This is a genomic window from Arthrobacter sp. B0316-1-20 (genome assembly GCF_059091865.1).
On the sequence record NZ_JBNHHC010000018.1, the window covers coordinates 1 to 56,831 of the forward strand.

Sequence of the window (56,831 nt, forward strand, 5' to 3'; positions counted from 1 at the left end):
GAAACGCCCGGTCCCATTCCGAACCCGGAAGCTAAGGCCCACAGCGCCGATGGTACTGCACTCGGGAGGGTGTGGGAGAGTAGGTCACCGCCGGACAACCATTACAAGGGAAGGCCCCGCCAACGACGGCGGGGCCTTCCCCGTTTAACCACCAAAACACTGTGACCCTGTCGCTGGCATGGCCCGCGGGCGTAGCATGCACGTCATGGGGGACGACGAACTGCTCCACCGCACGGCCGAACTTGCTGCCGACTACCTGCGGTCGCTGCCGGAACGCCCGGTCAAAACGGGAATGGACGTTGCCGGGCTGCGCCGGGAGCTGCTGGGCGAACTGCCGCAACGGGGCGAGGACCCGCGGAAAGTCATTGAGCAGCTAGCCTACGTTGGCGGGCGGGCCGCAGTGGCGATGGCCGGCCCGCGCTACTTCGGCTTCGTGATTGGCGGTGCCCAGCCTGCAGCCCTTGCTGCCGACTGGCTGACGTCCACGTGGGACCAGAACGCCGGACTGTATGTGGCCGGGCCGGCCGCCTCGGTGGTGGAAGAGGCCGTGGGCCAATGGCTGCTGGACCTGTTCGGACTGCCGTCGGACTGTGGCTTCGGGCTGGTCACCGGCTGCCAGATGGCCCACTTCACCTGCCTGGCTGCGGCGCGGACGGCCGTCCTGGAACGCGCTAGCTGGGATGTAGTCAGCGACGGGCTCTTTGGCGCACCGGAGATCGCCGTCGTTGTCGGAGAAGAAGCACACAGCACAGTGTTGTCCGCCCTGCAGTATCTGGGACTGGGTCGCCGCCGCATTCACTTGGTGGACACGGACGAGCAAGGCCGGATTACACTGGAATCACTCGACGCGGTGCTGGAACGGATCCCCGAGAGCGTGCCACTGATTGTGAACCTGCAGGCTGGCAACGTTAACACCGGCTCCTTTGATCCCCTCCGCGCGGCGGTGGAACGCGTACGACGGCGGGACGGCGCCTGGGTGCACGTGGACGGAGCCTTCGGGCTGTGGGCCGCGGCCAGCCCAGAGCTCCGGCACCTGGTGGACGGCGTGGAACTGGCGGACTCCTGGGCTACCGACGCGCACAAATGGCTCAACGTCCCCTACGACTCCGGGTTTGCTATTGTCCGCGACTCCGATGTGCACCAGCGCACCATGTCACCGCCGCACGCCGCCTACCTGGAATACGGGCAGGAGCGGGACGAGGTGGTCTGGGTGCCGGAGTTCTCCCGGCGGGCCCGCGGTTTCCCGTCCTACGCCGCGCTGCGGACGCTCGGCCGCGACGGAGTGGCGGACCTCGTTGGGCGGTGCTGCACACTGGCTCAACGGATGGCCGGACAACTGGCCGAAGCCGAGGGGGTCCAAATCCTGAACGATGTGGTGCTCAACCAGGTGCTGGTCCGGTTCACGCCGGAAGACGGCTACGACCCGGACGAATACACCCGGGAACTGGTTCACCGGGTACAGGACGAGGGCACGTTGTGGCTGTCCGGGACTACCTGGCACGGGATGGCGGCGATGCGGATCAGCGTCAGCAACTGGTCCACCACTGAAGAGGACGCCGACCGTAGCGTGGAGGCCATTTTGCGCTGTACCCGGTGAGGTTCGCCGCGGCGGTAGCGACCAGCGCGAGCCGACACATCGCCGTCGTACCGGCGGAACCCGCTTGGTGGCCACCGCGCTCAAGCCGTTGCACCGTCGTCGTGCCCGAATGCAACGTTCCCACCTGCGCCGATGGAGTTGACCTTAGGTAGGCTGGAAGGACACACGCCGCCAGCAACACGGGAGTGCATCATGAAAATCAGCGTCGGACAACTCAACCCCAGCGGGGACGTGACGGAGAACCTTGCCACGGTGCGATCGCTTGCAGAAGAGGCCAAGGCCGACGGCGCTGAACTGATTATCCTGCCGGAAGAGTCAATGTTCACCGTGCGGCATGTGCAGGGCGATCTGGCCGCCGCTGTGGACGCCAGCTGGACCACGTTTGTGCAGCAGCTGTCCTTCATCGCAGCCGAGGTCGGAATAGCGATCATCGCCGGCGGCTATGAATCAAGCGGCGAGGAGCGGCCCTACAACACGCTGGTGATCGTGGACTCCACCGGCCGAATTGTTGACACGTACCGCAAGCTCCACTTGTACGATGCCTTCTCCTATCAGGAGTCAAAGCGCATCAAGCCCGGTGACGGCGGCCTGAAGATCGTTCAGCTGGGCGAACTGAACATTGGCGTGCTCACCTGCTACGACCTGCGCTTCCCCGAGCTGGCGCGGGCGCTGGCCTCGCAGGGGGCGGACCTGCTGAGCGTGCCGGCCGCCTGGTTCAAGGGCGACCACAAGATCGAGCATTGGGAAACGCTGCTGCGCGCCCGCGCCATCGAGAACACCTGCTGGGTGGCTGCGGCTGGAACCTCCAGCACCAACACCGTGGGGCATTCGGCGATACTGGATCCGATGGGGATCCCGGTGGCCTACCTGGATGATGAGCCGCGCGGTGTGGTTACCGTTGACATGACCCGAAGGCGGATCGACGAGGTGCGCGAGTTCCTGCCCGTGCTCAAGAACCGACGGCTGGCCAGCACGGTGGAGATTGTCCCGGCGCACTGACGCCGAAGGACTGAAGACCCTCCAAAGGTGAGCAGTTCCGTGGCAGGAGAAGAGCTCAGGCCCCGGATTCCTCCGGGGCCTGAGCTCTTCTTGGTTGAGGCGGCTATTTACCGTCCGGTCCGGAACGACCAGTTGGTTGCTGACAGCCGGTTGCCGGAGGCATCCTTGATGCTGCTGCTCAGCCGTACCTTATAGGTGGCGTTCGCCTTCAACTTGCTCGACGGATTCAGGGTCGCCGTCTTGGTGCGCGAGTTGTAGCTGACCTTGGCCGAAACCGTCTTGCCCTTGCTGTCGACTAGCTTGAAGCTGGAGCGGCTAACTCCGGTGACTTTCTCGCTGAACTTCACCGAGACGTTGCTGCTCCGGTTGATCGACTTGGCTCCGGCTGCGTGCGTCCGCTTGGACACCGTGGGCCGGCTCTCCGTCTTGAAGCTCCAGCTGGAGGCCGCCAGGCGGTTGCCGTTGACGTCCGTGATGCCGTTGCTAAGGCTTACCGTGAAGCGGGTGCTGCTCGGCAGGATCGCCTTCGGGTCCACCGTGGCCGTGCGCTTCGCAGCGTCGTACTTGACGGTGGCCGGTACCAACTTGCCCGCGGAGGTCTTCAGCGTCACTGTGCTGGCGCTGACGCCCTTGACCGGTTCGCTGAACTTCACCGTCAGGTTCCGGTTGGTGGCCACGTTGGTGCCGTTCACCGCCGGGGTCCGTGCGGTGATGGACGGCGCGGCTTCGGTGTTGAAGTTCCAGCTGGTGGCCGGAAGGGCCTGGCCCTGCAGATCCCGGATGCCAGTGGTCAACTGCACGGTGTACCTGCTGCCGGCCAGCAGGTTGGCGTTCGGGTTGAGCGTGGCCGTCCGGGTCGTGGAGTTGTAGGTCACGACTGCAGTCACTGCCGTGCCGGCCTGGTTGGTGACTCGGAAGGTGTTGGCGTTGACTCCGGTGACCGGTTCACTGAACGTAGCGGTGATGTTGCTGTTGGTTGCCACGTTGGTGGCGTTCGCCGCCGGGGTGCGCCCAGTCACCGACGGAGCGGGTCCGGCAGTGGTGAACGTCCAGGTGGTTGCCGGAAGGGCGTTGCCCTGCAGATTCCGGATGCCGTTGGTCAACTGCACGGTGTACCTGCTGTCGGCCAGTAGGTCGGCGTTCGGGTTGAGGGTGGCCGTCCGGGTTTCAGCGTTGTAGCTTACTGCTGCTGTCACTGCTTGGCCTGCCGAGTTGGTGATCCGGAAGGTGTTGGCGTCGACTCCGGTGACCGCCTCGCTGAACGTAGTGGTGATGTTGCTGTTGGTGGCCACGTTCGTGGCATTCGCCGCCGGGGTACGTCCAGTCACCGACGGAACTTGTCCGATAGTTGTGAACGTCCAACTGGTGGCCGGAAGGGCACCGCCTTGCAGATTCCGGATGCCGTTGGTCAACTCCACGGTGTAGGTGGTGTTGTTCAGCAGATTGGCATTCGGGTTGAGCGTGGCCGTCCGGGTGAAGAGGTTGTAGCTCACTGCCGCAGCCACTGCCTGGCCGGCCGGGTTGGTTACCCGGAAGGTGTTGGTGTTGACTCCGGTAACAAATTCACTGAAGGTAGCGGTGATGTTGCTGTTGACCGCCACGTTGGTGGCGTTCGGGGCCGGGGTGCGCCCCGTCACCGACGGAACCGGTCCGACAGTGGTGAACGTCCAGCTCGTAGCGGCGAGGGCATTGCGTCCCGCGTCCCGGATTCCGTTGGTGAGCCGAACAGTGTAAACCCTGTTGAGCGCCAAGTTCGCCTGCGGGTCCAGCGTCGCCGTTCGGGTGGCCGGATCGTAGGTTACGGTGGCGGCGATCGGGGCTGTAGCTCCCGCGGCCGTCAAGGTTACCGTTGTGCCGGAGACCCCGGTAACGGCCTCGTTGAAGGTTGCCGTGATGTTGGTCCCCACCGGCACATTAGTAGCTCCGGGAGCCGGCGCGCGTTCCGTCACGGTGGGGGCTACCTTGTCGGTCAGATCAATGGTCTGATCCGTGAACCGGAGGCGCTCGACGTTGGTGATGGTGTCGGTGCCGTCGTCCCCGGTGCCCCGGACATGGGCCACGGTGGTGACTCCACCGACGGTGGTGATGTCGTATTCATCGAATTCGCCGGAGAAGTTGGCGGTGTCGATGTCAGTGGCGGCCGCGCTGTTGAGGATTTCCCGCACGATGACAACGTTGCCCGGATCAATCTTGCCGGCCATGATGTCGGCCTGAATGTCCTTCAGGGTGGTGACGGTTTTCAGTTCCGTGCCCTGGTCGTCGCGGACACTCAGCCGGACGTTCAGCCACTTGTCGCCATCAATGATGTCGTCCGCGCCGTTGCCCCAGATCTGGTCGCTCCCGCCTCCGCCGATGATGATGTTGCCAGCGCCGAATTCGGTGGCGCCTGCGGGCAGCAGATCGGCCAGGCCGGCGATCCGCTTGATTCCCTCAGCATCGAGCGTATTGGTGAGGCCGGGTACGGCGACCTCGTTGTCGGGATCTGACGGCACCACGTCATCACCGCGCAGGACGTCGTCCTTGTCCCAGCCGGAGAGGGCTTCGACCAGCAGGAACCTGTCCTTGAGGGCGTTGGGGCCCTCTACGATGATCATCCGCATGTCGGAATCGGCCGCTTCCACGGACCGTGCGTGGGTCACCCAGTCGAAGCCGTAGACACCGTGGTTGCGTTCGATACCGGGGCCGGCGACCATGATGTCGTCACCGCCCTCGGCGTCATAGTCATCCTCGCCGCTGTCGCCGATGAGGACGTCGTGGCCGGGGTTGTTGATGTCGTCGAAGAACGGTGCGCCGCTATCGCCCTGGAGCAGGTCGTTTGCGTTGCCGCCTTCCGCCCAGTCATCGCCGCCGCCGCCGAACACCGTGTCCGGGCCGTCGCCGGCCATGATGAGGTCGTCGCCCTCGCCGGCAAACGTCTCGTTGCCGTTGAGGCCGCCGTTGGAGAAGTCGTCGCCGTCTCCGGACATGATGATGTCCAGTCCGGGACCGGCGTCGATCGCGTCGTTGCCCGGCCCGCCCTTGAGCACGTCGTCCCCGTGCGAGTCGGTGATCCGGTCGTTGCCAGCACCGCCGAGGATGGTGTCGGCGCCGTCGTTGCCTTCGAGGATGTCATCGCCGCCGTTGCCCCAGATGGTGTCATTGTCGACGCCCGCCCAGATCCGGTCGGTCCCGTCGGCGCCGCCGGCGTCGTCCTTGCCGTTGTAGGTCGCCTGGGCGTTCAGGCCCGGTCGGTCCACGCTGTTGGAGACGCGGTAGCGGATGGTGCCGTCAGCCATGCGCATCAGCAGGGCGGATTCGTCACAGACCGAGGCAGGATCATCGGCGACGTTGTTGCTTCCTGCATTGCTGACGATGTTGCTCATCTCGAATTCGCAGTCCGCCACACCGAAGACATCCGCCTTGAGGGCGGCGGCATCAGTATTGCGCATCACCAGCTCGGCCATGGAGTTGCCTTCAAGCTGGGTCCGCAGGTTCAGGCCCGAGGTGCGGGACAGGTAGTAGAGCCGGTCGCCGTCCTGCAGGTCCGTCATCTGGCGTTCGAAGATGTAGTTGAAGGTGGATCCGAGCAGCCCGCCGAAGAGGTTCTGCGCCTCGGCAAGGCCTCCCACCCACAGATCAACCTTGTCCAGGCCGGTCTTGGAAGCGGCTCCCTCGTTTGCCCACTGCTCGTTGCTGTTGACGAAGTCGTAGGCATCGACCGGGGTTTCCGCCGCGGGATCCGGGCTCATATCGAAGATCTTCTGCGCGGCGGCGCGCTTGGCATCAATGGTGGTGGCCTCGGTGATGCTGGGGTGCGTGCCGTAAGCGGCCATGAAGTTGACCACCGAATCCGGGTGCTTCAGCGCCTGCCCAAAGTCAACCCAGCTGCTGTAGGGCTTTAGGGACGACTCGCTTGTTTTCGCGTACAGGTCCTTCCGGAAATTGTTGAGCGAGGGAACGCCGGTGTCCCGTCCGCGTGCGATGTTGAGCGCGGCCAGGTCGAGAGGCAGGCCGAGCACGCTGTTGCGCAGCGTGTCGGTGACGAACTCGTCGAGTTCTGCGCCCACCTGGTCGGTCATGCCCATGGCAATCGCGCCGGCGGCCTGCTCTGGCGTCATCGTGCTGTCGCCGTTGGCGTAGTAGGCGGGCGGATTAAGGAACGCGTCCAGCAGCGGGAGGCCAATATCGGCGCCGTTGTTGGTCTTCCGGTCAACCGTGTCGGTCAGCATCGAGTGTCCGAAACGGTAGGTCGCGTGCGCGAACTCCGCATGGATCGCCGGGTCGATGCCCGTGTCGGACTGGGTGAAGACGTTGAACGGATTGATGCCTGGCTGGATCTTCCGTGCGAAGTCCTCGAAGACGATGTGCTGGTACTCCATCTCCGTGACGAACCGGGCGGCCTGGAAGAGACGCTCACCGTTCCATTCGCCGTTGGGGAGCTTCCACTCGTTCAGGTCCAAGTTCAAGGACGTCAGCAGGTCCTCCATGTAGGTGACCAACCGGTTGTGCTCCGAATGGAAGACCTGGTGGACGGCGGTAAGTCCAATGTTCTCGTTCACGCGGCCGTCACCGGCGATGAAGTGCGCGTTGAGCATTTCGTCGTCGTAGGTGCCAGCGGCCTGCGGTTCGGTTGTGGGGGTGATGTCGGTGTCGCCGTCGGCTGTCAGGGCCGCGCCTCGCGAGTCGAATGGTGCCGCGTTGTGGGAGATGTCGTCCAAGAACGCGATGCCAATCCGCTGGACATTGGCGGGCGGCGCCACGGGATCTTCCAGGTTTCCTTCCACGAATTGTTTGTCCTGGGTGATGTACTGCGGCAAGCCGTTAGGGCCGCGCAGGTATCGGCCGTACTGGTCAGTGGCCAGCATCGGGATGTTCACGACGTCCTTGTCGGAGAGCTTCAGGCCGAGCAGGGACGCGGCCTGGTCCTTGATATCTGCCCAGGTCGCCATACCGCCTGGGCCGCCCTCAAGCAGTTCGCCGGTCGAGACCGGATCGCCGTTTTCGTTCAGCTCGTACTCGCGAAGGAAGACGTGGTGGGAGGGGTTCGAGGAGTACGTCTGGCTCTGGTCCACCCACGGGGAATCCGTGTTTGTGGCGTCCTGGATATCGTCCGGCGTGCCGAGCACGCCGTCGGGCCCGGGCTGGTTCTCCGCCCGGTTGAGCATCATGAAGTTCGTCTGTGAGCCCTCCTCGTACAGTGGATCGCCCGGTAACAGAGGCATCATCACGACGTTGCTCGTCTTCTTGGTGAAATCGATGCCGTGATCGAAGAACTGGCCGAACAGGGCGAAGAAGCCGTTGTATGGCGGCGAAAGCCCAAAGTCCGTGGTGACATTCGGGATGTCGAGTGTCTCGCCCTCGGGCACGCAGTCTTGGGGCAGGTTATCGGCGTCGCAGGGAACCGCCGTCGGTCCGTCGTTCACCGTCCGGTGCGCCTTGCCGGCAGCAGCGATCGCGGCCGGATTGCTGGAGGTCTGATCCACAATGACATTGCTGATAAAACGCGGGTCGGTGTCACGCATCAGCGGGACGTTGACCGACTTGTACGACTGTCCCCCGGAAGCGGTCCGCCACTCCGGTTCTGCCAGCCGCGGGAACGGCAGGCTGGAGGAACCGTAGTGCCCCTGATTGGGCACTAGGTTGTTATCAGTTCCGTCCACAGTGCGCAGCCCATAAGGCAACAGCGGATTGGCGATCTGGTTGGGCCCGGAGCCGAGGAGCGGCTGGCCCGGGACCGGCTTGCCGTTGGCATCTTCCTTGGTGGCGTGGTTCTCCGCGATCTTGATTTGCTTCAGGATGAACCTCATGTCCCCGGCATTGAGGGTCAGGCCCTGGCCCACCGGCGCTGCCAACGCCGCGGGAGCCAAGGCTGAGGGCAGCACGCCCGCGCCCAGCACCAGCGCAGCCAGCCCGGCTGTGACTTTTTGGGGGACGGATGGCTTCCCCCTTTGGGCACGTTCGGTGCCCCTCCTGTGTTTCGGATGGGCGGATTTCTTGAACATGATGACTCCCCTAGTCGTGTGATGTGTGGCTGGCCACAGCATCCGATGAGGACCTTGGGGAAATCCTTGAAGGCTTGTCCATCAGCTTCCGCGCAGCAAAAAAGCCCGCCCCGCGTCGCTGCTCTTCCAGGGGAAGGCGGGGACGAGGGACGGGCTCCTGCTGGCCGTCGCGGGCTTTTGCTGGCCGGCGGCCTCCGGTGAGCCGTTACGCAGTCAGCTGCCGCCTGGAGGAGATCACTCCGGTGTCGAAGCCGGCCAGGTGGAGTCCGCCGTGGAAGCGAGCGTGCTCAATCTTCACGCAACGGTCCATCACCACGTTCAGGCCGGCGGCCTCGGCCTTGGCCGCAACCTCCTCGTGCCAGGAGCCCAGCTGCAGCCAGATGGTCTTGGCACCGACGGCCAGGGTTTCCTCCAGCACGGTGGGCAGGTCGTCGTGCTTGCGGAACACGTCCACCAGGTCCGGGGCCTCAGGCAGGTCGGCCAGCGACTTGTATACCGGCTGGCCCAGGATCTCCTTGGCCACCGGGTTCACGAAGTAGACCTTGTACGGCGAGCTGGAGAGCAGGTACGTGGAGACGAAGTAGCTGGCCCGGCTTGGCTTGTCCGAAGCGCCGACGATGGCGATCGACTTGGTGTTGCGCAGGATGTTCAGCCGTTCGGGGGCAGACGGTCCCACCCACGTGCGTTCTGGTGTCGCGGTCACTTGGCGGCTCCTTCTTCGGCTTCGATCAGTTCTTCCACTGACTCGACCACACGGGTTCCCGGCTCCGTTCGCGCGGCACGTGCGGCCGGGATGGTGCACGACTCGCCGGCGTAGCTGGGCGAGGCGAACTCGGAGGTATCGAACGTGTCGTCCTCATGGTCGCGGCTGGGGCCGTGCTCGGCGCCGGCCTGCTGCGAGAGAGCCAGCGCTTGGTCGAGGTCCCAGAGGATATCGTCCACGTCTTCCAGGCCCACGGAGATGCGGATCAGGTCCTCGGGCACTCCGGCCGCGACCAGCTGGTCGGCGGTGAGCTGCTGGTGCGTGGTCGATCCGGGGTGCAGCACCAGGGTGCGGGCGTCGCCGATGTTGGCCAGGTGGCTGGCCAGCTGCAGCGACTCGATGAACTTCTGACCGGCCTCGCGTCCGCCCTTGACGCCGAAGCTGAACACGGAGCCCACGCCCTTCGGCAGGTACTTCCGGCCGCGCTCATAGTGCGGGTGCGCGGGCAGGCCTGCATAGCTGACCCAGGAAACCCGTTCGTCGGCTTCCAGCCACTCGGCCACCTTGCGGGCGTTGGCCAGGTGCTCGTCCATCCGCTGCGCCAGCGTTTCCACGCCCTGCAGCAGCTGGAACGCGGACTGCGCGGACAGCGACGGTCCGATGTCGCGCAGCTGCTCGGAGCGCAGCTTGGTGAGGAAGCCGTATTCGCCGAAGTTGCCCCACCAGGACACATTGCCGTAGCTGGCCACCGGCTCGGTCATCTGCGGGAACTTGCCGTTGCCCCAGTTGAAGCGACCGGACTCGACGACCACGCCGCCCAGGGTGGTGCCGTGCCCGCCCAAGAACTTGGTGGCGGAGTGGATCACGATGTCCGCGCCGTGCTCAATCGGCCGGATCAGGTAGGGAGTGCTCAGGGTAGCGTCCACTACCAGGGGGATACCGGCGTCGTGAGCCACCGCGGCCAGGCCGGCCAGGTCGGCGATGTCGCCGGACGGGTTCGCCACGATCTCGGTGTAGACGGCCTTGGTGTTCTCTCCGATGGCCGCGGCGAAGTCGGCCGGGTCGGTGGAGTCGACGAACGTGGTTTCCACGCCGAACCGGCGCAGCGTCACGTCCAGCTGAGTGATGGTGCCGCCGTAGAGCTTGGACGAGGCGACAATGTGGTCGCCCGCGCCGGCCAACGCCGCGAAGGTGATGAACTCGGCGGCCATGCCCGACGATGTTGCCACCGCGCCGATGCCGCCCTCGAGCGAGGCGATGCGCTCTTCGAACGCGGCCACCGTGGGGTTGCCGATGCGCGAGTAGATGTTGCCGTACTTCTGCAGCGCGAAGAGGTTCGCGGCGTCGTCGGTGTCCTTGAACACGAACGACGTGCTCTGGTAGATCGGTACGGCCCGCGCGCCGTGCTCGGCGTCGGGCGTGCCGCCGGCGTGCAGGGCACGGGTGCGGAAACCGAATGTGCGTTCAGCCATCAGGCAGCTCCTTCAAACTTAGGTTCCCGAGGCAATGACGGTCCTGCGGCGCGACCGGATGCGGCGGCGCCATCCGGATCAAAGATTGCTTGCGCTCTCTCCATCGCTTCTGGCGGTAGCACCTTTCCGGCGGGCCGGATGGTTGCTGCGGTGTCAAAGAGCCAGATCTCTCAACCGCTCGGGATGGTCCCGTCCATTCTCGCAACTTCCGCCGCCGCGGCCAAAATTGTTGAGCCGCGTTGCGTGCTGCCTTGCATTCCCAGTACGACGGCGGTGCCCGGCTTGGGTGCGGCGGAAACCATCTCTTTCGACCGGTCTGAAACCACTCGGTACCGGCCCCGGACTTACTCAAAGCCCCCTGGTTCGGGCACTCGTCAACCAAAGCGGCCTGCGGCCAATTCACGTAGATTGGGGTCATGGCTGACCTCACGGCGCTGCAGCGCCTCGCACAGGAACACGGCGTAGGCATTACTTTCCGCGGTTGGGACGGCGGGGAGAAGGAAGTCAGCCCGGCAACGCTGGTTTCCGTCCTCACCGCGCTGGGCGTCCCCTGCACAACGGACGACGACGTCACTACCTCCTTGAGGGCCGCGGAACTGGCTCCGTCACAAGCCACGCTGCCGCCCGCCGTCGTCATGCGCCAAGGTACTGCTACCGAGGTTCCGGTCAATGTCCGTGCCGGTAGCCGCCCGCAGGTGAGGGTTTTGTTGGAGGACGGATCGCGGCGCGCGGTGCAGGTGGTGGCCGGCGGGGCGGAGGACGCGGAGGGTGACCCGCACGTTCGACTGGCCGCCGTTGTGCCGGCTGACCTCCCGCTCGGCTGGCACACTCTGGAACTGCACGAGGCCCTGGAGGTGGACGAGCATGGCGCCGGCGGCGAGGCCTCGGAACCCTCCGGCAACTGGACGCAGTGCACGCTCGTGGTCACTCCGCAGCGGCTCACCACCGCCGACCGGCTTACCCGGACGTGGGGCTTGATGGCTCAGCTGTACTCCGTTCGCTCGCGGTCGTCCTGGGGCGTCGGCGACTTGGACGACCTCGCCCGCCTTGCCGAAACGGCCGCCTCCCAAGGTGCCGGCTTCGTGCTGATTAATCCACTGCACGCAGCACAGCCGAAGCCGCCGGTGGAGCCCTCGCCCTACCTGCCGGCGACGCGCCGATTCTTCAATCCGCTGTATCTGCGGGTGGAGGACGTTCCCGAAGCCCGCGACGTCCCCATGGTCAACAGGTTCCGGGACGCCAACCTGAACGCCGATATTCTGGATCGTGACCCCATTTTTGCCGCGAAGCTGCAGGCGCTGGAAGCGGTCTTCGCGGTGCCCAGGTCCACTGAACGGCAACAGTTATTCGAAGCCTTCCGCGCGCAGGAAGGCGAGGGGCTGGAGCGCTTTGCCTTGTGGTGTGCCCTCACCGAGACTCTCCCGGCCGGCGCGCCCGAGTGGTCCGACCCGGCGTACATCGAATCGCAGCGCACCGCGCTGAAAGACCGCATCGAATTCCACCAGTGGCTGCAGTGGCTGTGCGACGAGCAACTCGAGACCGCGCAGCGCCGGGCAATCGACGCGGGAATGAACATCGGCATCGTGCATGATCTTGCAGTCGGCGTCCACCCTTCAGGAGCCGACGCGTGGTCGTTGCAGGATGTCTTGGCCCCCGGTGTATCGGTGGGCGCGCCGCCGGACATGTTCAACCAGCAGGGCCAGAATTGGTCCCAGCCCCCCTGGCATCCCCGCCGCCTCGCCGAATCCGGCTATGCCGCCTACCGGGACATGCTGCGGACCATCCTGCGGCACGCCGGAGGCATCCGCATAGACCACATCCTCGGCCTGTTCCGGCTGTGGTGGATCCCCGTCGGCGGGCCGCCGGGCGAAGGCGCCTACGTCTATTACGACCACGAGGCTCTGATCGGCATCCTGGCGCTGGAAGCCGAACGGGCCGGCGTCGTCGTTGTTGGCGAGGACCTTGGTGTCTTCGAACCCGGGGTACAGGACTACCTGGCCGAGCGCGGCATTTTGGGCACCTCCATTCTGTGGTTCGAGTACGACGGCGCCAACCCGCGCCCGCCGGAGAGCTACCGCCGCTTCTGCCTCACCAGCGTCACCACCCACGACCTGCCGCCCACAGCCGGCTACCTCGCGGGCGAGCACGTGACGCTGCGCGAATCACTGGGCCTGCTGAACCGGCCGGTGGAGGAGGAGCGCGCCCTGGACCAAGCAGCGCAGGACTCCGTGCTCTCGCTGGTGCGCTCGCGGGTTCCGGCTGCTTCCAAGAACGACGGCGGCGTCGGCAGCGCAGCTGTACAACCCACCGTTGAGGCGCTGCACGCGTTCATCGCGCAGACCCCGTCGGTGTTGCTGGGAGTTGCCCTCACGGATGCCGTGGGGGAGCGGCGGACCCAGAACCAGCCGGGCACCGCGGACGAATATCCCAACTGGCGCATTCCGCTGGCCGGACCGCATGGCGAGCCCATTTTGATCGAGGACCTGCCCGGCAACCAGCGGTTTCAGTCACTGGCTCGCACCATGCGGGAACGGTAGGCGGGTCGGCGCGCGAACGGTAGGCGGGCCGGCGCGCGGCGTCACAAGCGGGCCAGCAGCGCCTCGCCGGTTTCTGCCCTCCGGTAGAACACTTCGCGGCCGGACCGCATGGTGGCGGCCAGGCCGCTGTCGGACATCACTTTCAGATGCTCGTTGACCGTCCCGGCGGCGAGGTCCAAGCAGCGGGCGAGCTGCGTCGTCGTCATCGGTACATCGAGTTGCGCGAGGATCTGCGCACGGGTCTTGCCGAGCAGCCGTGCGACCGGGCTGTGCGTCGCCTCGCGGCTTGCCTCCCAGAGCCGGCCGACGCCGCGCGGCGCGTACGTCAGCGTGGGCACGAACGGCCGGACGTTGAGCACCAAGGTGTTGGGCCAGACGAACGCGTTCGGCACCAGCAGCAGCCCGCCGCCGGGTTCGGGCACATCGTCCGCCTCGCAGCCGCGCATGATTTCCAGGCCGGTGGGTGTGGGACGGACGCTGGGGTGCAGGCTCTTGAACACCTCGAGGATGCCGTCGCGCGCCAGCTGGGCCAGACGGCTGTCGATGTCAGCCAACAGCAGGGAGCGCAGGCGCGGCCACACGGGTTCGATGGCGGTGCGCCAGTACCACTCGAGGGCGGCAGTGATGCGCGGGATGCCGGCGTCGATGTCTTCGGCCAACCGCTGCAGTTCCGCGCGGGCGTAGTCGGCCGGGCTTTGGCTCAGCAGGTGGGTGACATCGCGTTGCCACACCTCGGGCGGCACATCCGCGACGGCGGCGAGGCCTTCGGCGAACGTGCCTTGGTACTTCGGGGTGGGAGTGATGGAGTCAGCCAGGAAGCCCTTCGGCGGGACTAGCGCGGTGAGAAGGCGCAGGTGGTCGCGGGCTTGCGGGTCGGCCGACTCGGCGATGCGTCGCTTGGTGGCCTCGATCCATGGCCGGTGGATGGGGGTGCCTACCTGCAGGGCGCGCAAGCTGGCGACTGTTTCGCCCAGCGGCGCCGCCTCGAACCGGACCTTGGTCAGGTCCTCGCTGCTGAGCGTGATGTGCATGGAAACAGCGTAAGGTTGCCGGTCACGCCCGTCGAGGATTCGGGCTTGACCGAATCGTGGCCGGCGGGAGGAGGAGCCGCGGGCGCGAGTACGGAATCTTGACCGCGCCCGAAACCGCACCGGAGAAGGGTGCGTTTCGGCGGGCGAACGGCCCGCCGCCAGCCCGCGTCCCCAGCGCCGTTGGCAGCCGCGTTGTGAGTCGCGCCCGTTCGGGAAGTGCGCCGTCCGTCTTCCGCTTGGGGCTTATCCGAAGCTGGTCCGCTCCGTCGCTGGGCGTCGGGTTTATTCCCGATTCGGGTTCTGCCGAATCGTGGCCCTTGCGTGCCGGTGCGCGGACTCTGAAGCCATGACTACTTCAACGCAGACCCGCCACCACCTCGCTGACCGGACCTACCGCTCCGGGGCGTCCTTGATCGGCTCATCCGCGCGCCCGGACACCGCAAGCGTTCGGTCGACCTTGCCAGTGCCGGCTGACGAACCTGCCAGTCCCGATGTCTTCGGCCGGGTCCGCGCCGCGGCAAGTGCCACGTTCCATGCTCTGGCGGAAACGGCCCGCGGGCTCAGCGCCTCATGGCAAGCCAGCGCCGCCAAAGACGTCCTGATTGAGGAGCACCGCGACAAGGTCCGTTCACAGATCCATCTCTTCGGCGGACGCTACTAACTACTGGGCGCAGATATCCACAATTCAGGCCCAACAGTAGTGATGGTCGCAGGGCGCAGGCATTCTCGGTGTCATGCAGACTCCAGAAATGATCGCCGATTACGTGGCGAAAAAAGGAGGTACGGCCTCCGTCAAGGATCTGCGCAGGGCGGGCATCGGACCAGACGCGCTCAAGGCGGCTATCTCCTCCGGTACGGTGACGTCCCTCCAGCGGGGGCTGGTGGGCACAGCCCATGCGGATCCGAATCTCCGCATCGCATTGACAGCGGGTGGGCTCATTACATGTGTCTCGGCGGCTCGAGAACTCGGGCTTTGGACTATGAAGGCCCCGGACCAACTGCATTTGTGGACGGATCACGGCCGGCAGCTTGACGCCGTGATCAAGCACCGGGGCCCCCTGGTGGCCGCAGGCAGGTGGGGATACGTCGGAGTCTTGGATTGCGTGCTGCATGCCATTCGTTGTCGCCCGCGCTTGGAAGCCCTGGTCATCGCCGAGTCGGCCGTGCGGCTAGGACGAGTGCAGAAAGCACAGCTTGTGGAACACCTGCCGGGAACGCGAAATAACCTGCGGCGGCAGGTTGTGCACAGCGTAGGACATGACGCAGACTCGCCCCTGGAGGTCATTGCCCGGGACCTCTTCCACGCTGCCGGACTTCACGTGGAAACCCAGGTCCAGATTCGCGGGGTGGGGCGGGTCGACATGCTTGTGGAAGGCCGCCTCATCATTGAGCTGGATGGATTCGACTTCCACTGGGATCGGGCAACCTTCCTCAAAGACAGGAGACGGAACAACGCCGGCATGCTCAGCGGGCTGCCAACCCTCCGATACGTTTACGAAGACTTGGTTTTCTCGCCGGAACGCGTTGTCGCTGAGGTTCAAACCATGCTGCGTCGGTCGGCCTGAGTCGGGCCTGATGGTTCGCTCCCAGGCATCGGACTAACTTCCCTTGTTTTAGAACGTTTACTCTCCCCTGACTAGGGGAAACGATTTTGGCCTCCGCTCAGACGTGGGAGCGAACGGATGGTGGCTGGAGTAGCGCCGGGCGGTTGACCGGCCGCACACGAGACGGGCCCGGCGCGCCGCCCAACCCGGTGCCCGGCGCGCCGCCCAACCCGGTGCCCGGCGCGCCGCCCAACCCGGTGCCCGGGCGCGCCGCCCAACCCGGTGCCCCGCCGCCGCGCACCCCGCGCCGCCCATGGCAACCCGGTCCGGTCGCGCCGCCTGGAGCCCCGCCGCCCGCGGCCGAGTGGACTGGCCCGGCCCGCGCGACAACGGACTTGGCCGACCTTACCCCTGGCAGATGGCCTGAATCTCGGCGATGCACGGCTCGTTCTGCAGCGAGGTGGTGTCGCCCAATGTCGTCCCCTCGAACAACTGGGTCAGCAGCCGGCGCATGATCTTGCCACTCCTGGTCTTGGGCACGTCCGGCACAAACACCACGTCCCGCGGCTTGGCAATCGGCCCGATCTGCGCGGCCACGTGCTCCCGCAACGCCTTCACGGCGGCGGCCTGCGCCGACCCCGCAGCGTCCCCGATCAAGGACTTATCCAGCGGCACCACAAAAGCGGTCGCCGCGTGTCCGGTTTTCGCGTCGTACGTCGGGCACACCCCGGCTTCCACCACGGCCGGGTGCGAGACCAGCGCGGATTCGATCTCGATCGTGGACAGCCGGTGGCCCGAGATGTTGATGACGTCGTCGGTCCGGCCCAGGATCCAGGTGTCGCCCTCGGCGTCGAACCGGGCGCCGTCGCCGGCCAGGAACCAGCCCTGCGCCGCGTACTTCTCCCAGTAGGAGCTGAAGTAGCGCTCCGGGTTTCCCCACACGGTCCGGGCCATCGACGGCCCGGTCTTGGTGACCACAATGTTGCCCTGCTGTTCGGCACCCACCCGGGCACCGGCGTCGTCCACAATGTCGGTGGCCAGCCCCGGCAGCGCGCGGGTGGCGCAGCCGGGCTTGAAGGTCCCATCCGTCTGCCGCGGCGAGAGCACGGTGGCACCGGTTTCGGACTGCCACCAGGTGTCCACCATGGGAATGCCCGACGACGGGTCCCCAGCAACCAGCGAATCGCGGCCCACCTGACTGCGCAGCCAGCGCCACGCCTCCGGGTTCACCGCCTCGCCCACGGTGCCGGCCAGCCGGATGGAGGACAGGTCGTACTCGGCGGGGATGCCGTCCGGGAACCAGCCCATCAGCGACCGGACCAGCGTGGGCGCGGTGTAGTAGCTGGTCACGCCGTAGCGCTGGATGACCTCGAAGTGCCGGCCGGGGTGCGGGGCGTTTGGCACGCCCTCGTAGATCACCTGGCTGACGCCGTTGCTCAGCGGCCCGTAGATCTCGTAGGTGTGGGCGGTGACCCAGGCCAGGTCCGCGGTGCACCAGTGCACGTCGTCGGCGCGCGCCTCCGGGTCCGGGTTGCTGAACAGGTACGAGTGGCTGAACGAGGCCTGCGTCAGATACCCGCCGGTGGTGTGGACCAGGCCCTTGGGCTGGCCGGTGGTGCCGGAGGTGTACATGATGAACAGCGGCGTCTCGGCGTCGAACGCCTCCGCCTGATGCTCGCGCGGCTGCGACTCCACCACGTCGTGCCACCAGACGTCGCGGCCTTCCACCCAGTTGATGTCCGTGTGGCCGGTCCGGTTGATCACCAGCACGTGCTCGATCGCGTTCTCGCCGGAGACGGCCTCGTCCGCGTTGGCCTTGACCGGGACGGCGGTGCCGCGGCGGTACTGGCCGTCGGTGGTGACCAGCAGCTTGGCGCGGGTGTCCTCCACCCGGAACTTCAGCGCCTCCGCGGAGAAGCCGCCGAACACCAGCGAATGCACGGCGCCGATCCGCGCGCACGCCAACGTGATGACGATCGTCTCCACCAGCACCGGCAGGTAGATGACCACCCGGTCACCCTTGCCGATGCCCAGCGCCAGCAGCGCGTTGGCGGCCTGCGAGACCAGTTCCTGCAGCTCGCGGTAGGTCACCGTGCGGCGGTCGCCGGGTTCGCCCTCGAAGTGCAGCGCCACCTTATCGCCCAGGCCGGCGGCCACGTGCCGGTCCGCGCAGTTGACCGCGGCGTTGAGCTTGCCGCCGTCGAACCAGCGCAGTTCCGGACCGCGCCGCGCCTCGGTGTCCACCGGGGTGGCCGAGTGCGCGGTATGCCACGGCTCGGCCCACTGCAGCCGGCTGGCGGCACGTTCCCAGAACGCAATCCGCTCGGCCTCGGTCTGCGGTTCGGGCCATGCGGTGACCTGGTCGCGGTATGGTGCCTGGCCCTCTTCAAGCACGACGTCGGTGCCTCCGGCGGTGGTCCGGCAGGCGGCGGTTTCGGCTACTTCTATGCCCATCTCTTGACTGCCCATTTCTCCGCAACTCCTAGGAGCGCGTCGGTGATTTTGCCGATGATGGCCAGCAGGACGATGGCCAGCAGCAGCCGGTCGGTGCGGCCGTTGTTCTGCGAGTCCGTGAGCAGGAAGCCCAGACCCATGGAGGAAGCGATCAGTTCTGCCGCCACCAGGAACAGCCAGGCCTGCGCCAGCGCCAGCCGCAGGCCGGAGAACACGGCCGGGACTACGGCCGGCAGCTGCACGGTGGTCAGCAGTTTGACGCCCTTCAGCCCGAAGGCGCGGCCGGCTTCAACCAGGTTCTTGTCCACGTGGCGCAGCGCCAGCGAGACCGTGGTGAACACCGGGAAGAACGCGCCGATCATGATCAGCGTGACCTTGGAGTCCTCGCCGATCTTCATCCACAGGATCAGCAGCGGGACCCAGGCCAGCGACGGCACGGCACGCAGTGCGCCAATGGTGGGGGAGAGCAGCACATCGGCAACCTTGGACAGGCCGATCAGCGCGCCGAAGACCAGGCCCAGGGCGGCGCCGAAGGCGAAACCGAGCAGGACGCGCTGGGTGGAGATGGCCACATGCTGGGCCAGTTCGCCGCGCTGGATCAGGTCAACCGCGGCCTCGATGACCGCCCCGGGCGCCGGCAGCTGGACGGAGCTGAACAGCCCGGCCGAGGTGCTCCACTGCCAGGCTGCAAGCACGGCAGCCGGCAGCAGCAGGCCCAGCAGCAGGCGGGTCCAGCCGTTGCCCAGAACCCCGGCCGCTGAGGGACCGCTGGCCGGGCGCCTGTCCGGCGCGGGGCCGGCCTGGTGCGGCCGGTCTGCCGCTGCCGTCTTGAGGACGCCGGAGGCTGCCAGGCCTTCCTGACTGGTGGCGTAAACGCTGTTGCCTGTTGCGCCGGGATGGCCGAGGTGCGTCATCAGGATTCCTTGATGGCCGACGGATCGGCCTTCTTCACCAGCGAGTCGTCCAGCAGGGTGGCCAAGGCGTCGTCAATGGCGGCCTGGTTCTTCACATCACCGGTCTCGACGAACGCCGGGCCGACCTTCTCCAGCACGGCGCGCTGCTTCTCGCCCGGAGCCGCTTCCACGTCCAGGTTGCTGCGCTCGGTGATCACCTTGGTGGCGACTTCGAGGTCCAGGCCGGCGACGTCGGCCAGGATCTGAGCGGTTTCCTCCGGGTTTTCGGCGGCCCAGGCGCGGGCCTTCTCGTAGGCGTTCACCACGGCCTGGGCGAGCTCCGGCTCTTCCTCCAGGAAGGACTCGGTGGCGTTCAGGAAGCCGTAGGTGTTGAAGTCCAGGTTCCGGTAGAACAGCTCAGCGCCGTCCTTCTCGGCACCGGCCATGATCGGGTCCAGACCCGACCAGGCGTCGACCGAACCCTGCTTCAGCGCGGTCAAGCCGTCCGCGTGCTGCAGGTTCTCCACGGTGACGTCGTCAGTGGAGAGGCCGGCTTCTTCCAGTGACTGCAGCAGGAAGAAGTAGGGGTCGGTGCCCTTGGTTGCCGCCACGGACTTGCCCTTGAGGTCCTCGACGGAGTCGATGCCGGAGTCGGGCAGCGAGACCAGTGCGGCCCATTCCGGCTGCGAGTAGAGGCTGATGGTCTTGATCGGCGAACCGTTGGCGCGGGCCAGCAGCGCGGCGGAACCGGCGGTGGAACCGACGTCGACGGCGCCCGAGCGCAGTGCCTCGTTGGCCTTGTTGGAACCGGCCGACTGCAGCCAGTTCACCTCGACGCCGTCGTCGGCCAAGGTGGCCTCCAGCCAGCCCTTTTCCTTGATGATCAGGCTCAGCGGGTTGTAGGTGGCGAAGTCGATGTTGAGCACGCCGTCGCCGGTGCCCTCGGCTGCGGTGGCTTCGGATTTTTCACCGGCAACACAGCCGGTCAGGGCCAGCGAGGCGGTGGCGGCGACGGCGGCCGCGGCCAGGATCGAGCGGCGGGAGAGGCGGCGGGCAATAGACATGGTGGTCCCTTCGAACGGCGCGCGGAACAGGAGAAGCTCCACGGTTACGGGTGGTTTTGGGCACGGACGGCCCGGGAAGTGCTAAAGGTGGTGGCCTAGTGGCCGTCGACGCCGAGGCTTTCGAGCAGTGAGCGACGCATTCGGGCCAGCTCCACGGAACCGCGGTCCCGCGGGCGGCTGCCGGGAACGTCAACGGTGCGCACAATCGTGGCGCCGTCGTGCTCGCGGCCTTCTTCCTTGCCCAGCAGGATGATCCGGTCCGCCAACTGCAGGGCTTCGTCCACATCGTGGGTTACCAGCAGCACCGTGGTGGGTTCGGCCGCGTGGATGTCCAGCAGCAAATCCTGCATCTTGATCCGGGTCAGCGCGTCCAGCGCGCCGAACGGTTCGTCCAGCAGGAGTACCCCCGGGTTGCGGGCCAAGGCGCGGGCCAGCGAGGCCCGCTGCGCCATGCCGCCGGAGACTTCGCGCGGGCGGTGCTTGGCGAAGGTGTCCAGGCCCACCAGTTCCAGCAAGCGGGCGACCTTGGACTTGCCCTGTTTGGCGCTGGAAGTCTTGGGCAGGCCGATGGCGACGTTGGCCTGCAGGGTGTGCCACGGCAGCAGCCGCGGTTCCTGGAACGCGACGGCGCAACGGGAATCGATGCCCTGAACCGGGGTGCCGTCAATGTCCACGCTGCCGGCGCTGGGCGCGTCGAGGCCCGCGGTGGCGCGGAGCAAGGTGGACTTGCCGCAGCCGGACGGGCCCAGGATGGCCAGCACTTCGCCGGGGCGGACGTCGAAGTTCACGTCACGCAGCACGGTGTGGGCGTTCGCGCCGGTACCGAAGGTGCGGTTCAGGCCGCGGAAGGAAACCGCAAGGGCCGAGCCGGAACCGGAAGCCGCTGAAGGTTCAGCGGAAGCGGAGGCGGGAGCCGCGTGGCGGGACGACGACAGTACTGCAGTCATGGGATCACTCCATCGATCCTGGCAGTAGCACCCTACGGTCCAAGCCGTGCGTCCGGCTTCCGCCGGCCGTACCCGTGGCTTGTCACCTCGTTATCACCGGCAGTCTGGGATGGCTTCCGGTGACCAGGGTTGCTGCGGCGTCGTCGATCCAGGTCTCTCGGCCGCTCGGGATGGTCAAGACTAACTAAACGGCACTGCCGGCATCCGCGGCAAACGGCCCGTAATAAAGCGGCGTAACAAAGCACGGCACAAAGATCGGCCCCCGCCGGTTGCCGAAGCACGCGAATCCGTAGACGCTGGTCTATGCCGATGGCAGGATGGCCGCATGAAAATCAACCGTCAGATCATCGTGTTCGACGCCGCCGACCTGGACGCGGAGAGCAGCTTCTGGGCGGGCCTGCTGGACGGTACGGTCAAGGCCGAGGACGACTGGCATACCGTTTCCGTGGGCGGCGAGCCGCTGCTGGCGTTCCAGTTGGCGCCCGACCACACCCCGCCGGAATGGCCCGACGGGGCGCCGCAGCAGATCCATCTGGACCTCTACATAGATGACTTGGCCGAGGCCCATGAACTGGCAACGTCGCTCGGCGCCAAACTGCTGAAACCTGCCGACGACGCCGCGGCTGAGTCCGGATTCCAGGTCTACGCGGACCCCGCCGGCCACCCGTTCTGCTTCTGCTGGGGTGCCGGGTAGCCACCGGCCGGTCCCTTTTGGGGCACCGGCGTCGCCTGCTGGGAGGCGGTGAGGGGTGCTGGCCTCGCCTGCTTGAGGCGATAGCAGGCGCCGGCGTCGTGCTTCCGGTAGTGCTGCCAGAGGCTCCTTGCGCATTAAGGAGGCACCGGCGTCGTACTGCGGCTGTCAGTCGGGCGGATCCGCGGGGATCAGGACCGTGGAGAACAGGCGGCGGTGCCGGCCTTCACCGGGGCCGTTCGCCACTGCCTTCTCTGCGGCCGCCCGGATGGCGGCGCTGAACTCCGCCAGCTCTTCGTCCGTCATCCAGAGTGCGGTCTGCCGGTAGCCGGCACCGTCACGGAGGAGATCCAGGTCCCCTCGGCCGGTGTACTGGTCAAAGGCCTCCAGCAGTCCGGCAGCGAATGCCATGAAGCCGCGCCGGTGATCGTCCGCGGTCATGGAAGCCAGGTCGTCGCCGCTCACCGAACTCTTGGCGGCGTCCAGCCGATAGGTGCGCTCCGTGGTGCCGCGGACCGGCCGCTCCTGGGCGACCATCAGCACTCCGGCCTTGGCCAGCGTGCCGATGTGCCGGTAGAGCGTCGCGGTGGGGATGTCCGGGAGTTCGGCGGAGATCTCCGCTGTGGTCAGTTCACGCCCGCCCAGCAGCGACTGCACAATGCGCAGCCGCACCGGGTGCAGGATCAGATCGGCGCTCGGCGAAGGGGACATAGCTCCATATTCTCATAGTTGACATTGTTCGCACAACTGAGAATAATGATTCTTGTCCGGCGCAGGTGCCGGACTCGAACCGACTTACTGACAAGCAATAACGATCCGAAGGGAGGCGCAATGGCGGCTATACGGGTAGGGAACAATGAGGTTCTGCTGGAGTTGGACCGGATGGAGAAGTTGGCTGGGCTGATCGGAAATCAGGCGTTCCCGCTCTCGGCCGTCACTTCGGTAGAGCTGCTGGCGGATGCATTCGACGGCGTGCACGGACTGCGTTCTCCCGGTTTGGCGATTCCGGGCCGGACGCGGATTGGAACATGGCGCGGCCGCGGCAAGACCCTGGCCGTCGCCCGCCAGGGGACTCCCGCCGTCCAGCTGGACTTGTCCGGCCAGAAGTACGCCCGCGTCGTCGTCTCGCTGCCGGACGCCGAGGACGTCGCGGCGCAGATCCGCGGGGCTGCGGGCCTGCCTGCCGAGCAGCAAGTCACCGAGGAAGAGGTCCGCTTCTCCTCCGGGACCGTGCAGTTGGTGGGAACCTGGGCCAAACCGGCCGGAACGGTTCGCGGAGCGGCGCTGATCCTGCCCGGCTCCGGTCCCGTTGACCGCAACGCCGACCACAAGCGGATGCCGCTGGGCATCAGCCGCGACCTGGCCCGCGAGCTCGCCGACCATGGCATCGCCTCGCTGCGCTACGACAAGCGGGGCACCGGCGCCTCGGATGGCACCTTCCTGGCGGCCGGCTTCCGGCAGAACACCGACGACGCCGCTGCCGCCCTGCGCTGGATGGTCGCCCAAAAAGCGGCCGGCCTGCCGGTTTTCCTGGTCGGCCACAGCGAAGGCGGCTACCACGCTGCCGCCGTGGCAGCGGACCCCGGCACCCGGCTGGACGGAGCCGTGCTGCTCTCCACCTCGGCGCACACCGGCTTTGAGACCGGCAGGTGGCAGGCGGCCCAGATCGGTGATGCGCTGCCGGCGTTCGTGCGCATTCTGTTGAAAGTCCTGCGGAAGGACATGGTCACCATTCAGGCCACGTCGGTGGAGAAAATCCGGACCACCACCAAGGACGTGGTGCGGATGCAGGGACGCAAGATCAACGCGCTCTGGCAGCGGGAGTTCATCGACTTCGACCCGGTTCCGTATCTGGCGCGTTTGCAGGTGCCGGTGCTGGCCATCACCGGCACCAAGGACGTCCAGGTGGACCCGGAGGACCTGGACATCATCGCGGCCACCGTGCCCGGCCCGGTGACCACGCGGACAATCGAGGACCTCTCGCACCTGCTGCGCCGGGATCCGAAGGCTCCGTCCTTGTCCGACTACAAACGGCAGATCCGCGAGCCCGTGGATGCGGAACTGCTGGAGTTAGTGGGCAACTGGGTGGCAGAGCATGCAGACGCCGCCGCCGCTGAAAAGGCTGGTACCGGCAGCGCATCCTGACCGCCCCGGCCAGCCGATGCCACAGGCCCGCTAGCCCCTGCCCCGCGGACCCATCCGCTGTCAACGGACCCACTGAGCCGGCACCCCAGAACCATCGACTTTGCAGATAACGCCCTTAAACCGCGGTTTAAGGGCGTTATCTGCTTCCTCGATTCGGGATGCTGGCGGGAGACCCGGTGGCGAAGGTACCGGTAGAGGGAACTGATGGGTAGGGTGGCGCCATGGCACACCAGAATGATCCCGAAGTGGTCAGCCGCCTGCTGAGCACGCCTGCCCGCTGGGCCGTCGTCGGCCTGTCCACGAACCCGCACCGGGTCGCGATGCGCATCTCCCGATACCTGATGGACCAGCTGGACATGGAGGTGGTTCCGGTCAATCTGAAGGGCGAGGACGTCCACGGCCTGACCGGCTACCGCAAGCTTGCAGACATTCCGGGGGAGATTGACGTGGTGGACTGCTTCGTCAACTCGCAGAAAGTGGGCCCGGTGGTGGACCAAGCCATTGAAATCGGCGCGAAGGCGGTCTGGCTTCAACTGGGCGTCGTCGACGAAGCCGCCGCGGAGCGGGCCAAGGCGGCAGGCCTCGACGTCGTCATGGACACCTGCCCGGCCATCGAAGCCCCGCACTTCGGTCTGTAGCTGCCGCTGGCAAGACGGCGTCATCCCAAGCCGATTTCGGCGGGTGGCCGGCCCTTCGGGTGGGCGGCCGGAACGCAGGGAGTCACTGCGTTATCCGTCAGCGCGATTATTCGTACATCGCGATAAAACGGCCGACGACACCTCCGGCGCGAAGCTTGTCGATCGCGCCAGGGATGTCGGCATGCTTGATGTGGTTCATCGGTGGGTTGAGCTGACCGGTTTTCATGAGTTCGTAGATGCCGGCCAGATCCTCCTTGGTGCCGGACTTCGAGCCCCTGATGGTGAGCTGGTTGATGATGATCGGGTAGGTGTTGATGGTCGATTCCAGCCGCCCCATGCCGACCTGGACCAGGGTGCCGAACTCGCCGAGGGTCTCGATAGCGGCCGAGGTGGTGGTGCCGAAACCGGCGTAGTCAACGATGAGTTCCAGGTTCTTGTCCTTGAACTCATCGATCGAGGCGGCGACGCCGGCCAATCCAATCTCGTCGGCCAGCTTCTGGGTTTCCGGGTTGACCTCGGCGCCGTACACCTCGGCGCCGACCAATGCAGCGGAGCGTGCGCCGATGTAGCCGAGGCCGCCGAGGCCGATGACACCGACCTTCATGCCCTCCTTGGCACCGCCGACCGCCATCATGGCATGGTAGGCGGTTAGGCCGGCATCGGTCGCCATCGCGCCGAGATCGAACGGCACTTCATCGGGCAGGGCAACGAGATTGTCGTCGGTCGCGCGAAGCTTGGCGGCGAAGCCTCCATCCCACTTGCCGTAACCCAGCGCGTCCCCGTCTGACATCACCGGAGAGAGGCCCACACGGTCGCCAACCTTCCAATGGTCCATGCCCTCGCCGACCTCACTGATAACGCCGGCGGATTCGTGGCCCATGGTGCGGGGAAGGCCGTGCTGAAACAGCGCCATCCATCCTGCATCATCGAGCGTCGTGACGTCCGAGTGACAGACACCGGAGGCCTTGACGTCGACAACCACCTCGCCGGGGCCAGCGTGCGGCTCCTCAACCTCGTTAAGCTCCAGCGGCTTGTTCGTTCCGACAAATTGCCATGCCTTCATGATGAACCTTCCGTGCGCCGACCGCCTGGACGGTGCCCGCCCCGGCTTGGCCGATATTGGCAGTGCAACTCCACCGTAGTCCCGTCACTGTCTGGCCAGTAGGGGTAGTCCGTTGGGAGCGCGCATCCGGCTGAAAACGCCGGCCTGGCTGGAGCACTCCGCGGAGCCGGCTGGGGCGAGCGGCCGCCGTCGTTATAAGACCTTCTCCGTAACAATCAGCAGCGGTACGTCATGGCCCGTCACATGCTTCACAGCGCCGGATTCGGCCCGGCAGACTCTTCCCCAAGATCAAGAGTCCCAACGACAAGCTCTGGCTGGTTGGGCGGCAACCCTCTTCCGTAGTGGGGTGCCCCAGATGAGGATCCGGCCGCGCACAGATCCGGTGCCCGGCAAGTACGGCCCCTGCCAGGCTGCGTCGTCGACCGTGACGGTTGCTGCGCGCCGCAGGCGGGAGCCCCACCCCAAGGAGGCGCCATGACCGCCGTCGTCATTGAAGAAAACCAGCAGACCCGCCGTTCCCCGTGGACCGGACACGCCAGCCGCGAAGAGCTCGCGCACTGGCAGCGGATCGCCGAGGGCGTGGCCGCCGTGCTGAGCGCGGACGTGCTGGAGCGCGACCGCCGGAACGCGGACCCGCAGGCCGAAGTGGAACTGCTGCGCAGTTCCGGCCTGGTCAACCTGATCATCCCCAGCGAGTGGGGCGGCGAGGGCGGCCACTGGGAAACCGCGCTGCACGCGGTGCGGATCCTGGCCCGGACGGATGCCTCGATCGCGCAGATCCTGGCCTACCACTACGCCAACCTTGGCGCCGTGGTCTTCTACGGCAACCCGCAGGTCCAAGAACGACTGCTCCGCCGCTCGGCCCAGGGCCGCTGGTCCTGGGGCGACTCGGTCAACCCGGTGGACCCGAACCTGGAACTGGTTCCCGACGGCAACGGCTACCGGCTGGACGGCGTCAAGCACTTCTCCACCGGAGCGTCGGTGGGCGACGCGATCCTGGTCAACGCCGCGATCACGGCCGGTCCCGACCAAGGCAAGTTCCTGGCCTTGGCCCTGGAACACGACCGCGCGGGGATTTCCTTCCTCGGCGACTGGGACGCGCTGGGCCAGCGCCTCTCCGCGAGCGGCTCCGTGAAGTACGACGGCGTGCTGGTCACCTCCGCTGACATCATCGGCGAAGTGGGGGAGGAGCCATTCTCTAGCCTGGTGACGCCCTACATCCAGCTGGCCTTCGGCAACCTCTACCTGGGCATCGCGCAGGGTGCGCTGGAACGCGGACGCCAGATCACCGTGGCGCGCAAGAACTCCTGGTTTCTCAGCAGCGCCGAAACCTACGCCCAGGATCCGCTGACCCAGCGGGTCTACGGGGAACTAGCGTCCCGCGTGGCAGCCGTGGAAGCGCTGGCGGACCGGACCAACGAGCGCTTCGACGCCGCCATCGCCGCCGGCGGGGACCTCACGGCCGAGGCACGCGCTGGCATCGAGATCGAGATCGCCCGGCTCAAAGTCGTCTCCACCGAGGCGGGCGTGGAGGTGGCCAACCGCATTTTCGAAGTGACCGGTTCCTCCTCCGCGAAAACCGAGGTGGGGCTGGACATCTTCTGGCGCAATGTCCGCACGCACACGCTGCACGACCCGGTGGACTACAAGAAGGTCGAGGTCGGCGCCAACTTCCTGCTGGGCGAAGTCCAGCCGATCTCGCTCTACACCTGATCCGCGCAAACAGCCCTACCCGTCCCGACCTCGGCCGTGCATGGCAGAGACCCAGGAGCACCACTATGACTGAAACCCTTGACCACGCAACGACAGCCTTCCACGCCGCCCCTTCCGTCCACGCAACGCCGGCCTTCGAAGCGGCGGCCGCGAAGTACCGGCCCATTTTCCAGCGCATCGCCGCAGGAGCACTCGACCGCGAACTGGCCCGCGAGCTGCCGTTTGAACAGATCGGCTGGCTGAAAGGCGCCGGTTTTGGCGCCGCCCGGATCCCCGCCGAACTCGGCGGCGACGGGCTGGACTGGGAAGAGTTCACAGAACTGCTGATCGAGCTGGCCGCTGCGGACAGCAACATCCCGCAGGCGCTGCGCTCGCACATAGCACTGGTGGAGGAGCACCTGTACCACCACGGCCGCAGCGGGGACCGCAGCGTCTGGCTGCAGCGCTTCGCCTCCGGTCAGCTGGCCGGGAACGCGTGGACCGAACCGGGCGCCGGCGGAACCGCCACGGTGCTCACCGAGTCCGGCGGCAGGCTGGTGCTGAACGGCCGCAAGTTCTACACCACGGGCACCATCTTCGCCGACTGGATCGACGTCACCGCGAAGCGGCCCGACGGCTCGGATGTCTCGGTGATCATCTCCACCAAGACAGCCGGCGTGGAAACCTATGACGACTGGGACGGCTTCGGCCAGCGCCTGACCGGCAGCGGCACCACGCTTTTTACCGAAGCCGAGGTGGACCCGGTGAATGTGTCAGCGTTCGCGGACCGCTTCCCGTACCAGACGGCGCTCTACCAGCACATCCTGCTGGTGGCCCTGGCCGGCATCGCGCAGGCGGCCTCCACCGACGCCGCCGCGAACGTGCGGGAACGCAAGCGGGTGTTCGGCCACGGCAACGCGCCGCTGGTCCGGCACGACGCGCAGATCCTGCAAGTGGTTGGCGGCATCAGCGCCAAGGCCTACGCCGCCAAGGCAACCACCCTGAGCGTGGCCCGTGCGCTGGACCGCGTCTTCGCATCGCGACAGGAAACCGCCGATGTGGAGAAGGCGGCCAACATCGCCGTTGAACTGGAATCCGGCCAGGCACAGATTGTGCTCAGCACGTCGGTGCCGGAGGCGGCTGGCGAACTGTTCAACACCCTCGGCGCCTCCTCCACCAGCACCGGCAAGGCGCTGGACCGGCACTGGCGCAATGCCCGCACGCTCGCCACGCACAACCCGTACATCTACAAGGCCCGGATCGTGGGCGATTGGGAAGTCAACGCCACCGAACCACCGTTCGTCTGGACCATCGGCGAGGCCAACGCCGACGCCGCCCGCCAGCCACACAGCCCCGTCGCCAACGCCGCCCACCTGCCACACAGCCCCGTCGCCCGTTCCGCGGCCGTCTAAGAAGAAGGCAAGCCATGTCAGTTTCCAACCCTAACCCTCGCGGCTCCGCGGCGACATCGATAGGACGGTCAGCCGGTTCCGCACCCGCGTCGTCATTCTTACCCCGCGTGACGCGCCACATTTCCCTCCGCGGCGCCTACTGGTGTCCAATGGAGGGGTACCCATCCAGAGCGGCCGAGAGACCTGGCTTGTTGACGCCGCAGCAACCCCCTCGATTCGAGGACGGTGCTACCGCCAGGACCGATGGAGAAGCTCGATCTCTCGTTGGTTCCTCAGGGCCACTGCATGCCCGCCGGGGATCGGCGCGGGCTCTTCTCATCAGAAAAGGAGCCTGACATGACCTTGAACAACCCGCAGCGCCACATTCGATTCAACGCGTTCGACATGAACTGCGTGGGCCACCAGTCACCCGGCCTCTGGCGCCACCCGCAGGACAAGTCCGCCACCTACAACACCATCGGCTACTGGACGCATCTAGCCAAAGTGCTGGAGAAGGGCCTGTTCGACGGGCTGTTCATTGCCGACGTGCTCGGCACCTACGACGTCTTTGGTTCGTCCAACGAGACGACGCTGCGCGCCGGCACCCAGGTCCCGGTGAACGATCCGTTCATGCTGGTGTCGGCCATGGCAGCGGTCACCGAGAACCTCGGCTTCGGTGTCACCGCGGGAACCGCCTATGAGCACCCGTACCCGTTCGCCCGCCGCCTGGCCACGCTGGATCACCTGACCAACGGCCGCGTCGGCTGGAACGTGGTGACCGGCTACCTGCCCTCGGCCGCCCGCAACATGGGCCAGGAAGACCAGTTGGAGCACGACGAGCGCTACAACCACGCCGACGAATACCTTGAGGTCATCTACAAGCTGCTCGAGGGTTCGTGGGAAGACGACGCCGTGGTAAAGGACCGCGAGTCCGGCGTTTTCACGGATCCGGCGAAGGTGCATGAAATCCGGCACGAGGGCAAGTACTTCAAGGTGCCGGGAATCGCGATCACCGAACCGAGCCCGCAGCGCACCCCGGTGATCTTCCAGGCCGGCGCCTCCAAGCGCGGCACCCAGTTCGCTGCGGAAAACGCCGAAGCCGTGTTCGTCACCTGCCCCACCAAGGAAATGCTCGCGGCATCGGTGAAGAAGATCCGCGACGCCGCTGAGGCCGCCGGCCGTGGCCGCTACGACGTCCGCATCTACGCCATGCAGACCGTGGTGACCGGCCCGGACGACGCCACCGCCCAGGCGAAGTTCGAGGACTACAAGTCCTACGCGGACGTCAACGGCGCGCTGGCCCTGATTTCGGGCTGGATGGGCGTGGACCTGTCCACCTACGGCCCGGACGACGTGATCGGCGAGAACGTGAAGTCCAACGCCATCCAGTCTTCGGTGGAAACCTTCCAGAAGGCCTCCGGCGACAGCGGCAAGCCGTGGACCATCCGCCAACTGGCGGAATGGGTCGGCGTTGGCGGCTTCGGCCCGATCACGGTCGGTTCCGGCAAGGACGTCGCCGCCAAGCTGGTGGAGTGGGTCGACGAGACCGACGTGGACGGCTTCAACCTGGCCTACGCCATCACTCCGGGCACCTTCGAAGACGTCGTGGAATACGTGGTGCCGGAGCTGCAGAAGCTGGGCGCATACCCCACCGAGTACGCGCCGGGAACGCTGCGCAACAAGCTCTTCGGCCGCGGCGACAAGCTGCCCGGGAACCACCGCGCGGCCGGCTTCCGGCTGGAGAACTCCCTGGTCCGCTGACCTCGGCGTTCAGCTAAGAACCACCTGAATTACGACGGCGGTGTGCCGCCCCTCCCGGGCAGCGCACCGCCGTCGATAAGAACCATCCAGAGCGGCTGAGAGATCTGGCTCGACGACGCCGCAGCAACCCGGCAATTGCCGCACGGTGCTAATGCCAGAACCGATGGAGAACCAGCGCCGGATCGTTCCGGCGGCGCCATGCGTGCGCCGTCGCGATGGGCCGTGCCCCGGGGCTCCCCGAATTTGAGGAGCAGTTTGAAACGCTATAGCGCAGGCGGACCCCGATGATCGAAATCCGCGACCTGCACAAAAGCTACACCACACGCACCGGGACGGCGGAGGTGCTCAAGGGCATCAACCTGACCATTGAACAGGGGGAGATTACCGCCGTCGTCGGTCCATCCGGGGCCGGGAAGACGACCCTCTCGCACTGCATTTCCCTGTTGGAAAAGCCAACTTCGGGGCAGGTGCTGGTGGACGGCCGCGACCTGTCCGCACTGTCCGGCCAGGCACTGCGCAGCGAACGCCGCGCGATCGGGACCATCTTCCAGCACTCCGCACTACTGCGCCGGATGACGGTTGCCGAAAATGTTGCGCTTCCTTTGCGCAATCTGGGCGTGGTGCATCCGCAGATCGAGGCCCGTGTAGCCGAGCTGTTGGACCGGGTGGGCCTGCTGCACAAGGCCAATGCATATCCGGGCCAGCTCTCCGGCGGCCAGAAGCAGCGGGTCGGCATCGCCCGGGCCCTGGCGCTTCGGCCCAGGATCCTGCTCTCCGACGAATCAACGTCCGGCTTGGATCCGGAGTCCACCCAGCAGATCCTAGACCTGCTGGACGATGTGCGCACAGAGCTGGGACTGTCCGTCATCCTGATCACCCATGAAATGGACGTGGTGCGCCACGTCGCCGACCAGGTGGCCGTGCTGGCCAACGGACGGGTTTCAGAATACGGGCCGATCGGCGCGCTCGTGGCGGACCCGGGTTCCGGTGCCGGCCGCCAGTTGCTGCCGGTGCGGGCGCTGCCGTTACCAGTCGGGTTTGATTATGCGCTGTCCATCTCCTACCGGCACGGTCCGGTGGACCCGGAGTGGCTCACCCGGCTGTCCACAGGCCTGGGTGTACGCGTGGCGCTGCTGGGCGGTTCGGTGGAAGCCCACGGCGAATCGGTGCTTGGCCGGGCCGAAATCGGAGTTGCCGGCCGGCCGGAGGCCGAGGTGCGCGCCTATCTGGAACGACTGGGCCTGGTCGCGGATCGCCCTGCGGCAGTCACGGCCGGCACACGGCCGGCAACAGCGCCGCCGTCGGCCGCGGCAGAACACGAAGCCAACGAGAAGATCGAGGTGCGCGCATGAGGCCCGCCGAAACAGCGGCCGTCGGGCTGGACACGCCCTGGGCGGACCTGCCCGGGCTGCTGCTGCCTTCCTACGGGGAAACCTGGGCGATGGTCGGCATAGTGATGGTCCTGGTGATCTTGGTTGGCGGCGCCACCGGCGTGCTGCTGTACAACACGGACAGCCGCGGATTGTTCCCCCGGCCGCGCCTGCATGGTGTGGTCAGCTGGCTGGTCAACATGGGCCGCTCGCTGCCGTTCCTGGTGCTGATGGCAGCGATTATCCCGCTAACCAAGTGGGTCACCGGAACGACCATCGGCATTGCCGCGGCTGTTGTCCCCATGACGCTGGCCGGCATTCCGTTCTTCGCCCGGCTGGTGCAGAACGCGCTAAACGACCTGCCTCGCGAGAACATGGCCGTCGGCCTGGTCACCGGCAGTTCCACCGGGCAAATCATCCGTCAGACCCAGCTGCGGGAGGCGCTGCCCGGCCTAACCTCGGCGATCACGCTTAACACCATCTCGATGATTGAATACTCAGCCATCGCCGGAACCATCGGAGCAGGCGGCATCGGCTACCTGGCCGTCACGTACGGCTACCAGCGGTTCGATACCCACGTGATGGCAGCCACCATCGTTGTCCTGATCATCACCGTCCAGCTGGTGCAGTTCGCCGGCGACCGCATTTCCCGCGCCCTGCTGCGCCCTTAATCGAACAAAACCAGGAGCACCACACATGAGCACACCGTCCACCGGGTCTGGTCACGACCACGGTTTCACCTTGCGCAAGCAGTCCACCGCCCTGCCATGGAGCATCGCGGCGATCGCCGTCGTCGCCGCCCTGGTTTTGGGCTTGTCGCTGGTGCAGCAGCAGTCCCGGCCGGCCACCGCAGCCGCTGCCGACGGCGAGGTCGCCTCGCCGTTGAAGGTCCACTTCGAACCGGCGATGGCCGGCGAGGAAAGGATCCTCAAATTCGTCGCCGAAAAGATTGCACCTGACTACGACGTTAAGCTTGAGGCCGTGGGCCTGCAGGATCCGATTCAAGCCAACCGCGCCGTGGCCGAGGGACAGTTCCACGCCACCATCTTCGAGCACCAGTGGTACATGCAGCAGTCGGCGGACGCCAGCGGCATCGAACTGACGCCAACGGTGGAGCTTTTCCAATGGGGCTTCGGGCTTTACTCCACCCGCTACAAGTCGGTCGAGGACCTGCCGCCAGGCGCTGTCCTGCTGCTGCCAAACGATGCGGCCAACCAAGGGCAGGCGCTCTGGTTGCTGCAGCGCGAGGGACTACTGAAACTCGATCCGGCAGTGGAGCCTCGCACCGCGAAGATCCGCGATGTCACCGGCAATCCGCGCAGTCTCGAGCTGAAGGAAGCCGACCTGCTGGCCATGCCGCGGATGCTCGATTCGGTCGACGCGGCGATCGGGTACGTCTCCCAGTTCGACGCCGGAAAGATCGGCCGCGACAAGGGCATCCTGTTCCCAGCCGCACCCAAGACTTTTGCCTCCCGCCTAGTGATCGGCACCCAGTTCAAGGACACCGCTGAGAGCAAGAAGCTGATCGAGATTTTCTCCGATCCGCGCTTGGAGGACTACCTGGCCGGCACGGACGATCCGCTGGTCAAGGACGTGCTCACACCTGTTTCCGCGGAGTAGCTGGGCCGGCTCCGCCAGGCTGGCGGGTGCCCGGGCCGCTCTACATCTTCGCGTAACGCGCCCGGGCACCTAGATACAGGCCGTAGGAGATCAGCCCGACGGCCACCACAGCCAGCGCCGCGGGTCCGAACGGCTGCTCGCGGAGCGCCTTGAGCGCGCCGTCCAGGCCCTTCACGTCCTGCGGGTCGTTTTGCACCGCGGCGACCGCCAGCAGCAGCCCGAGCACAAACAAAGCCAGCCCCTTGCCGGCTAAGCCGACGATGCCCAGCCAGGTCACGCCGGTGCGGACGCCGCCGGGGGGCAGCGGCTTAAGGTCGGCGAGGAAGTTCCGGAACAGGCCTTTGACCACGTAGTAGATTCCGGCTCCGATGATCACCGCGCCGATCAGGAACAGCACCACAGCTCCGCCCGGCCACTGCATCAGCTTGGTGCTGGCGTCCTGCGATTTCTCGCTGCTGTTGCTGCCGGAGCCCAGGGCAAAGCTGCCGAAGGTCACCGCTATGGCTCCGTACACGATGGCCAGGCCCACAGCCTTCGCCCGGTAGCCCCACTTTTTCTTCTGCTCCAGGCCGCGGCCGCCGAACACCGCTTCGCTGGCCTGCCACAGGGCCAATGCCGCGGCGCCCAGCATTCCTGCCCAGAGGAGGAAGAGCCCGCCCGGGTTTTGCGCCAGGCTGGAAGCTGCTCCGGACTGGTCCGCCTCGCCGCCTCCGCCGAAGGCCAGCCGCAGCGCGATCGCGCCAATCAGTACGTGCAGCAGCCCGCTGGCCGCGAAACCGCTGCGCGCCACCCATTCAAACTGCTTGGAATCCGCCGCACGTTCTGTCTTATCCATCGCGCTGTCGGCTGTCGGCCTGGGCTGCATGCCGCTCTCTGCCATGGTGCTCCTCTCCTGGGCGGGGCCCCATTTCGGCGCTCGACGGCGGCGCCTCAGCACCGCCGTCGTTCCCCGTGAAACATCAGTGACACCATCCTGCCACCGAACTTACCGCCGCGCACCGGGCATTCCCCGTGACCGGGTCGGCAGGTAGCAGTAGGCTCGGGCCTATGGACGCGACCGCGCTGCGTGAATACTGCCTGTCCCTGCCCGGAGCGTTCGAGGACTTTCCGTTCGGGCCCGAGGCGTCGGTGTTCAAGGTCCGCGCGCCGGGGCGGGCAGCGAAAATGTTCGCGCTCTCGGACCTGCAGGCGCCGCGGCTGAGCATCAGCCTCAAGTGCGAACCCGTGCTCGCGCAGCAGTTGCGCGCCGCCCACCCGGAGATCACCGGCGCGTACCACATGAACAAAACGCATTGGAACGGAGTGCGCTGCGACGGCGCGCTGCCCGATGACATGCTGCGGGACATGATCGAGGACTCGTACGACCTGGTGGTGGCGTCGCTGCCGCGCCGGGACCGCGAGTCGCTGGGCTGGATGGGCCTGACCCGCGGCGACGACGTGCGGCAGGGCTGAGCGGTGCAGGCCAAGGATCTCAGCGGTGCCGCGCTGACGTACGACGGCGTGGGGCTGGCCCGGGAGCGCACCTCGCCGCCGGGATACCGGACCACCGATACGCGAACAGCTGTCGGCGTCGGGGAGGATGCGTTCCGCCGGCTGGCCGAGGGCCTGATGGGCTGGGAGCTCCACCGGCTGGCCGGCCTGCGGGTGGATGCCTCTACGCCTGTGGCCGCCGAAGGCGTAGACGTTGTGCCCGGATTCGGGGTCGGACCGCTGCGGTTGTCCGCGCCCTGCCGCGTGGTGTGGACGGAGCGGAGCTCGACCCGGACGGGTTTCGGCTATGGCACGCTGCCGGGACACCCGGAGTCAGGCGAAGAGGGTTTCGTGGCGTTGCTGGAGGAGAACGGGCTGGTGGTCTTCGACCTGTTTGCGTTCAGCCGGCACTCCAACTGGTTTTACCGGGCAGGCGGGCCGGTGGCGGAAGCCGCCCAGCGGCTGGTCACCCGGCGGTATGTTGCCGCCGCCAAAGCTCTGGCCGGCGGCTTGGCCGGCTGATCGGCCAGCTGACCTCCCCTGACACCTGGCGTGGAAGCACTCCATCGACTATTCAACAGGCGGCCTTCCCGTCGCGGAGAAGGCCGCCTGTTGAGTAGTCGATTTTGCCCATGACAGGATTGATGGACACCGAGAGAAAGGCTGAATCCGCGTGATTTTCATTGTGGTCAAGTTCAAGGTCAAGAACGAGCACGCCGACAACTTCCCCGAGCTGGTGCGGGAGTTCACCGAAGCAACCCGGGCCGAGCCGGGCAACCTGTGGTTCGACTGGTCGCGCAGCGTGGAGGATCCGAACGAGTACGTCCTGGTGGAAGCCTTCAAGGATGACGCCGCCGAAGCGCACGTGAAGAGCGAGCACTTCAAGAAGGCCATGCAGGAGCAGCCGCAGTATCTGCAGGAGACTCCTCGCATCATCAGCCGCCAGATTGACGGTGACGGCTGGGACGAGATGGGCGAAATGACCGTCGCCTAACGAATGCAGTGGGTGGGGCAGGCAGCGGCCTGCCCCACCCGCGGTTAAAAACCGGCCGCCCAGGGACGCGTCACCGCGGTAGGGTATGGCCCATGAACGACGGCGAGGTACTGGCCGGCGGGGTGGCCAACGCCGGGTCGGTCATCAGAATTGGCGATGAGGTTCGCCGCCCCGCCTCGGCCCAGACGGAACTGGTTTTTAGCCTGCTTGAGCATGTCAGGTCCAGGGGATTCAACGGGGTTCCGGAGCCCTTGGGGCTTGATGCACAAGGCCGGGAGCGGCTGCGCTACATTCCGGGAGAGGTGGCCGTTCCACCGTTTCCGCAGTGGTCACTTTCCCCCGAACTGCTGGCGTCGGTCGCACGCCTGTTGCGCGCCTTCCATGACGCCGTTGCCGACTTCGTTCCACCTGCGAACGCCATCTGGAACACCGAGCTGGCATATCCCGGCGGCGGCCGGATCATCGGGCACAACGACGTGTGTATGGAGAACGTCATTGTGCGCCGAGGACGAGCAGCCGCTCTGATCGACTTCGAATTCGCTGCCCCGACCCACCCGCTGCACGATCTCGCGGTCCTGGCCCGACACTGGCTTCCGCTGGAAACCCCGGAGGACGCGGCGCGCGACGGCCGCTCGGGCCTCCACGTCGCCTCCCGGTTGCGGATCGTGGCGGACGCCTATGGGATTCCCTTCGGCCCCCAGCGCGACGAGTTCTTGGACCACATCGTCGCGGGCATCCACCGTTCCGGCCCCTTCGTTCTGGCTCGCATCGCGCGCGGAGAGCAGGCGTTCATTGACATGTGGGAACGCAGCGGTGGACACGATCGGATTGCGCGGCGGATAGCCTGGATTGACTCGATCCGGTCCGAGCTGGCCGCGGCGCTCAACACTGCCTAGAACCTGCCCTCGGCTGCCCGGCCCGTTGCACAGGGGGGCGCCGAATCTGGCACACAGAATTTCCTGCGGTCGACGGTCGGATCCGATCACGCAGGGGTGGCAACTGTCCGGTTCTTCGCCACAATGGGCGCATGGAACAGTTCACGCCGCGCACCGCCATCGTTACCGGATCCGACTCGGGCATTGGCCGGGCCACCGCCGTCGCCCTGGCCCGGGCCGGGATGGACGTCGGGATCACCTGGCATTCCGACCGGGACGGAGCAGAGGCCACCGCGGAGGAGGTCCGCGCACTCGGCCGCAGCGCCGCCGTCGAACAATTGGACACCACGGACCTGCCCGGCTGCGGGGACGTGGTCGATGCGCTCGCGGAGCAGCTCGGCGGGCTGGACGTGTTCGTCAACAACTCCGGTACCGGGGCCATGGAGTCGTTCCTGGACCTGGACTATGAGACGTGGCGGAATGTGGTTGCCACCGATTTGGACGGCGCGTTTGTCTGCATGCAGCGCGCGGCCCGGAAGATGGCGGCCGCCGGCACCGGGGGCAGGATCATCGCCGTGACCAGCGTGCATGAGCACCAGCCGATGGTAGGCGCCGCTCCGTATGATGCCGCCAAGCACGGTCTCGGCGGACTGGTGAAGAACATGGCGCTGGAGCTCGGCCGGCACGGCATCACGGTGAACGCCGTCGCGCCGGGCGAGATTGCTACCGCCATGACCGGCAACGAGGACCAGGATCCGCAGGGCATCGACCGGCCCGGCATCCCGCTGGCCCGGCCAGGCGACGCCCGTGAAGTGGCGGCCGTGATCGCCTTCCTGGCGTCCGCGGATGCCGGCTACGTGACCGGTGCGTCCTGGGCCGTGGACGGCGGGATGTTGCAGATGGGGCCGCAAGCCGGGGCAGCAGTCACCGGCCACGATTGGCGCGAGGCATAGCGGGCAGCCCCCGGCTCCTTTAGCGTGAGGGCAGGTCCGGCCCGCGCGGGCTCGCCGGTGCCGGAGGCGCCGTGATTGATGAACGCAGCCAGAAGGTGGTGCCCGCAGCCCTTTAGTTGGCGGCGGTCCGCTCCGTGGAGCCGCGCACAATCAGCGAGCTCTCCAAGGTGAGCTGGGGCTGCTCGAGGGCGCGGCCTTCGATCAGGCCGCGCAGCTGTTCTCCGGCCTTGAGGCCCAGGCGGGTGGCGGGAAGGTGGACGGTGGTGAGGCCGGGATTGCTGGTGGCGGAGTAGGGCAGGTCGTCGAAGCCGGCGACGGCGAGTTCTTCCGGGATCCGCACGCCGTCAACGCGCGCTTGCTGCAGTACGCCGTACGCGTGGGTGTCGGTGGCGCAGACGACGGCGGTGACACCCGCTTGCTGCCACTGGGGCCAGGCGGCGGCAAATGCCTCGGCCGATGCGCCGACGTCGATCGTGGTGCTGATCAGGTGGGACGGGCCCACGGTCATTCCGCGCCCGGCCGCCTCCGCCAGGAAGGCGGTTCGCCGGATGCTGAAGGTGGCTGTGCCGGTCACGCTGTCCAGGTACGCCACTCGCTGGTGGCCGGAGGCGGCCAGATGCGCCGCGAGTTCGCGGGCGCCGTGGGCCACGTCGAGGTTGACGGACGGTGCAAAAGCCTCCAGCCCGGGCGCGTCGAGCAGCACCAGGGGACCGGTGGTTGAGAGGTCCTCGAGGAACGCGGCATCGGGGGCATCCACCAACAAACCTGCCGGGCGCAGGGCGAGAATCCGGCGGATGTCATCGGCGCGGGGAAATTCGCCGGCCTCGGTGACGGAGAGCAGCAGCTGGAAGTCCGCGCCGAGGGACTCCCGGGCGCCGGCAACGACCTTGGCGAAGAACGGGTTGGAAATGTCCGGCGCCACCAGGACCACAATGGAGCTGACTCCCTTGGCCAGTGAACTGCCCACGCTGTCCACCACGTATCCGAGATCGGCGATGGCCTGGCGGACCCGCGAGATGTTGTCTGCGGACACCCGCCCGCGCGTCTTGCCGTTGGCCACCAGGGAAACCGTCGCCGTGGAGACGCCGGCGCGCGCCGCCACCATCGCCGCGGTCACCCGCCGATCGGGGCGCGCCGGGCGCTGGGGAGGGTGGGCGAAATCCATGAGCCCATGATAAGCGTGATCAAACGCCACAAGGCATCAAGCGCTTGACGCAACTTGCGTCAAGCGTTTGACGTGAAGCGGGAGGGGGTGTCACACTTCCTGTGACCAAATTCCCGCTGCGGCGGGCCCCGATGACGTGGAGAGAAAACATGGACGCCACTTCCGCGACGCCTGGACCGAAAAAGATCATCTTGGACTGCGATCCGGGGCACGACGACGCCGTGGCGCTGCTCCTGGCCCACGGAAACCCGGACATCGAACTGCTCGCCGTGACCACCGTTGTGGGCAACCAGACCCTGGCAAAGGTCACCAAGAACGCCCTGGCCGTGGGGACGATCGCCGGCATAACCGGAGTCCCTTTCGCCGCCGGCTGCGATCGCCCGCTGGTGCGCACCATCGAAACCGCGCCGGACATTCACGGCGAGTCCGGCATGGACGGCCCCGCGCAGCCGGAGTCCACCATTGAACTGGACCCGCGCCACGCCGTTGATCTCATCATCGACACGATCATGGCGCACGAACCCGGCACCGTGACCCTGGTCCCGACCGGCGGCTTGACTAACATCGCGATGGCCGCCCGCAAGGAGCCGCGCATCGTCGAGCGGGTCAAGGAAGTCGTGCTGATGGGCGGCGGCTACCACGTGGGCAACTGGTCCGCCGTGGCCGAATTCAACATCATGATCGACCCCGAGGCCGCCCACATTGTCTTCAACGAGAAGTGGCCCGTGCTCATGGTGGGACTGGACCTCACGCACCAGGCGCTGGCCACCCCCGAAGTCGTCGAGCAGATCGAAGCCGTCGGCACCGGTCCGGCCCGCTTTGTCCGCGAACTGATGGACTTCTTCGCCCAAACCTACAAGGATGCACAGGGCTTCGACTACCCGCCGGTCCACGATCCGTGCGCCGTCGCCTACGTCATCGACCCCACCGTCATGACAACCCGCAAGGTCCCGGTCGACATCGAACTGCAGGGCAAGCTGACGCTCGGCATGACGGTCGCTGACTTCCGCTTCCCCGCACCGGCTGACTGCCACACCTCGGTGGCCGTGGAGCTTGACCGCACCAAGTTCTGGAACCTGGTTACCGATGCGCTGGTCCGGATCGGCGAGGTAGACCTTGGAACCGCCACCACAACAACGACGGCGGAGCCCTCCTCCGCCGCGCCTGTCACCAAAGGCGTGGCAACGAAATGAGCACCGTTCTCCAGGAAGCCAAGTCAACCCGCGGCGGCACCACCGCCCTGATGGTCGCCCTGCTGACGGCCTGCGTGGCCTTCCAGCTCAATGCCTCCATGCTCAGCCCCGCCCTGGTCACCATGGGGGAGGAACTGCAGACAGACCAGGCCTCGATCGGCCTGTCCCAGACTTGGTTCTTCACGACCGCCGCGCTGTTCTCCCTGTTCCTGCCCCGGCTGAGCGATATTGTCGGCCGCAAGCGGATCCTCGTCGGGATGATGCTGCTGACGGCCGCTGGCTCCGTGATTGCAGCGCTGGCCCCGGACGTTACGTGGCTCTTCGTGGGCCGGATCATCCAGGGCGCCAGCGGCCCCACCGTGCCGCTGTGCCTCATCATGCTGCGCACCGCCGTGCCCAACCCGCGCACCTACGGCACGCTGATGGGCGTCATTCTCGCGGTCAACGGCGGCGTGGCCGGCGTCGATGCCTTCCTCGGCGGTTACATGGCCGAGCACTACGGCTTCCGCAGCATCTTCTGGTTCATGGTGGTCCTCGCCGTGATCGCCGCGGTTCTCGTCGCCGTCCTGACGCCCGAGAGCAAACCACAGGCCGGGACGCGGATGGACTGGACCGGTGTCGTCTTCATTGTTGTCGCGGTCGGTGCCCTGCTCACCGCGCTGAACGAGGCCGCCAAGCTGGTCGGCGGGTTCTCCAAGGGGACCTTGGTCCTCTCGCTGGTGTTGATCGCCGTTGCCGCCGCCGCGTTCGCCGCCTTCTGGGCCACCGAAAAGCGCGCGAAGCAGCCGATGGTCGAGATTGTCCATCTGCGCCAGCGCTCCACGTGGGCGCCGCTGCTGACCACCATCCTGACCATGACCGGCATCTTTGCCGTGATCAACGGGATTGTCCCCGCCTACGTACAGGCTGCCGCCCCCGGCTTCGGCATCGGCCCCACCGAAACGGCGCTGCTCATCCTGACCCCCTACGCGCTGCTGGGCTGGGTCTTCGGCCCGATCAGCGGACGGCTCGCCCCGGTATTGGGTTACACCAATGTGCTGCGTATCGGCATGATCGGCAGCATCGTCTCGCTGGTTATCATTGTGCTGTTCGGCCTGAACAGCCTGCCGGTGATGGTCGCCGCCACTGCGCTGCTCGGCATCATGTACGCCGGCACCGCGAACATCATGCTCAACGGGCTCGGCGTGGTGCTCTCGCCCCCGGGCAACCCCGGCTTCCTGCCGGGCATGAACGCCGGAGCCTTCAACCTCGGCGCCGGGCTGAGCTTCCTGGTGCTGCCGGCGGTGCTCGTGGGCACCTCGGCGCTGGGCGACCGCGGCTCTTACCTCACGGTGATTGTGGTCGGCCTGGTCATCACGGTCGCGGCCTTCGCCGCCTCGCTGCTGATCCCCAAGCCCGTCGATGCCGAGGTGGAAAGGTGAGTCCGCACGGACGCATCGTCGTCGTTGGTTCGCTGAACGCGGACCTGACCATCTACACCGAGCGGCTGCCCAACCCCGGCGAAACCCTTCACGGCGAAGGCTTTGCCGTGAACCCGGGCGGCAAGAGCGCCAACCAAGCCGTGGCCGCTGGCCGGCTGGGCGGCAACGTCGCCCTGATCGGCGCCGTGGGCGAGGACTCCAACGGGGACATGCTGCTGGCCTCCGTTGCAGGGGCCGGCGTGGACGCTTCCCGCGTGCGCCGCGCCCCGGACGTCGAGACCGGCGTCGCCGTCATTACCGTTGACGCCGCGGGGGAGAACAGCATCGTCATTTCCCCAGGCGCTAACGGCACCGTCGTCGCGGCTGACGTAGTCGCCGCCAGGGACGTTTTCGATGGCGCCGCCGTGGTTTGCCTCTGCCTCGAGGTCGGCCTGGACGCCGTGGAAGCGGCAGCAAGATCGGGGCACGACGCCGGAGCAACAGTGCTGCTCAACCTCTCGCCGTACGCGCCCGTGCCGCAGAGCCTGGCCGAACTCAGTGACGTCCTTCTGGTCAACGCGCACGAGGCTTCGCAGTTCCTCGGTGGCGCCGAAATGCCCGGCGCTAATGCCGCCGTTGCCGATTGGGAGCAGGTGCGCTTGAAGTTTGCGGCTCAGGGGCTGGACCGCGCCGTGGTCACCCTGGGCGCCAACGGCTCCATCGTGCTGGATTCGCATGCTGAGGAGGGGCTCCAGATCACCCGGATCGCCCCCACCAAGGTCGACGCCGTGGACACCACCGGCGCCGGCGACGCCTTCACCGGAGCCCTGGCGGCACGGCTTGCCGTAGGGGAGGCACTGGCCGAGGCGGCGGCGTTCGCTTCGGTCGCTGCTGCCCTAGCTGCCACGAAGAAGGGAACCCAGGCCGCGTATCCGCGACTGACAGACGTGGAGCGTCTGCGGCCTGGCGCCTGAGGACCAGAGACCGAACGACGTACGGTCTCCATGCGGCCGCGAGCGGCCTTAGTCGACCACCGGTGGGGCGGCGGCCTGGGTCGACCATCGGGTCGCAGCGTCAGAGCAGGAACTTGTCCGCGGTGAGCGGCAGGTCCCGGACCCGGATTCCGGTGGCGTTGTAGGCAGCGTTGGCGACTGCCGCCGCTGCGCCGACGATGCCGATCTCCCCGATCCCGCGTGCGCCCAGCGGGCCCGCATGCTCGTCGATTTCCTCCAGCCAGAACGCCTCGAGCTGCCGGATATCCGCGTTGGAGGGCACGTGGTACTCGGCGAAGTCGTGATTGACGAACATCCCGAACCGCTCGTCCATCACGCTCTGCTCATGCAGGGCCATGCCGATGCCCATGGTCATGCCGCCCAGGAACTGGGACCGGGCGGTGCGCGGATTAATGATCCGCCCGGCGGAATAGACCCCCAGCATCCGCGACACCCGGATCTCGCCGGTGTCCGCGTTCACCTGGACCTCGGCAAACTGGGCGCCGAAGGAATGCAGTGCGTAGTTTTCGCTGGCCGGGTTCTTTTCGCCGTCGCCCTCCGAAGTGTCCCCGGCGGAGGGAAATCCGCCGTGCTCCTTGCGGAACATTTGGGCCGCATTGATGATCGCCGAGCCCCAGCTGGACGTCCCGGAGGAGCCGCCGGCCACGGTAGCCGCCGGCAGGTCCGTGTCGCCGATCTGCAACCGGACCTGTTCCGGGCCGCACTCCAGGGCCTCGGCGGCTATTTGGGTCAGTGCCGTCCAGGCACCGGTGCCCAGGTCCACGGCACCGATCTGCACCTCGTAGTATCCGTCGGCGGTGAAACGGATCCGGGTGGTGTTCGCCGGCTGCCGCCGCGCCGGATAGGTAGAAGCCGCCACGCCGATCCCGGTGCGCCAGCCGTCCACCAGCAAGGTCCCCGGTTGGGTCTTGCGCCGCTCCCAGCCGAACCTGCGGGCGCCCTCGTGCAGGCAGGCCAACAGGTGCCTGCTGGCGAACGGCTTGCCGGTTTCCGGATCGATGGCCGGTTCATTCCGCACGCGCAGTTCGATCGGGTCGATCCCGCACGCCTCCGCCAGTTCGTCCATCGCCACTTCCAGGCCGAACGAGCCGGGGCACTCGCCCGGCGCCCGCATCCAGGACGGTACCGGAACATCCAGCGACGCCAGCCGGTGGGTGGTGCGCCGGTGGTCGGCCGCGTACATCATCCGCGATATCCCGGCGGTCTGCTCGGCGAATTCCTTGATGGCCGAGGTCTGCTCAACGACGTCGTGCGTCAGCACGGAGATCCGCCCGTCCTGACTGGCGCCCAGCTGCAGCCGCTGGATGGTGGGCGTGCGGTAGCCGGCCAGGAAGAACATCTGTTGACGGGTCAGCGCGTACTTGACCGGCCGGCCGTCGGTGACTTTTGCGGCCAGCGCGGTCAGCACCACGTGCGCATGCGGCAGCCCCTTGGAGCCGAAACCACCGCCAACATGCGGCGCCACCACGCGGATCTGCTCCACGTCCACGTCGAAGAGCGGCGCCAGCGTCTTGCGCGCATTGTGCACTGACTGGGTGGAGTCGAACACCAGCAACCGGTCGCCGTCCCACTGTGCCACCGTGGTGTGCGGTTCCATCGGATTGTTGTGCTCGGCCGGGGTTGTGTAGGTGTGGTCAACAACGACGGCGGCGCTCGCCAGAGCGGCGTCCGGGTCTCCCGTCTGGGTGTCGGTCTCGAGCCCGGCGTTGATCTTCTCCGGTTTGTAGAGGTCCTCGTGGTCCGCACGCAACGCCGCATGGTGCGGCTCTCGGTGGTACTGAACACGCACGTGGGCCGCCGCTTCGCGCGCGGCCTCGGGCGAATCGGCCACCACGGCCGCAATGAACTGCCCGCGGAAGCCCACCTCGTCGGACTGCAGCACGGCCAGTTCCTTGTCCTCGGCGTTGGCCAGCCGCGGAGCATTCAGGTGCGTGAGTACCGCGACCACGCCGTCCATCGTTTCGGCCGCGGCGGTGTCGATGGCGGCGATCCGGCCCCTGGCTATCGTGGATTGGACGGGATACAGGTAGGTGGGGTTCTCCGCCGGGTGCTCGTAGGCATAGGGGGCCAGGCCGAGGACCTTGGCCCGGCCGTCGACCCGTTCCAGGTCCAGTCCGGTTGCCGCTGGCTGCTGCAGGGTCATGGCCGGTCCTCTCCGTCGTGGTCCAAACAGCACAGTTCCCGCAGCACGGACACCACGGTGTTGCGGACCATCGGCACCTTGAAGGCGTTGTCCGGCAGCGGGACCGCGTGCCGCAGCTCGGCGTCGATGGCCCGGCGGAACTTTGCCTCGGTGGCCGGCTGCCCGCGCAGTGCCTCCTCGGCGAACGTGGCTCGCCAGGGTTTGTGCGCCACGCCGCCCAACGCGAGCCGCACCTCGGCGACCGTCGGTGGGGAAGGCGGGCCACCGCCGTCGTCCGCATCCGTGGGTTCTTCCAGCCGCACCACCGCGGCCACGGACACCAGGGCGAAGGCGTAGGACGCGCGGTCGCGGACCTTGCGGTAGGCCGAGCGTGTCCCCTCCGGCAGCGGCGGCAGCACCACCGCGGTGATCAGCTCTCCGTGCTCCAGCACCGTGTCGCGCTGCGGCTGATCTCCGGGGAGCCGGTGGAAGGAGTGCAGGCCCACGCTGCGGTTACCGGACGGACCCAGGATCTCCACCTGGGCATTCAGCGCCGCCATCGCCACCGCCATGTCCGAAGGGTGCGTGGCCACGCAGTCCAGCGAGGCGCCGAGGATGGCGTGGTAGCGAGTATAGCCCTCCAGCGCCGAACAGCCGGTGCCGGGGGTGCGCTTGTTGCACGGGGTGGTGACGTCCTGGAAGTAGACGCAGCGGGTGCGCTGGAGCAGGTTGCCGCCGGTGGTCGCCGCATTGCGCAGCTGGCCCGAGGCGCCGGAGAGCAGCGACTGCGAGAGCACCGGGTAGTGCTGCCGGACCAGCGGGTGGGCGGCTAGGTCGCTGTTCGGGACGGTCGCGCCCAGACGCAGGCCGCCGTCGTCCGTCTTTTCGATCTGGTCCAGCGGCAGGTGCGAGATGTCCACCAACCGCCCGGGCGCGGCGACGCCCAGCTTCATGTGGTCCACCAGGTTGGTTCCGCCGGCCAGGAAGGCGGCGGCCGGGTTGCCGGCGACGGCGGCGACCGCCTCGGGCGGGCTGGCGGCGCGGGCGTAGTCGAAGGGCTTCATCCGGGCTGCCCCGTTCCATCGGCGGGCTGGTTCGCTTTGCTGGCGGGCTGCGGAATCGCCGATTCGGTGGCAGGGCGGCCGGGGCTGCCGCCGACCTGATTGCCCTCGAGGGCCTGGCGGATGGCGGCCACGATGTTTACGTAGGCGCCGCAGCGGCACAGGTTGCCGCTCATCCGCTCGCGTATTTCGTCGTCGGGCAACTCGGGGGATGGTGTGGGCAGGGAGCCGTTTGCCTGCGCGCCGGTGCTGCCTACCGGGTTGCCCTCCGCGGTCCCCGGTGGGGGTGGCTCGTCAGCGAGGTCGGCGGTGACGAAGCTGGGATCGCCGCGGGCGGCTTCGTCCAGCATGCCGACGGCCGAACAGATCTGCCCCGGAGTGCAGTAGCCGCACTGGAAACCGTCCTGGTCCAGGAACGCCTGCTGGACCGGATGCAGTTCGCCCTCCGAGGCCAGTCCGGCGGCCGTGACCACGCTGGCCCCGTCCTGGGCCACCGCGAAGACCAGGCAGGAGTTGATCCGCCGGCCGTTGAGCAGCACCGTGCAGGCACCGCACTGGCCGTGATCGCAGCCCTTCTTCGGCGAGAAGATGCCCAGTCGGTCGCGCAGGGCGTCGAGCAGCGTGGTGCGCGTATCCAGCGTGACCGTGGTGGCGCGGCCGTCCACCTGCAGTGAGATTTCGGCGTCCATCGGCTTCCTCCGGCGTCCGAGTCCTGCGTCAGAATCCTGCACTCCACCCGGATCGACTATTCAGAAGACGGCGTTTCCAGCTCCGGGAAGGCCGCCTGTTGAATAGTCGTTGGGGAGCAGGCCTTGGCTTTGCTGGCAACTTATAAGAGTCCATCCCGCGCCACAACCCCTCGCCGGTCCGTGAGGCTCACCCTGCAAAGATCAGGTCAACGCCAGTGGCTGTGGATAACACAAGCGGCTCGTGGGCGATGCACTAAGAATGGGGGGATGCGGTACCCGAAGGAGCTGCCGAGGGCACTGTCCGAGTCATCATTTGTGTGGCGGGAAGGAATTGAGTCCGGACTGAGCGAGAAGCAATTGAGGAATGCAACCGTGCTGCGACCAAGCCGCGGGATCAGGATCCCGAACGGCAAAGATCTCAGGTTGGCGGATCAAGTTCGGGCCGTCTCGCTGGTTACCCACGGCTCGGTCCTGTCCCATCTCACCGCGGCGAGGATGTGGGATTTTCCCCTTCCACCTTGGGTGGACAGCGACGCCTCGATCCACGTCACGCGTCCTAAACACCTCAATGCGCCGCGCCGCCGGGGAGTTGTGGGACATAGGGCCAGCCTTGCGCCTGATGAGGTCACCGAACTGGAAGGCGTCCCGCTGACCACCCGACTCAAGACGTGGCTCGACCTCGCCTGTATGTTGCCCGTTACCGACTTGGTGGTTATTGGCGATCACTTGGTCCGGTTTCCACGCGCAGCTTTTGAAAACAGGGAAGCGCCGTTCGCGACGGTGTCAGACCTAACGGAGGTCATCAGGTTGCATCGGGGAAAGCGCGGCGTCGCCAAAGCGACCGAGGCTGTGGGACTGGTGCGTGTCGGTGCGGATTCTGCCCCGGAAACACGCTTGCGGCTGGCATTGATCGATGCGGGGCTTCCGGAACCCAGCCTTAACGAACCGATAATGGACGACTGGGGCAGGCGCTGGCATTCCCCGGACAAGCAGTACAAGAACTACAAGCTGGCGATTGAGTATGAAGGCGCCCACCACCTCACACCTGAGCAGTTGGCCCGCGATATTCGGCGTGCCGAGCAGACGGCTGCCATCGGTTGGTTGGAACGGCGGGTCTGCAAGGAAGACATGTACGGGACCGCACAGGCGGCCGTCACGAAGATTCGGACGGCGTTGCGGTCCCGAGGCTGGCGCCCATGAGCAGGCCTGAGGCATCGAAAAGTCAGCAGGCGCCCTTTTCACGGTTGAAAAGGGCGCCTGCTGAATAGTCGATGCGGAGAGCGCTGCCGCGGGTCGCGGTAGCTGAGGGAACTACGCGAAGTACTTCGGCAGCGTTCCTTCGTGAGCTTCCTTCAGTTCGGCCAGCGGCACGGAGAATTCGCTTTGGAAGTCCAGTGCGCCGTTTTCGGCATCCACCACGCCGATGCGCATGAACGGGAAGCCCCGCGCGCCGCACATGTCCTTGAAGCGCACCTCTTCGCTGCGCGCCACCGAGACGACGGCGCGCGCCTGGGACTCGCTGAACAGCATCGTGAACAGGTCCACGCCGTCGCGCTCGCAGACCTCGCCGAGGCCGATCCGGGCGCCGACGCCGAAGCGCAGGGCCATCTCGGACAGCGCGGCGGCCAGGCCGCCTTCGGAGATGTCATGCGCGGCGTCGATCATGCCGTCGCGGGAGGCGTTGATCAGCAGTTCGCCCAACAGCTTCTCGGCGGCCAGGTCCACTGCCGGCGGCTTGCCGCCCAGGTGTCCGCGCAGGTTGGCCCATTCGGAGCCGTCCAGCTCGTCGCGGGTGGTGCCCATCAGGTAGATCGCCTGGCCGTCCTCGCGCCAGCCGGACGGCGTGCGGCGGGCGACGTCGTCGAACTTGCCGAGCATGGCGACGACCGGCGTCGGGTGGATCGGGGTGGAGCCGGTCTGGTTGTAGAGGGACACGTTGCCGCCGGTGACCGGGACGCCCAGCTCCATGCAGCCGTCGGAGAGGCCGCGGATTGCCTCGGCCAGCTGCCACATGACGTCCGGGTCTTCCGGGGAGCCGAAGTTCAGGCAGTCGGACACGGCCATCGGCACGGCACCCGTGGTGGCCACGTTCCGGTAGGCCTCAGCCAAGGCCAACTGCGCGCCCTGGTAGGGATCCAGGTAGGTGTAGCGGCCGTTCGCGTCGGTGGCCAGGGCAACCCCGAGGCCGGTCTGCTCGTCCACCCGGACCACGCCGGCGTCGTCGGGCATGGCCAGTGCGGTGTTGCCGCCCACGTAGCGGTCGTACTGGTTGGTCACCCAGTCCTTCGAGCACATGTTCGGCGAGGCCATCAGTTCCAGCACGGCTGCCTTCAGGTCCTCGGCGCTGGCCGGCAGGTCGGCGCCGGCAGCGGAGGCCCGGAAGCTGTCTGCCTGGAGCTGGTCCTGCCAATCCGGACGGGCGTAGGGGCGGTTGTAGACCGGGCCGTCGTGGGCGACGGTGCGCGGGTCGACGTCGACAATGGTTTCGCCGTCCCACTTGATCACCAGGCGGCCGGTGTCGGTGACCTCGCCGAGCCAGGAGTATTCCACGGCCCACTTGGCCATGACTGCCTCGAAGGCTTCGACGTTCTTGGGGGAGACCACGGCCATCATGCGTTCCTGCGACTCGGACATCAGGATTTCGCCCGGGGTCAGGGTCGGGTCGCGCAGCAGCACCGAGGTCAGCTCAACGTCCATGCCGCCGTCGCCGTTGGAGGCCAGTTCCGAGGTAGCGCAGGAGATGCCGGCCGCGCCCAGGTCCTGGATGCCCTCCACCAGAGAGTCCTTGAACAGCTCCAGGCAGCACTCAATCAGCACCTTTTCCGCGAACGGGTCGCCGACCTGGACCGCGGGGCGCTTGGAGGGCTTGGTGTCGTCGAAGGACTCCGAGGACAGGATGGAGGCGCCGCCGATGCCGTCGCCGCCGGTGCGTGCGCCGAACAGCACCACCTTGTTGCCCTTGCCGGAGGCGTTGGCCAGCCGGATGTCCTCGTGGCGCATGACGCCGACGGCCAGCGCGTTCACCAGCGGGTTGCCCTGGTAGACGGAGTCGAAGACCACTTCGCCGCCGATGTTCGGCAGGCCCAGCGAGTTGCCGTAGCCGCCGATGCCGGCGACCGCACCGTGGACCACTCGGGCGGTGTCCGGGTGGCCGATGGCGCCGAAGCGCAGCGGGTCCATCACTGCCACCGGGCGCGCGCCCATGGAAATGATGTCGCGCACGATGCCGCCGATGCCGGTCGCGGCACCCTGATAGGGCTCCACCATGGTCGGGGAGTTGTGCGACTCGATCTTGAAGGTCACGGCCCAGCCGTCGCCGAGGTCGGTCACGCCGGCGTTCTCGCCGATGCCCACCAGCATGTGCTTCTTCATGTCCTCGGTGACCTTGTCGCCGAACTGGCGCAGGTGGACCTTCGAGGACTTGTAGGAGCAGTGCTCGGACCACATCACCGAGTACATGGCCAGCTCGGCCGCGGTCGGACGGCGGCCCAGCACCTTGACGACCTCGTCGAACTCGTTGCGCTTCAGGCCCAGCTCGGCCCAGGGCATCTCCGTGTCAGGGGTCTGCGCGGCATGTTCCACGGTGTCGATGTTGAACTGGCGCCCCTCGACGCGTTCGACGGCGTCGGCTGCCTGGCCGAAGCTCTGGACATGTTCATTGCGGGCCTCGGCCGGAGTCTCCAGCCGGGTGGCGGCGCTGGTTTCCACGCGCTCGCCGGCGCTCGCTTGGTCGACCACCGGGTTGTTGTTAGTCATTACTTGGCACCTGCAACAATCTTCGTCAAAACTGAGGTGAAAATTCCCAGGCCGTCGGTGCCGCCGCGCAGTGCGACGTCGCCGAAAGCGGAGGAATCGGGGCCGAAGCCGGCTTCCACGGCGTGCTCGGGGTGCGGCATGAGGCCCACCACGTTGCCGGCAGCGTTGCTGATGCCGGCAATGTCGCGCCGCGAGCCGTTCGGGTTCATGTCCACGTAGCGGAACACCACGCGGTTCTCCGCTTCCAGCTCGTCCAGCGTCTTCTCGTCCGCGACGTACTGGCCGTCCTGGTTCTTCAGCGGCACCACGATCTCGGCGCCGGTTTCATACTGGCTGGTCCAGGCGGTGGCGTTGTTTTCCACCCGCAGCCGCTGGTCGCGGCAGAGGAAATGCAGGTGGTTGTTCTTGATCATCGAGCCGGGCAGCAGGTGCGCCTCGGTCAGCACCTGGAAGCCGTTGCAGATGCCGAGCACCGGCAGGCCGCCGTTGGCGCCGTCGATGATCTGGTCCATCAGCGGCGCGAAGCGGGAGATGGCGCCGGCGCGCAGGTAGTCGCCGTAGGAAAAGCCGCCGGGGATGATCACGCCGTCCACGCCCTGCAGGTCATGGTCGCCGTGCCACAGGCTGACCGGGGTGCCGCCGGCAATCCGGACCGCACGGGCCGCATCGCGGTCATCCAGGGTGCCGGGGAAGGTCACGACGCCAATGCGCGCACCGGAGAGCCCGGCGTCGGGCGCCGGGGAGAAGTCGCCGATCAAAGGAGTCTCGGTCATTATTCGCCGGCCCCGATGGTCGCCTCGGTAATGACCTCCACCCGCGTGACATCTTCGATCACGGGGTTGGAGAGCAGTGTGGTGGCGGCGTGCCGGGCCTGGTCCAGGATTTCCTGGGTGACCTCGCCGTCGACCACCAGTTCGAAGCGCTTGCCCTGGCGCACCTCGCTGAACCCGGTCTGGCCCAGGCGGTTCAATGCGCCGACAATGGCTTTGCCCTGCGGATCAAGGATTTCGGGCTTGGGCATGACATCAACAACGATCCGGGGCATCCGGCCACTCCTGTGCTTGGATTGTGCTCTTCAAACGAAGCGAGGCGCGCGGAATCCAGTGCAGTATCAGTCCAACAATCGGTGCCGTCTCACGCTGACCAGCGCTCCGCGAGCTTGCGGGATCCATTCTACCGGCATTCGCGGGCGCAAATTTTATGCGACGACGACGGCGAATGCGGCCAACACCGTGCCGTTGTTCCGCCGGACTCGTAGCATGAAAGACATGACTGACAAGCCGCAGTCCATGCTGTTGCCCATCCTGGCTGGCGTCGTGCTGGCGGGCTTGGGGCGAATGGTGATCCAGAAGATCCGCCAAGACCGGCGGGCGGCGGGTGCCGCGCAAGAGGACTTGGGCCGCAGAGTGAGCGACGTCATGCGCGGCCGCCGCTGACCGGGCATCCGGGACTAGCCGGCAACCAAGCGCCTAGTCGACCACCCAGATGTCCAGCCGGACCTGGGCGGGCAGCCTGGTGCCGCTGCCCACGAGGATTCTGGACGACAGCCAGCTCCATTCCGGCCCGCCGGCCAACGCACGGGGCGAGCAGCGGAAGTAGATGCGCTCCGGCGGGACGGGCTCATTGCGCACCAGCGCGGCGATGTCTTCGGGTGAACCGGTCCGGATGCCGAAGTTGTTGATGTAGATCCGTTCGCCGGAGTCGGTCTCGATGGCGTATTTTGCTTCGAGCTCGGTCATGGTGGGCGAGCGAAGCAGCTGGAAGTCGGCGCCGCCGGCCGGCACCCGACCGTTGAGCTTGGGGCCGGAAACGGTGCCGCCGGTGATCGGGATGATGCGGCGGGTCCCTTCGGCCGTGTCACCGACTTCGATCGGCTCGGATACCTCCACGGCAATGCTGGCCAGGAACGTCAGGCCCGGGGCGGACGGCACTGCGGGCGGGGCATCGGAGGCCGCGGTGGCAGGCGCGGCGGCGGGCACGACGGCGGGTCCGGACGGTTGCGTGATCATGATCCGAGACTACCCCGCCCACTCTTCAGCACCCGCCCTTTTCAGCGCTGAGAAGGGCAGGTACTGAATAGTGGACGCAGGTGAATGGGGGTGCCCGGTGCTGAATAGTGGATTCAGGGGAGGAGTTAAGCCTCTCCGGCGCGGCTTCCGAGCAGGGCGTGCATGCTGTTCCACTCCGAGATCTTGCAGCCGTCCGTCAAGGAGAATTCCTTGTCCACCTGACGGCCGCTGATCGTGCCGGTGACCCGGGCCTGTTGGGGTCCGCCGTATTGCTGGGTGCAAATGCGGTTGCGGTCCGGCAGTTCGAAGAAGACCTTCTCGCCGAATTTGGCCAGCGCAGCGCACGCCGCCTCGGCGTCGCGGACGGTAGAGCCCTCGACTGGCTGGCTATCCTTGCAGACCAGCTTCCGCTCCAGCTTGGAATCGCTGCCGGCGGAGGTCAGCACGATGGTCAGATCGGCATCCACGGACGTTCCTTCCTTGGTGTTCGGCGCAGTGGACTCTGAGGGGGCAGGCTTGCCGGTCTCTGTGGCAGGGCCTCCGGGGGAACCAGTCCCGGGGGAGGCAGGAGTCGTGACCCCGGGTGAGGGAGCCGGTTGGTTGCCCTGGTTGCAGGCCGCGAGCGACGGCAGTGCGAGCAGGCCGATGATGAGCGCGGCAGTTTGAAGCCCTGTGGCCCGCCGCGGCGCCGAACGTCTTGCTCTGACCGCCATGATCATTCCTCCGCTCTGATGTTCCCAGTGTCGTCGGCCCCATCAAGGTGCTCCCCGAAACTTAGGTCCGCCACGCCGGGCTGCTCCCCGAAACCGGCGTCCCCGCCGTCGAACAGGTCGAGCGCCGCCAGCAGCCTGCCGCGCAGCACCTGTGCCTCGGCGGCAAAGGCCCGCTGGGCCGCCACATACTGCGTCCGGCCTTCGGTGGTCTCGATCCGGACCGGCTCATAGCCCCAGCCGGACAGGTCGTAGGGCGAAGCTTTCATGTCCAGTTCGCGGATCCGCCAGGACAGCTCGAAGCAGTCCATCACCAGTTCGCTGGGCAGCGCTGGGGCCAGTTTGTACGCCCACTTGTACAGGTCCATGTTGGCGTGCAGGCAGCCCGGCTGTTCCAGTTGCCGCTGGTTCTCCCGGGTGGGCCGCAGCGTGTTCAGCGGAACGGCCTGCGGTGTGTAGAACCGGAAGGCGTCAAAGTGCGAGCAGTTGATTCGGCTGCCCTCCACCACGTGGTCCGTCCCCTCGGCGCCGAGCCGCAGCTCCAGGTAGTCGTGCCGGACGCCGTTGACCCGCGACTTGTAGGCCATCGCCCACTCGTGCAGCCCGAAGCAGCCGAACCGCGCCGGCCGCGCTGCGGCACCGGCCAGGATCTCCCGCGCGAACGCCACCGCGGTTCCCCGCGCCGCAAGGAAAGCCTCCGCGTCGACGGTGACGGCACCGCCGTCGTGCTCCAGGCCTGCGGAGCGGCACTCGGCGGCAGTCAGCTCACGGTAGAACTTCCAGGCCCGGCGCTCGCCGGCTTCGGCGCCGGTCAACACCACGCCCGCCCCCGGATGCCAGCGCAGCAGTTGGCCCGGCTTGAGGCTGTAGTAGGTGAACAGGAAGTCTTCCACCGGGTGTTTCAGCCCGGCAGAGCGGCGCTGCAGATACGGCTCGGTGAAACGCGAGGCCCGCTCGGCATGGGCCCGGGCGCGCGGCAGCCAGTGCTCCGGTGCAAGAACCCGGGGCCGGTCAAGGAGGACCTGCTGCGCCATGGCTCCATTGTCCCAGCAGCGGAGGCAGTTTGGCACCGGCTAAGGGGCCACCGCTTATAGCACTGCCGGCTGCTGCCGAATAGCCCCGGCGACGCGATCGGATAAGGTGCACCCAAAAAAGTTGAAACAGTTCTTTCAGATCAGCGCTTACGGTACTTTTAGTTCCACAGGTGCACCAAATGTGGCTGTTGTCACAGTTGGGGGAGGGGGCCGGCTTCGCACGCCGGTTCGTCCAATATCCTGCGCGGCCGTTCACCGCGCCGGGTACGGCATTCGGTTGCGCCTGGGGCCGGACCAAAGCGGTCGGGCTCACCGGATGAAAGGCTGTACCTCTCATGACCAAGCAAAGCAGCAGCTTTGTGCGCCGGCAGGGAATGCGATCTGCCGCAGCACTCGCACTGGGGATCCCTTTGATACTCTCCGGGCTGGCCGGCCCGGCGGCGGCCGCACCCGCCAATCTCCCGCGCACCATCACGTCGAACCCCGATGGACAGCAGGCCATCTATGAGGACGGCCGCTACATTGTGATGCTGGATTCCGCTCCGCTGGCGACCTATGAAGGCGGCGTGGCCGGCATTGGGGCCACCAAGCCCGGCAAAGGCGAGAAGCTGGACGACAGCACCGCCCACGCCAAGAAGTACCGCGCGCACCTGACCACCAAGCAGGACGACGTCGCTGCCTCCGAGGGTGTGAAAATCCAGAAGAGCTTCACGACGGCGGTGAACGGCTTCGTGGCCGAGCTGACCGGACTGCAGGCGGCGGAGCTGGCCAAGAAGCCCGGCGTCGTGGCAGTGGCTCCGGACGAGCAGCACCAGCCGGACTACTCCAGCACCGATTTCCTGAACCTGCCCGGCCGCGACGGCGTGTGGGCCGAGCAATACGGCGGCGCGAAGAATGCCGGCAAGGGCACCGTGGTCGGCGTGATCGACACCGGCTACTACCCGGAGAGCGATTTCCTGGCCGGCGAGGAGGTCAAGCCGCTGCGCGGCAAGGCCAAGGTCGGCGAGCCGTACCTGACCGCCGACGGCAAGATCGCCATGCTTAAAGCAGACGGCAGCACCTTCCTGGGCGAGTGCCAGCCCGGCCAGGAGGGTTCCGGCTTTGACGGCACCGAATGCAACTCCAAGGTGCTCAGCGCCCGCTACTACGCCGATGACTTCCTGCGGACCGTGCCGGCAGAAAACCGGAACCCGAAGGAGTCCATCTCCCCGCTGGACATCGCCAGCCACGGCACCCACACCGCCAGCACCGCCGCCGGCAACACCGGCGTGACGCAGACGGTGGACGGACGCGACTTCGGCACCGGCAACGGCGTGGCTCCGGCCGCCAAGGTGGCCGTCTACAAGATCTGCTGGGAGGACAACGACGAGGCCACCGGCGGCTGCTACACCTCCGCCTCGGTGGACGCGATCGAACAGGCCATGAAAGACGGCGTGGACGTTCTCAACTACTCCATCTCCGGGAACAACAACTCGGTGCTGGACCCGGTGTCCGTGGCGTTCCTGAGCGCGGCCGAGGTGGGCATCTTCGTTGCCGCCTCCGCCGGCAACACCGGCCCGGCCGCCGCCACCGTCAACCACAGCGCCCCGTGGGTGACCACGGTGGCCGCCAGCACGTTCTCGAACGAACTGCAGGGCACGGTGGAACTTTCCGACGGCACCAAGTACCGCGGCACGTCCATCATGAACCGCGAGGTTCCGCAGACCGGCCTGGTCCTGTCCGCCGGCGCCGGCGCGGCAGGCGCATCCGCCGACGAGGCGAGGCTGTGCTACCCGGGCAAGCTCGATCCGGCCAAGGTTGAAGGCAAGATCGTCGTCTGCGACCGCGGCATGAACCCGCGCGCGGACAAGTCCGTGGCAGTGAAGCAGGCCGGCGGCGTCGGCATGGTGCTGGTGAACGTGGTGCCCGGATCGCTTGATCTGGACCTGCACGCGGTGCCCACCGTCCACATCGACGACCCGTCCATCAAGGACAAGGTGGCTGCCGATCCGGCGCTGACCGCTGCGCTGCGCAACAAGGACACCACCGGCTTGGCCCAGAGCCCGGTCCCGCAGGTCGCCGCGTTCTCCTCGCGCGGTCCGTCCATGGCGGTGGATTCGAACCTGCTCAAGCCGGACATCGCAGCCCCGGGCGTCAACGTCCTGGCCGGCGTCTCCCCCGTCATCGGTGGCGAAACCACCGGCTTCATGTCCGGTACCTCGATGGCCGCCCCGCACGTGGCCGGTCTCGGTGCGCTGCTGCTGGCCGAGAACCCCCAGTGGTCCCCGGCCACGGTGAAGTCGGCAATGATGACCACCGCGGGCAATCTGGTGAACGAGGACGGCTCGGTGAACGAAGACCGTTTCGCCACCGGCGCCGGCCACGTGGATACCGCCCGGATGGGCGACCCGGGCCTGGCCTACGACGCCGACGTCAAGGACTGGCTGGGCTTCATCCAGGGCACCGGGCTGGACCTGGGGCTGAAGAAAAAGGACAGCATCCAGGCCAAGGACCTTAACGTTCCGTCCTTCGCCCTCGGAAAGCTGGCCGGCAAGGTCACCGTCGAGCGCACGCTCACCGCGCTGGAGCCGGGCACCTACACGGTTGATGTGGACCTGCCGGGTGTGGCGGTCAAGGTCTCGCCGCAGAAGCTGACCTTCACGAAGCCCGGCCAGGAACGCGAGTTCAAGGTCAGCTTCCAGAACGTGAATGCCCCGCTGGATGAGTTCGCCATGGGCACGCTGGTCTGGACCGAAGAGGGCAAGCGCGGCAACGGCAAGGGCAGCGACCGGAGACAGCATACGGTTGCTTCACC

46 protein-coding genes, 1 rRNA gene and 4 riboswitches (1 of these 51 running past the window's edge) are annotated in these 56,831 nt (G+C 66.9%); of the genes, 26 read left to right on the forward strand and 21 right to left on the reverse strand.

What is annotated here, in order from left to right; genetic code table 11:
- The 3 genes from rrf to AC5RW2_RS25385 form a co-directional block, all read left to right on the forward strand.
- A 5S ribosomal RNA gene (rrf, locus tag AC5RW2_RS25375) occupies positions 1–96 on the forward strand; the annotation flags it as partial.
- 109 nt (positions 97–205) lie between these two features.
- The gene (locus tag AC5RW2_RS25380; protein WP_493964080.1) at positions 206–1,597 is read left to right on the forward strand and encodes a pyridoxal phosphate-dependent decarboxylase family protein; all 1,392 of its coding nucleotides are present in this window, start codon (positions 206–208) and stop codon (positions 1,595–1,597) included.
- A 192-nt stretch (positions 1,598–1,789) separates the two neighbouring features.
- Complete coding sequence (locus AC5RW2_RS25385) at positions 1,790–2,596, forward strand: carbon-nitrogen hydrolase family protein (protein ID WP_493964081.1); 807 nt, start codon at positions 1,790–1,792, stop codon at positions 2,594–2,596.
- A 107-nt stretch (positions 2,597–2,703) separates the two neighbouring features.
- Here AC5RW2_RS25385 and AC5RW2_RS25390 read toward each other — a convergent pair whose 3' ends face one another.
- From AC5RW2_RS25390 to AC5RW2_RS25400, 3 genes are all read right to left on the reverse strand, one after another.
- A complete protein-coding gene (locus tag AC5RW2_RS25390; RefSeq protein WP_493964082.1) occupies positions 2,704–8,577 on the reverse strand; it encodes an Ig-like domain-containing protein in 5,874 nt (1,957 codons plus the stop codon).
- Positions 8,578–8,782: 205 nt separating this feature from the next.
- Positions 8,783–9,280 (reverse strand): CoA-binding protein, encoded by a 498-nt coding sequence (locus AC5RW2_RS25395; RefSeq protein ID WP_493964083.1) that lies wholly within the window; start codon positions 9,278–9,280, stop codon positions 8,783–8,785.
- The gene (locus AC5RW2_RS25400) at positions 9,277–10,752 is read right to left on the reverse strand and encodes an O-acetylhomoserine aminocarboxypropyltransferase/cysteine synthase family protein (protein WP_493964084.1); all 1,476 of its coding nucleotides are present in this window, start codon (positions 10,750–10,752) and stop codon (positions 9,277–9,279) included. The genes AC5RW2_RS25395 and AC5RW2_RS25400 overlap by 4 nt, the downstream gene beginning before the upstream one ends.
- 97 nt (positions 10,753–10,849) lie before the next feature.
- A riboswitch (SAM riboswitch) is annotated at positions 10,850–10,942 on the reverse strand.
- Between the two features lie 226 nt (positions 10,943–11,168).
- Between AC5RW2_RS25400 and malQ the strand changes: the two genes are divergently transcribed.
- Entirely contained in the window at positions 11,169–13,289 is a 2,121-nt protein-coding gene (malQ, locus tag AC5RW2_RS25405; protein WP_493964085.1) for a 4-alpha-glucanotransferase, read from the forward strand.
- A gap of 41 nt (positions 13,290–13,330) precedes the next feature.
- Here malQ and AC5RW2_RS25410 read toward each other — a convergent pair whose 3' ends face one another.
- Positions 13,331–14,320, reverse strand: a complete 990-nt coding sequence (locus tag AC5RW2_RS25410) for an ArsR/SmtB family transcription factor (protein ID WP_493964086.1) — start codon at positions 14,318–14,320, stop codon at positions 13,331–13,333.
- 346 nt (positions 14,321–14,666) lie between these two features.
- Between AC5RW2_RS25410 and AC5RW2_RS25415 the strand changes: the two genes are divergently transcribed.
- Together AC5RW2_RS25415 and AC5RW2_RS25420 are read left to right on the forward strand one after the other, a co-directional pair.
- Positions 14,667–14,981: a hypothetical protein gene (locus tag AC5RW2_RS25415; RefSeq protein ID WP_493964087.1), complete on the forward strand. Its 315-nt coding sequence runs from the start codon at positions 14,667–14,669 to the stop codon at positions 14,979–14,981.
- 73 nt (positions 14,982–15,054) lie between these two features.
- Positions 15,055–15,885 carry an endonuclease domain-containing protein gene (locus tag AC5RW2_RS25420; RefSeq protein WP_493964088.1) on the forward strand — a complete coding sequence of 277 codons (831 nt, stop codon included), beginning with the start codon at positions 15,055–15,057 and terminating at the stop codon, positions 15,883–15,885.
- Positions 15,886–16,269: 384 nt separating this feature from the next.
- On the opposite strand, the gene acs is transcribed toward AC5RW2_RS25420, so the two are convergent.
- The 4 genes from acs to AC5RW2_RS25440 form a co-directional block, all read right to left on the reverse strand.
- The gene (gene acs, locus AC5RW2_RS25425; RefSeq protein WP_493964089.1) at positions 16,270–18,333 is read right to left on the reverse strand and encodes an acetate--CoA ligase; all 2,064 of its coding nucleotides are present in this window, start codon (positions 18,331–18,333) and stop codon (positions 16,270–16,272) included.
- Positions 18,309–19,232 (reverse strand): ABC transporter permease, encoded by a 924-nt coding sequence (locus AC5RW2_RS25430; protein ID WP_493964090.1) that lies wholly within the window; start codon positions 19,230–19,232, stop codon positions 18,309–18,311. The genes acs and AC5RW2_RS25430 overlap by 25 nt, the downstream gene beginning before the upstream one ends.
- Positions 19,232–20,275, reverse strand: coding sequence for an aliphatic sulfonate ABC transporter substrate-binding protein (locus AC5RW2_RS25435; protein ID WP_493964091.1), 1,044 nt, complete (start codon positions 20,273–20,275; stop codon positions 19,232–19,234). The genes AC5RW2_RS25430 and AC5RW2_RS25435 overlap by 1 nt, the downstream gene beginning before the upstream one ends.
- Before the next feature lie 95 nt (positions 20,276–20,370).
- Entirely contained in the window at positions 20,371–21,222 is an 852-nt protein-coding gene (locus AC5RW2_RS25440) for an ABC transporter ATP-binding protein (protein ID WP_493964092.1), read from the reverse strand.
- 325 nt (positions 21,223–21,547) lie between these two features.
- Between AC5RW2_RS25440 and AC5RW2_RS25445 the strand changes: the two genes are divergently transcribed.
- Positions 21,548–21,916 carry a VOC family protein gene (locus AC5RW2_RS25445; protein WP_493964093.1) on the forward strand — a complete coding sequence of 123 codons (369 nt, stop codon included), beginning with the start codon at positions 21,548–21,550 and terminating at the stop codon, positions 21,914–21,916.
- Positions 21,917–22,081: 165 nt separating this feature from the next.
- Here AC5RW2_RS25445 and AC5RW2_RS25450 read toward each other — a convergent pair whose 3' ends face one another.
- Complete coding sequence (locus tag AC5RW2_RS25450) at positions 22,082–22,624, reverse strand: helix-turn-helix domain-containing protein (RefSeq protein WP_493964094.1); 543 nt, start codon at positions 22,622–22,624, stop codon at positions 22,082–22,084.
- A gap of 120 nt (positions 22,625–22,744) precedes the next feature.
- Between AC5RW2_RS25450 and AC5RW2_RS25455 the strand changes: the two genes are divergently transcribed.
- Positions 22,745–24,058 (forward strand): alpha/beta hydrolase, encoded by a 1,314-nt coding sequence (locus AC5RW2_RS25455; RefSeq protein ID WP_493964095.1) that lies wholly within the window; start codon positions 22,745–22,747, stop codon positions 24,056–24,058.
- A gap of 221 nt (positions 24,059–24,279) precedes the next feature.
- Positions 24,280–24,696, forward strand: a complete 417-nt coding sequence (locus AC5RW2_RS25460) for a CoA-binding protein (RefSeq protein WP_493964096.1) — start codon at positions 24,280–24,282, stop codon at positions 24,694–24,696.
- A gap of 106 nt (positions 24,697–24,802) precedes the next feature.
- Here the strand turns inward: AC5RW2_RS25460 and AC5RW2_RS25465 are convergent, their stop codons facing one another.
- Positions 24,803–25,759, reverse strand: coding sequence for a zinc-binding dehydrogenase (locus AC5RW2_RS25465; RefSeq protein ID WP_493964097.1), 957 nt, complete (start codon positions 25,757–25,759; stop codon positions 24,803–24,805).
- Between the two features lie 286 nt (positions 25,760–26,045).
- A riboswitch (SAM riboswitch) is annotated at positions 26,046–26,161 on the forward strand.
- Between the two features lie 72 nt (positions 26,162–26,233).
- On the opposite strand from AC5RW2_RS25465, the gene AC5RW2_RS25470 reads away from it, so the two are divergent.
- The 6 genes from AC5RW2_RS25470 to AC5RW2_RS25495 all read left to right on the forward strand — a co-directional run bounded on the left by AC5RW2_RS25470 (position 26,234) and on the right by AC5RW2_RS25495 (position 33,593).
- Positions 26,234–27,472 (forward strand): acyl-CoA dehydrogenase family protein, encoded by a 1,239-nt coding sequence (locus AC5RW2_RS25470; RefSeq protein WP_493964098.1) that lies wholly within the window; start codon positions 26,234–26,236, stop codon positions 27,470–27,472.
- 65 nt (positions 27,473–27,537) lie between these two features.
- Positions 27,538–28,863 (forward strand): acyl-CoA dehydrogenase family protein, encoded by a 1,326-nt coding sequence (locus AC5RW2_RS25475; protein ID WP_493964099.1) that lies wholly within the window; start codon positions 27,538–27,540, stop codon positions 28,861–28,863.
- A gap of 158 nt (positions 28,864–29,021) precedes the next feature.
- A riboswitch (SAM riboswitch) is annotated at positions 29,022–29,113 on the forward strand.
- 86 nt (positions 29,114–29,199) lie between these two features.
- Positions 29,200–30,603 carry an LLM class flavin-dependent oxidoreductase gene (locus AC5RW2_RS25480; protein WP_493964100.1) on the forward strand — a complete coding sequence of 468 codons (1,404 nt, stop codon included), beginning with the start codon at positions 29,200–29,202 and terminating at the stop codon, positions 30,601–30,603.
- A gap of 79 nt (positions 30,604–30,682) precedes the next feature.
- Positions 30,683–30,773: riboswitch (SAM riboswitch) on the forward strand.
- A gap of 114 nt (positions 30,774–30,887) precedes the next feature.
- On the forward strand, positions 30,888–31,955 hold the full coding sequence (locus AC5RW2_RS25485) for a methionine ABC transporter ATP-binding protein (protein WP_493964101.1): 1,068 nt from the start codon (positions 30,888–30,890) through the stop codon (positions 31,953–31,955).
- On the forward strand, positions 31,952–32,644 hold the full coding sequence (locus tag AC5RW2_RS25490) for a methionine ABC transporter permease (RefSeq protein WP_493964102.1): 693 nt from the start codon (positions 31,952–31,954) through the stop codon (positions 32,642–32,644). The genes AC5RW2_RS25485 and AC5RW2_RS25490 overlap by 4 nt, the downstream gene beginning before the upstream one ends.
- A 25-nt stretch (positions 32,645–32,669) precedes the next feature.
- A complete protein-coding gene (locus AC5RW2_RS25495; RefSeq protein ID WP_493964103.1) occupies positions 32,670–33,593 on the forward strand; it encodes a MetQ/NlpA family ABC transporter substrate-binding protein in 924 nt (307 codons plus the stop codon).
- Positions 33,594–33,633: 40 nt separating this feature from the next.
- On the opposite strand, the gene AC5RW2_RS25500 is transcribed toward AC5RW2_RS25495, so the two are convergent.
- A complete protein-coding gene (locus AC5RW2_RS25500) occupies positions 33,634–34,473 on the reverse strand; it encodes a DUF1206 domain-containing protein (RefSeq protein ID WP_493964104.1) in 840 nt (279 codons plus the stop codon).
- Positions 34,474–34,640: 167 nt separating this feature from the next.
- Here AC5RW2_RS25500 and AC5RW2_RS25505 point away from each other — a divergent pair, with 167 nt between their 5' ends.
- The 5 genes from AC5RW2_RS25505 (at position 34,641) to AC5RW2_RS25525 (ending at position 37,885) form a co-directional block, all read left to right on the forward strand.
- Positions 34,641–35,045, forward strand: coding sequence for an MmcQ/YjbR family DNA-binding protein (locus AC5RW2_RS25505; RefSeq protein WP_493964105.1), 405 nt, complete (start codon positions 34,641–34,643; stop codon positions 35,043–35,045).
- Positions 35,046–35,048: 3 nt separating this feature from the next.
- A complete protein-coding gene (locus AC5RW2_RS25510; protein WP_493952299.1) occupies positions 35,049–35,585 on the forward strand; it encodes a DUF1990 domain-containing protein in 537 nt (178 codons plus the stop codon).
- 151 nt (positions 35,586–35,736) lie between these two features.
- Positions 35,737–36,057 carry a putative quinol monooxygenase gene (locus tag AC5RW2_RS25515; RefSeq protein ID WP_493952298.1) on the forward strand — a complete coding sequence of 107 codons (321 nt, stop codon included), beginning with the start codon at positions 35,737–35,739 and terminating at the stop codon, positions 36,055–36,057.
- A 92-nt stretch (positions 36,058–36,149) separates the two neighbouring features.
- A complete protein-coding gene (locus tag AC5RW2_RS25520; protein ID WP_493952297.1) occupies positions 36,150–36,953 on the forward strand; it encodes a phosphotransferase in 804 nt (267 codons plus the stop codon).
- Between the two features lie 131 nt (positions 36,954–37,084).
- Entirely contained in the window at positions 37,085–37,885 is an 801-nt protein-coding gene (locus AC5RW2_RS25525; protein WP_493952296.1) for an SDR family oxidoreductase, read from the forward strand.
- Positions 37,886–37,997: 112 nt separating this feature from the next.
- Here the strand turns inward: AC5RW2_RS25525 and AC5RW2_RS25530 are convergent, their stop codons facing one another.
- A complete protein-coding gene (locus AC5RW2_RS25530; RefSeq protein WP_493952327.1) occupies positions 37,998–38,990 on the reverse strand; it encodes a LacI family DNA-binding transcriptional regulator in 993 nt (330 codons plus the stop codon).
- A 209-nt stretch (positions 38,991–39,199) separates the two neighbouring features.
- On the opposite strand from AC5RW2_RS25530, the gene uriH reads away from it, so the two are divergent.
- From uriH to AC5RW2_RS25545, 3 genes are read left to right on the forward strand one after another with little or no spacing between them, the layout of a single operon-like run.
- Positions 39,200–40,243, forward strand: a complete 1,044-nt coding sequence (gene uriH, locus AC5RW2_RS25535; RefSeq protein WP_493964106.1) for a uridine-preferring nucleoside hydrolase UriH — start codon at positions 39,200–39,202, stop codon at positions 40,241–40,243.
- Positions 40,240–41,664 carry a uridine transporter UriT gene (uriT, locus tag AC5RW2_RS25540; RefSeq protein ID WP_493964107.1) on the forward strand — a complete coding sequence of 475 codons (1,425 nt, stop codon included), beginning with the start codon at positions 40,240–40,242 and terminating at the stop codon, positions 41,662–41,664. Before uriH ends, uriT begins: the two co-directional genes overlap by 4 nt.
- Positions 41,661–42,617 carry a ribokinase gene (locus AC5RW2_RS25545; protein WP_493964108.1) on the forward strand — a complete coding sequence of 319 codons (957 nt, stop codon included), beginning with the start codon at positions 41,661–41,663 and terminating at the stop codon, positions 42,615–42,617. The genes uriT and AC5RW2_RS25545 overlap by 4 nt, the downstream gene beginning before the upstream one ends.
- Positions 42,618–42,717: 100 nt before the next feature.
- Here the strand turns inward: AC5RW2_RS25545 and AC5RW2_RS25550 are convergent, their stop codons facing one another.
- From AC5RW2_RS25550 to AC5RW2_RS25560, 3 genes are read right to left on the reverse strand one after another with little or no spacing between them, the layout of a single operon-like run.
- Positions 42,718–44,799 carry a xanthine dehydrogenase family protein molybdopterin-binding subunit gene (locus AC5RW2_RS25550; protein WP_493964109.1) on the reverse strand — a complete coding sequence of 694 codons (2,082 nt, stop codon included), beginning with the start codon at positions 44,797–44,799 and terminating at the stop codon, positions 42,718–42,720.
- Entirely contained in the window at positions 44,796–45,842 is a 1,047-nt protein-coding gene (locus AC5RW2_RS25555; RefSeq protein WP_493964110.1) for an FAD binding domain-containing protein, read from the reverse strand. The genes AC5RW2_RS25550 and AC5RW2_RS25555 overlap by 4 nt, the downstream gene beginning before the upstream one ends.
- Positions 45,839–46,528, reverse strand: coding sequence for a (2Fe-2S)-binding protein (locus tag AC5RW2_RS25560; RefSeq protein ID WP_493964111.1), 690 nt, complete (start codon positions 46,526–46,528; stop codon positions 45,839–45,841). The genes AC5RW2_RS25555 and AC5RW2_RS25560 overlap by 4 nt, the downstream gene beginning before the upstream one ends.
- A 267-nt stretch (positions 46,529–46,795) precedes the next feature.
- Between AC5RW2_RS25560 and AC5RW2_RS25565 the strand changes: the two genes are divergently transcribed.
- Positions 46,796–47,728, forward strand: a complete 933-nt coding sequence (locus AC5RW2_RS25565; RefSeq protein WP_493964112.1) for a hypothetical protein — start codon at positions 46,796–46,798, stop codon at positions 47,726–47,728.
- Positions 47,729–47,839: 111 nt separating this feature from the next.
- On the opposite strand, the gene purL is transcribed toward AC5RW2_RS25565, so the two are convergent.
- From purL to purS, 3 genes are read right to left on the reverse strand one after another with little or no spacing between them, the layout of a single operon-like run.
- Complete coding sequence (gene purL / locus AC5RW2_RS25570; protein WP_493964113.1) at positions 47,840–50,284, reverse strand: phosphoribosylformylglycinamidine synthase subunit PurL; 2,445 nt, start codon at positions 50,282–50,284, stop codon at positions 47,840–47,842.
- On the reverse strand, positions 50,284–51,057 hold the full coding sequence (purQ, locus tag AC5RW2_RS25575) for a phosphoribosylformylglycinamidine synthase subunit PurQ (protein WP_493964114.1): 774 nt from the start codon (positions 51,055–51,057) through the stop codon (positions 50,284–50,286). Before purQ ends, purL begins: the two co-directional genes overlap by 1 nt.
- On the reverse strand, positions 51,057–51,329 hold the full coding sequence (purS, locus tag AC5RW2_RS25580) for a phosphoribosylformylglycinamidine synthase subunit PurS (protein ID WP_364644954.1): 273 nt from the start codon (positions 51,327–51,329) through the stop codon (positions 51,057–51,059). Before purS ends, purQ begins: the two co-directional genes overlap by 1 nt.
- 223 nt (positions 51,330–51,552) lie before the next feature.
- Between purS and AC5RW2_RS25585 the strand changes: the two genes are divergently transcribed.
- On the forward strand, positions 51,553–51,720 hold the full coding sequence (locus AC5RW2_RS25585) for a hypothetical protein (protein WP_493952287.1): 168 nt from the start codon (positions 51,553–51,555) through the stop codon (positions 51,718–51,720).
- Between the two features lie 33 nt (positions 51,721–51,753).
- Here AC5RW2_RS25585 and AC5RW2_RS25590 read toward each other — a convergent pair whose 3' ends face one another.
- From AC5RW2_RS25590 to AC5RW2_RS25600, 3 genes are all read right to left on the reverse strand, one after another.
- Positions 51,754–52,293 carry a DUF3237 domain-containing protein gene (locus tag AC5RW2_RS25590; protein ID WP_493964115.1) on the reverse strand — a complete coding sequence of 180 codons (540 nt, stop codon included), beginning with the start codon at positions 52,291–52,293 and terminating at the stop codon, positions 51,754–51,756.
- 125 nt (positions 52,294–52,418) lie between these two features.
- Positions 52,419–52,760 (reverse strand): SSI family serine proteinase inhibitor, encoded by a 342-nt coding sequence (locus tag AC5RW2_RS25595; protein ID WP_493964116.1) that lies wholly within the window; start codon positions 52,758–52,760, stop codon positions 52,419–52,421.
- Positions 52,761–53,008: 248 nt separating this feature from the next.
- On the reverse strand, positions 53,009–54,037 hold the full coding sequence (locus AC5RW2_RS25600) for a 3-methyladenine DNA glycosylase (RefSeq protein WP_493964117.1): 1,029 nt from the start codon (positions 54,035–54,037) through the stop codon (positions 53,009–53,011).
- 335 nt (positions 54,038–54,372) lie between these two features.
- On the opposite strand from AC5RW2_RS25600, the gene AC5RW2_RS25605 reads away from it, so the two are divergent.
- A protein-coding gene (locus AC5RW2_RS25605; RefSeq protein WP_493964118.1) for a S8 family serine peptidase crosses the window boundary here: on the forward strand, positions 54,373–56,831 show its 5' portion. 721 nt of this gene lie beyond the right edge of the window; 2,459 of the gene's 3,180 nt are visible here — the first part of the coding sequence; its start codon is at positions 54,373–54,375; its stop codon lies off the right edge, out of view.

Coding starts and splice junctions, on each gene's coding strand:
- AC5RW2_RS25590 (WP_493964115.1), bottom strand. CDS start 52,293: ATGATCACGCAACCGTCCGGACCCGCCGTCGTGCCCGCCGCCGCGCCT.
- malQ (WP_493964085.1), top strand. CDS start 11,169: ATGGCTGACCTCACGGCGCTGCAGCGCCTCGCACAGGAACACGGCGTA.
- AC5RW2_RS25430 (WP_493964090.1), bottom strand. CDS start 19,232: ATGACGCACCTCGGCCATCCCGGCGCAACAGGCAACAGCGTTTACGCC.
- AC5RW2_RS25560 (WP_493964111.1), bottom strand. CDS start 46,528: ATGGACGCCGAAATCTCACTGCAGGTGGACGGCCGCGCCACCACGGTC.
- AC5RW2_RS25390 (WP_493964082.1), bottom strand. CDS start 8,577: ATGTTCAAGAAATCCGCCCATCCGAAACACAGGAGGGGCACCGAACGT.
- AC5RW2_RS25480 (WP_493964100.1), top strand. CDS start 29,200: ATGACCTTGAACAACCCGCAGCGCCACATTCGATTCAACGCGTTCGAC.
- uriT (WP_493964107.1), top strand. CDS start 40,240: ATGAGCACCGTTCTCCAGGAAGCCAAGTCAACCCGCGGCGGCACCACC.
- purS (WP_364644954.1), bottom strand. CDS start 51,329: ATGCCCCGGATCGTTGTTGATGTCATGCCCAAGCCCGAAATCCTTGAT.
- AC5RW2_RS25565 (WP_493964112.1), top strand. CDS start 46,796: ATGCGGTACCCGAAGGAGCTGCCGAGGGCACTGTCCGAGTCATCATTT.
- AC5RW2_RS25380 (WP_493964080.1), top strand. CDS start 206: ATGGGGGACGACGAACTGCTCCACCGCACGGCCGAACTTGCTGCCGAC.
- AC5RW2_RS25415 (WP_493964087.1), top strand. CDS start 14,667: ATGACTACTTCAACGCAGACCCGCCACCACCTCGCTGACCGGACCTAC.
- AC5RW2_RS25490 (WP_493964102.1), top strand. CDS start 31,952: ATGAGGCCCGCCGAAACAGCGGCCGTCGGGCTGGACACGCCCTGGGCG.
- acs (WP_493964089.1), bottom strand. CDS start 18,333: ATGGGCAGTCAAGAGATGGGCATAGAAGTAGCCGAAACCGCCGCCTGC.
- AC5RW2_RS25410 (WP_493964086.1), bottom strand. CDS start 14,320: ATGCACATCACGCTCAGCAGCGAGGACCTGACCAAGGTCCGGTTCGAG.
- AC5RW2_RS25505 (WP_493964105.1), top strand. CDS start 34,641: ATGGACGCGACCGCGCTGCGTGAATACTGCCTGTCCCTGCCCGGAGCG.
- AC5RW2_RS25385 (WP_493964081.1), top strand. CDS start 1,790: ATGAAAATCAGCGTCGGACAACTCAACCCCAGCGGGGACGTGACGGAG.
- AC5RW2_RS25550 (WP_493964109.1), bottom strand. CDS start 44,799: ATGACCCTGCAGCAGCCAGCGGCAACCGGACTGGACCTGGAACGGGTC.
- AC5RW2_RS25500 (WP_493964104.1), bottom strand. CDS start 34,473: ATGGCAGAGAGCGGCATGCAGCCCAGGCCGACAGCCGACAGCGCGATG.
- purL (WP_493964113.1), bottom strand. CDS start 50,284: ATGACTAACAACAACCCGGTGGTCGACCAAGCGAGCGCCGGCGAGCGC.
- purQ (WP_493964114.1), bottom strand. CDS start 51,057: ATGACCGAGACTCCTTTGATCGGCGACTTCTCCCCGGCGCCCGACGCC.
- AC5RW2_RS25445 (WP_493964093.1), top strand. CDS start 21,548: ATGAAAATCAACCGTCAGATCATCGTGTTCGACGCCGCCGACCTGGAC.
- AC5RW2_RS25495 (WP_493964103.1), top strand. CDS start 32,670: ATGAGCACACCGTCCACCGGGTCTGGTCACGACCACGGTTTCACCTTG.
- AC5RW2_RS25485 (WP_493964101.1), top strand. CDS start 30,888: ATGATCGAAATCCGCGACCTGCACAAAAGCTACACCACACGCACCGGG.
- AC5RW2_RS25525 (WP_493952296.1), top strand. CDS start 37,085: ATGGAACAGTTCACGCCGCGCACCGCCATCGTTACCGGATCCGACTCG.
- AC5RW2_RS25470 (WP_493964098.1), top strand. CDS start 26,234: ATGACCGCCGTCGTCATTGAAGAAAACCAGCAGACCCGCCGTTCCCCG.
- AC5RW2_RS25520 (WP_493952297.1), top strand. CDS start 36,150: ATGAACGACGGCGAGGTACTGGCCGGCGGGGTGGCCAACGCCGGGTCG.
- AC5RW2_RS25585 (WP_493952287.1), top strand. CDS start 51,553: ATGACTGACAAGCCGCAGTCCATGCTGTTGCCCATCCTGGCTGGCGTC.
- AC5RW2_RS25420 (WP_493964088.1), top strand. CDS start 15,055: ATGCAGACTCCAGAAATGATCGCCGATTACGTGGCGAAAAAAGGAGGT.
- AC5RW2_RS25475 (WP_493964099.1), top strand. CDS start 27,538: ATGACTGAAACCCTTGACCACGCAACGACAGCCTTCCACGCCGCCCCT.
- AC5RW2_RS25460 (WP_493964096.1), top strand. CDS start 24,280: ATGGCACACCAGAATGATCCCGAAGTGGTCAGCCGCCTGCTGAGCACG.
- AC5RW2_RS25440 (WP_493964092.1), bottom strand. CDS start 21,222: ATGACTGCAGTACTGTCGTCGTCCCGCCACGCGGCTCCCGCCTCCGCT.
- AC5RW2_RS25455 (WP_493964095.1), top strand. CDS start 22,745: ATGGCGGCTATACGGGTAGGGAACAATGAGGTTCTGCTGGAGTTGGAC.
- AC5RW2_RS25435 (WP_493964091.1), bottom strand. CDS start 20,275: ATGTCTATTGCCCGCCGCCTCTCCCGCCGCTCGATCCTGGCCGCGGCC.
- AC5RW2_RS25450 (WP_493964094.1), bottom strand. CDS start 22,624: ATGTCCCCTTCGCCGAGCGCCGATCTGATCCTGCACCCGGTGCGGCTG.
- AC5RW2_RS25465 (WP_493964097.1), bottom strand. CDS start 25,759: ATGAAGGCATGGCAATTTGTCGGAACGAACAAGCCGCTGGAGCTTAAC.
- AC5RW2_RS25530 (WP_493952327.1), bottom strand. CDS start 38,990: ATGGTGGCGGCGCGCGCCGGCGTCTCCACGGCGACGGTTTCCCTGGTG.
- AC5RW2_RS25600 (WP_493964117.1), bottom strand. CDS start 54,037: ATGGCGCAGCAGGTCCTCCTTGACCGGCCCCGGGTTCTTGCACCGGAG.
- uriH (WP_493964106.1), top strand. CDS start 39,200: ATGGACGCCACTTCCGCGACGCCTGGACCGAAAAAGATCATCTTGGAC.
- AC5RW2_RS25555 (WP_493964110.1), bottom strand. CDS start 45,842: ATGAAGCCCTTCGACTACGCCCGCGCCGCCAGCCCGCCCGAGGCGGTC.
- AC5RW2_RS25400 (WP_493964084.1), bottom strand. CDS start 10,752: ATGGCTGAACGCACATTCGGTTTCCGCACCCGTGCCCTGCACGCCGGC.